The organism is Pseudomarimonas salicorniae, from assembly GCF_023156535.1.
GTDB classification, from domain to species: Bacteria; Pseudomonadota; Gammaproteobacteria; order Xanthomonadales; family Xanthomonadaceae; genus Pseudomarimonas; species Pseudomarimonas salicorniae.
Window position 1 is genome coordinate 115,344 of sequence record NZ_JALNMH010000013.1, and the last position, 46,207, is coordinate 161,550.

Below are 46,207 nucleotides of genomic sequence, written 5' to 3' on the forward strand. Positions count from 1 at the left end.
CTGGGGACGACGAAGCGCAGCGGTACCGCCTTGCCCGCCTGCAGCCTGTCCCACTGCGCGCGGACAAACTCGTCAAAGCCTGCATCGACCACCAGGGACTCGCCGAGCGAGATCGAGTCCTCCTCGCGTGGGGCGTCGCTGCTGCGTCGGACGTAGATCGATCCGGCGATCTTGCCGCGGGAGAAGCCTTCCTGGTAGCCGAAGCGGGCATCCTGCTGGTCGAACTGCGGCGCGTAGGGCGGCTCGCCATAGCGCACGTGCTTGCGGGCAAACGCATTGCCATCCGGGCAGCGGTACACAACGAAACGTTCCACCGGAACGCCGGCCTCCTGGCGCAGCACGTGGTGTTCGGTGTAGAGCACCGTGTCACCCTCCAGGGAGCGCGCGTCGCCGCGGTAGGCGATGCCCTCCAGGGCGGCGGCGGGAGACGCGGCAACGAGAAGCAGAAGTGCTTGGGCAATCGGTCGCATGGCGTCCACTAGAACAGTCGGGGCGTGCACAGGGTGTCGTGTTGCGCCAGCCGCATCAACTGCCGGCAGGCAGCCCGAGCAGCAGGGCGGCGCCCAGTGCGATCCGATACCAGGCAAAGGGGACGAAGGTGTGGCCCTTCACGTAGCCGAGCAGCCAGCGCACGGCGATGAACCCGGTGATGGTCGCGGCCACGAAGGCCACCGCCAGTTCACCCCAGGCCTCTGCGTCCCCGCCCTCCATGAGATGGCGCAGCACCTCGTAGCCGGTGGCCGCGAACATGGTGGGAATGCCGACCAGGAAGGCGAACTCGGTGGCCGCCGGCCGACGGCCGACGCCCGCCAGCATGGCGGCGAAGATCGCCGCTGCCGATCGCGAGGTGCCGGGGAAGACGCCGGCCACCACCTGGGCCGCGCCGACCACCAGGGCGACTTTCCAGGTGATCTCGGCGATGTCGCCGAAATGCCGGGCGCGGCGCTCGATCAGGAGGATGGCGACGCCGCCGAGCAGCAGCGCCCAGGCCACCGGCGTCACCGTCTCGGGCAGCTCCACGCCGCCGAGCTTGGCCGCCAGGCCCAGCACGGCCGTGACCGCGAAGGCGGCGGACAGCTTGAGCAGGTAGTCGCGCTGGGCGGGCTGCTGCCAGCCCGTGGCGAGGCTCCAGATCCGCTGGCGGTAGACCAGGGTGATGGCGAGGATGGCCCCGGACTGGATGGCGATGTTGAACAGGTCCGAGCGTGCACCGAGCCAGTGCTGGGCAATCAGCAGGTGGCCGGTACTGGAAATGGGCAGGAACTCGGTCAGGCCCTCAAGGATGCCGAGCAGCAGCGCGGCCAGCAGGTCGTTCACGGCAGACGGGATTCGGGAAAGGCCGCAAGGATAGCCGCATCCGGCACCGGGCCGGCTTTGACTTCCCAGGCCGATCGGCGACCATCGGGGTCCCCCCGAGCGTGGAGAAGCCGATGCGTGCCCTCTTGGCCTGTGCCTTCCTTCTGGGCTGCGGCCTGGTCCAGGCGAACCCGGTCGAGGCGCTGGCCGCGCCGCTCGATGCCAAGGTCCAGGCCTGGCGGCGCGACATTCACCAGCATCCGGAGCTGAGCAACCGGGAGACCCGCACCGCCGCCCTGGTCGCCGCCCACCTGCGCGCGCTGGGGCTGGAGGAGGTGCGCACCGGACTCGCCCACCACGGGGTCACCGCGGTGTTGCGTGGGGCCCGGCCCGGCCCGCGTATCGCCCTGCGTGCCGACATGGACGCGCTGCCGGTCACCGAGGCCGTCGACCTGCCGTTCGCCTCCAGGGTCACCACCGAGTTCCGCGGCGACACCGTGGGCGTGATGCACGCCTGTGGTCACGACGCCCACACCTCCATCCTGATGGGCGTGGCCGAGGCCCTGGCCGGCCAGCGCGAGCGCCTGGCGGGCGAGATCCTGTTCGTATTCCAGCCGGCCGAGGAGGGGGCGCCCAAGGGCGAGGAGGGCGGCGCCAGCCTGATGCTGCGCGAGGGCCTGTTCGAAGGATTCAAGCCCGAGGCCATGTTCGGCCTGCACGTCTGGAGTGCGATGCACGTCGGCGAGATCGGCTACCGGTCCGGACCGTTCATGGCCGCCTCGGACAGCTTCGCGATCACCGTCAAGGGCCGCCAGACGCACGGCTCGCGGCCCTGGGGCGGCATCGACCCGATCGCCATCTCGGCCCTGCTGATCGGCTCGGCCCAGCAGATCGTCTCGCGCGAAATGAACATCTCGCACCTGCCGGTGGTGCTCAGCTTCGGCGCGATCAAGGGCGGCATCCGCAACAACATCATCCCTGACCAGGTCGAGATGATCGGCACCATCCGCAGCTTCGACGAGGCCATGCGCGAGGACGTATTCGTCCGGCTGCGCCGCGTTGCCGAGCACACCGCCGCCGCGCACGGTGCCTCGGTGGAGCTCAGCGTTCCGGACCCCAACGGCAATCCGGTCACCGTCAACGACCCCGCGCTGACCCGGCGCATGCTGCCCTCGCTGGCCTCGGTGGTCGGCGCCGAGCAGGTCCACGAGATGGGCCTGGTGATGGGCGCCGAGGATTTCAGCTACTACGCCCGCGAGGTGCCGGCGCTGTTCTTCTTCGTCGGCTCCACCCCGCGCGGCGTGCCGTTGGCCGAGGCGCCGAGCAATCACTCGCCGCATTTCTTCCTCGACGAGGGTTCGCTGCGCATCGGGCTTCGCGCCATGCTCCAGCTGGTCGCCGACTACGGACTGCTGCCCGCCGGGAGCTGAGCCTCCACTCAGGAAATTTCCGTGACCGCCGGCACCCCCGGTGCCGGGCTGGGCGGCGTAAGCTGTAGTGGCCTTCCACTGAAGCGGGGGTACCGTCATGGCAAGACCGAACGATCTCGCGCACTTCGCGATCCATGCCGACGATTGCGAGCGTGCCCGACACTTCTACGAGCGGGTCTTTGGCTGGCACTTCCTGTCCTGGGGCACGCCCGGGGTCTGGATGATCCGCACCTCCCTGCACGCCCCGGTCTACGGGACCCTTCAGCAACGCGAGCATCCGGCGGCCTCGGGCGGCGGCATGCGCGGCTTCGAGTGCACCATCGCCGTGGCCGACGTCAGCACGCTTGGCGACCGCATCGTCAAGGCAGGGGGCAAGATCCTCGCTCCGCCGGCCCTGGTCGAGGGCGTGGGCACCGTCATCCGCTTCGAGGACACCGAAGGCAACCCGGTCAGCGCCATGCGCTACGAGGAGCACCGGCACTAGGGGCGGGACGTTCGGGGAGAAGGTCGGCTCCGGCGCAAACCGGCCGTTCGCCACCGCCCCCGGGCGGGCGAGCTTTTCGTAGGAGCGGACATGGCCGCGACCGCGGAGCTGAGCCCTGGCCGCGGTCCGTGGCAGATCGACGGCGCTTCGCTCGCGGGCATGCCCTCTCCCACAGTCGGGCCTCGTCGCGGTGTCGAGGGCAAGGTCCGCTTCGGGCGCGGGGTGCGTGTTCGCCCCGGCCCAACACATGGGCCGTTTCTCTGTGGGAGTGCCCTTGGGCGCGACCGCGGAGGTGCGCTCCGGCCACGGTCTGTGGTGAATCCGTAGCGCCGCGGTCGCGCCCATGTGCGCTCCTACAGTCGGGCTTCGCTGGGCGTCAGCGAAGGCCCATAGGATGTGCCGTGGCGCACCGATACGGGCGTTCGGACGGTACGCCCGGTGCGGCCAGCCGCACCCTATGAATGTCCTTCTTGCGCCCGAAGCCGCCTTGACCTCAGCCCAGCGGATTCTGCTCGAGGAAGCGGCGCACCTTGGGCACGAACTCGCGGTGCTTCTCTTCCAGCACGTAGTGACCCGCATCGTCCCAGGCGTGCACCTCGGCCTTGGGCAGGGCGGCGGTGAAGCCGTCGAGGAAGTGCCTGTCGAAGACGAAGTCCTGCAGTCCCCAGCCTAGAATCGCCGGGCGGTCGGCAAATTCGGGCAGGCGCTTGCCGGCGGCCTCGACCAACGACCAGGCGCGATCACCGGGGGCGAGCGGGATGTCCTGGACGAAACGCAGGGTGCTGATCCGGTTCTGCCAGCTGTCGTAGGGCGCGCAGTAGGCGCGGCGGACCTCGGCCGGCATCCTGTGCACGACGCCGAAGCGCGCGGCGCCGGCGGCGAAGGCATTGAAACCGCGGATCAGCAGCGCCCCGAGCTTCGAATCGCGGCCTAGGGTCAGCTGCCAGGGCATCTTCTTCGCCGTCGGCAGGGTGAAGGCGGCGGTATTGGTGATCACCAGCCGGCGCACCGCGGCAGCGTGCGACAGCGCCCAGCCGAAACCGATCATCCCGCCCCAGTCATGCACGGCCAGGGTGATGTCACGCTCGATGCCGAGATGCTTGAGCAGGGCGCTGAGGTCATCGACCCGCGACTGCAGGGTGTAGGCGTAGTCGGCGTCACCCGGCTTGTCGGAGAAGCCCATGCCGATATGGTCGGGGACGATGCAGCGGTAGCGGTCGCGCAGGCCGAGCACCAGGTGCCGCCAGTAGTAGGACCAGCTCGGATTGCCGTGCAGCATGACGATGACCTCGCCATCCCGCGGGCCTTCGTCGAGATAGTGCATGCGCAGGCCCGGGCGCACCTCGTGGTAGCGGCCTTCGAAGGGGTAGTCGGGCAGGGACATCGGGCGCGCTCGGCCGGAAGGGGCGCCAAGTATCGGTGCTGGGTCCGCGCAACGGAACCCCGGGCGGCGCGGAGTTCAGCGCTCCGGTGGGGCGACGGGCTCCGCCGCGGGCTTCGGCGATGGCGCAGGCGGCGGCGCCGGCGGCGACACGTTGGCCGACCCGCCCGGCGCGACCGGCTGGCGACGCGTCCAGAGCAGCGCGGCGAGACCAGCCAGTAACGCGGCAAAACCGGCCAGTTTGGCGGCGCGCCACCAGGCCGAGATCACCGCGATGCCCATGCCCAGCACCACCCACTGCACCCACCAGACGCCGGGCGAGGTCATCAGGTTGATCACGAAGCACAGCGCGATCACGCCGATCGCCTTGAACGGCAGGGTGATGGCCTCATGCACGGTGCGCAGCGGGTTCATGGCGGTGTCCTGGCGGGCTGACAGCCATCCCGACGTGGTCAGGCCGCCGACGTGACGGCGCGTAGCGCGCTCGCCCCGCCTTCCGGCCCTGACTTCGGCGTCGAGGGTCTGCTAGGTTCCGGTCTTTCCCCAGACGCCGGAGCCTCCCGCATGCGCCGACTGCTGTCCCTGGCCCCGCTGCTGCTTTGCGCCGCGGCCGCCGCACAGAGCCCGACCAAGCTGCTGCGCTTTCCCGACATCCACGCCGACCGTGTCGTCTTCGTCTACGCCGGCGACCTGTACAGCGCACCCCTGGCCGGCGGCACGGCGGCTCGCCTGACCTCGCACGAGGGCCAGGAACTGTATCCGCGCTTCTCGCCGGACGGCACGAGGATCGCCTTCTCGGCCGAGTACAACGGCACCCGCCAGGTGTTCACCATTCCCGCCGGCGGCGGCGAGCCGCGCCAGCTCACCTGGTACAACGACGTCGGCCCGATGCCGCCCCGGGGCGGCACGGACAACCGGGTGCTCGACTGGAGCCCGGACGGTCGCTGCATCCTCGTGCGGATGAACCGCACACCGTGGGACGAGCGCAACGGGCGCCCCTACTGCGTGCCGGCCGATGGCGGCACCGAATATCCGCTGGCCGTCCCCGAGTCGGGTGGCGCTGCCTACAGCCCGGACGGCAAGTCGCTGGCCTTCACCCCGATCGACCGCGATTTCCGCAGCTGGAAGCGCTACCGCGGCGGTCGCGCCCAGGACGTCTGGACCTATGACCTTGTCGCCAATAGCTCGCGCCGGCTGACCACCAGCACCGCGACCGACCACCAGCCGATGTGGCTTGGAGACGAGGTGTTCTTTGTGTCCGACCGCGCGCTCGGCACGCTGAACCTGTATCGCATGCCGGCCGCCGGCGCGGAGGCGCAGGTCCGCCCGGCAACGGAATTCAGTGACTTCGACGTGCTCTGGCCGGCCGCCGGCCCCGGCGGCATCGTCTTCGAGAAGGGCGGGGCGATCTGGCACTTCGATCCGGCTACCGGCAGCGCCCGCGAGATTCCGATCCGCGTCGCCGCCGATCTGCCCGAGACCCAGCCGCGTTTCGTCGATGCGGCGAAGTTCATCGACTCCTTCTCCCTGTCGCCGGGCGGCGAGCGCGTCGCATTCGCCGCCCGCGGCGAGCTGTTCAGCGTGCCCGCGAAGCACGGCGCGACCCGCAACCTGAGCCTCAGCCCTGATGCCCGCGAGCACAGCGTGAGCTGGTCCCCGGACGGCAAGCGGCTGGCCTTCTTTTCCGATGCCACCGGCGAGTACGAGCTTTACGTGCAGGATCAGGACGGCCGCGCCGCGCCGCGCAAGCTGACCGACGCCGGCGACAGCTGGCCGCTTCCTGCGGTGTGGTCGACGGATGGCAAGCGCATCGCCTTTGCCGACAAGCTGCGCCGCCTGCATATCGTCGACGTCGACGGCGGCAGCCGGCGGCTGGTCGACACCGGCAGCTACAGCGACCTCGACGACTACCGCTTCTCGCCCGATGGTCGCTGGCTGGCCTACGTCAAGGACAACGCCAGCCGTAACAGTTCAATCTGGCTGTACTCGCTGGACAGCGGCGAGCGCCACCAGCTCACAGGCGACACCAGCCGCGAGCGCTCGCCGGTGTTCGACCCCAAGGGACGCTGGCTGTACTTCCTCTCCGATCGCGACTTCAACCTGACCTTCAGCGCCTACGAGTTCAACTTCCTCTACACAAATGCCACGCGGATCTACGCCGCGGCGCTGTCCGCCGAAGGCGCGCCGTTCTACCCGCAGCGCAGCGACGAGGTCGGCGCGGGTCAGGACGGCAAAGGCCAAGACGGCAATGGCAAGTCCGAAGGTCCGACCCGGATCGACATCCCCGGCTTCGCCAGCCGGGTCCAGGCGCTGAAGGTGCCCGCCGGCCAGTACGGCGGCCTGTCGGCGAATGCCAAGGGCGTGTTCTTCGTCGCTGCGGGCAACGGCCGTGGGACCCTTCGCTTCATCGGGGCGGACGACGACGAGCCGAAGGACGTCGCCTCGATCACCGGCTACGCGCTGTCCGCCGATGGCGACAAGCTGCTGCTGCGCCGCGGCACGGAGTTTTCCGTGGTCGAGGCCAAGCCCGATGCGAAGTTCGATTCCGGCAAGATCGACCTCGGCGACATGCAGCTGCGCATCGAACCGCGTCGTGAGTGGCGCCAGCTGTTTGTCGACGGTTGGCGCATCCTGCGCGACGTCTTCTACGAGCCCGGCATGCATGGCCAGGACTGGCCCGCCATTCGCGCCAAGTACGAGTCCCTGCTGCCGCACGTCGCCTCGCGCGCCGACCTCGACTACCTGTTGCAGGAGATTGCCGGCGAGGCCAATGCCGGCCACGTCTATGTCGAGGCCGGCGACCAGGTGCGTGTGGCGCGCAAGCCCGGCGGCCTGCTAGGCGCCGAGCTGGTGCCCGATGCCAGCGGCTATGTGCGCATCGAGAAGATCTTTGCCGGCGAGAACTGGGATAAACAGCGCCGCTCGCCGCTGACCGAGCCCGGCGTCAAGGTGGCCGAGGGTGAGCTGATCCTGGCCATCGACGGCCAGAGCACGCGCGGCGTCGACAACGTATACCGCCTGCTGGAGAACAAGGCCGACAGGCTGGTGGAACTGCGCGTTGCGAAGCGTCCGGACGACTCTGCCGCGCGCACCGTGCGCGTCCACACGATCGACTCCGAGCTCTCGTTGCGCTACCTCGACTGGGTGGCCGAGCGCCGGCGGATGGTCGAGGCGGCGAGCGACGGCCGCATCGGCTACATCCACGTGCCGAACACCGCGGTGGAGGGCAGCCGGGAGATGTTCCAGGGGCTGCTCGCCTACGGCTCGCGCGATGCGCTGATCATCGACGACCGCTACAACGGTGGCGGCTTCATTCCCGACCGCATGGTCGAGTGGCTCTCGCGCACGCCGCTGAACTACTGGAAGCAGCGGGGTCTCGAGCCCAATGCCACGCCGCTGCTCTCTCATCGTGGACCCAAGGCCATGCTCATCAATGGCCTGTCCAGCTCCGGCGGCGACGCCCTGCCGTACTACTTCCGCAAGCTGCAGCTCGGCCCGCTGATCGGTACCCGCACCTGGGGCGGCCTGATCGGCATCCAGAGCGGCAGCAACCCGCGCCTCGCGGACGGCGGCGCGGTTCTGGCGGCGAGTTTCCGCTTTCTCGACACCGAAGGGCGCTGGGCGGTGGAGGACGAAGGCGTGTCGCCCGACCGCGAGGTCATCGATCGCCCCGAGCTGGTCGCTGCTGGCCGCGACCCCTCGCTGGAGGCAGCCATTGCCCACCTGATGGCCGAACTGCAGCGCAATCCGCCCCGGCCGGTCACCGCGCCACCCGCGCCGACGCAGTTCCCGCGGGAATAGGGCGGGCGGCGGGATCGGGCGCGAAGCGGACATTCATAGGGTGCGGCTGGCCGCACCGGGCGTACCGTCCGAACGCCCGTATCGGTGCGCCCAAGGCGCACCCTAGGGGGCTTCGCCGACGCCCAACGAAGCCCGACTGCAGGAGCGCACATGGGCGCGACCGCGGCATGACGTGTTCTCCACAGACCGCGGGCAGAGCGAACCTCCGCGGTCGCGGCCATGTCCGCTCCTACGAAGAGCCCGCCCGATCGGGGTCGGTGGCGAATCTCCGCTTCGCGCCCGAACCGGTCGCGCAGCCTGCCGTTCGGCCCGCTACGCCTCTTTTCGACGCGTGCCCGGCCCCGTGACGTGGATCAGGCTGACTTCTTGGCTGCCGACTTCTTGGCCGGGGCCTTCTTCGCGGTGGCCTTCTTGGTCGCTTTCTTCGCGGGGGCCTTCTTGGCTGCCTTCTTGGCTGGGGCCTTCGCCTCGGCGGCCTTCTTGGCCGGAGCCTTCTTCGCCGCGGTCTTCTTCGCACCGAAGCGACCCCGCGCCGGCTTGGCCGGGGCGTTGGCGAGGATTTCCTGGCATTCCTCAAGGCTCAGCGATGAAGGCTCGCGGTCCTTGGGGATCTTGCCGTTCTTCGCGCCGTCGGTGATGTACGGCCCGTAGCGGCCGTTCAGCACCTGGATGTCGCTGCCCTCGAACTCGCGGATGATCCGGTTGGCGAGGATCTCCTGCTTCTCGCGGATCCGCGCCAGGGCCTCCTCGCCGCTGATCGTGTACGGGTCATCTTCCTTCTTCAGCGAGGCATAGGTGCTGCCGAGCTTGGCGAACGGCCCGAAGCGGCCGATGCCGACGCTGAGCGCCTCGCCGTCGACCTCGCCGAGGGCGCGCGGCAGCTTGAACAGCTCCAGCGCCTCCTCCAGCGTGATGGTGTGCATGCTCTGTCCGCCGCGCAGCGAGGCGAACGTCGGCTTCTCCTCGTCGTCGGCGGTGCCGATCTGGGCGAACGGCCCGTAGCGACCGAGGCGAACGCTGACCGGCTTGCCGCTCTTGGGGTCGGTTCCCAGCTGGCGGGCGCCGGTGGCCTCGCTGCGGTCGACGCTCTGCGCCTTGTCATCGACCAGCGCCTTGAACGGCTTCCAGAACCGCTCCATCAACGGCTGCCACTCCTCCTCGCCGCGGGAAACGGCGTCCAGCTCGTCCTCGAGCTTGGCGGTGAAGTCGTAGTCGACGTACTGGGTGAAGTGCCCGGTCAGGAACTTGGCTACCGCGCGGCCGACGTCGGTCGGTCGGAAGCGGCGGCTGTCGAGGTAGACGTACTCGCGGTTCAGCAGCACCTGGATGATGCTGGCATAGGTGCTGGGGCGGCCAATGCCGTGCTCTTCCAGGGCCTTGACCAGCGAGGCCTCGGAGAAGCGCGGCGGCGGCTCGGTGAAGTGCTGGCCGGTGACGATGCTGTCGAGCGGCACGCTTTCGCCGACGCGCAGCGCGGGCAGCTTGCGGCCCTCGTCCTCGTCCTCGGCCTTTTTCTCGTCGCGGCCCTCCTCGTAGACGGCGAGGAAGCCCGGGTCGACGACCGTGGTGCCGGTGGCGCGGAAGGCGTGGTCCTTGCTGGCCGCCAGCTCCACCGACACGGTGTTCAGCGTGGCGGGGATCATCTGGCAGGCGACCGCGCGCTTCCATATCAGCTCGTACAGGCGCAGCGCATCGGGGTCGAGGAAGGCGGCCACCGACTTCGGCGTACGCAGGGCCGACGTCGGGCGGATCGCCTCGTGGGCCTCCTGCGCGTTCTTCGACTTGGTCTTGTACTCGGTGGCCTGCGGCGGCAGCGCATGCTGGCCGAAGTCGCGGGCGATCACCTCGCGCAGTTCAGACACCGCTTCCTGCGACAGGTGCGTGGAGTCGGTACGCATGTAGCTGATCAGGCCGACCGTGCCCTCGCTGCCCAGGGCCACGCCCTCGTACAGCTTCTGCGCGATGCGCATGGTGCGGCTGGTCGAGAAGCCGAGCTTGCGCGCGGCCTCCTGCTGCAGGGTCGAGGTGATGAAGGGCGGCGCTGGGCGGCGCTTGCGCTCTTTCGACTGCACGTCAGCGACCTGCAGTTTGCCGCCGGCGGCGTCCAGCAGGCGGGTGCGTGCGGCCTCGGCGGTGTCGCCATCGGTAATCGTGAACTGCTCGAACTTGGCGCCATCAAGCTTGACCAGGCGCGCGGCGAAGTTCTGGCTGGGGTGGGCCAGCTGGGCCTCGACGCTCCAGTACTCGCGTGGGACAAAGGCTTCGATCTCCTCCTCGCGCTCGACGATCATCCGCAGCGCGGGGCTCTGCACGCGGCCGGCGGACAGGCCGCGCTGCACCTTGCGCCAGAGCACCGGCGAGAGGTTGAAGCCGACCAGATAGTCGAGCGCGCGGCGTGCCTGCTGGGCGTTCACCAGGTCGGCCGACACCGCCCGCGGCTTGGCCATGGCTTCCTTGATCGCGCGGGGGGTGATCTCGGTGAACACGACGCGCTGCAGGGAGCGGTCCTTGAGCAGGCCGCGCTCGCGCAGGATCTCCGCGATGTGCCAGCTGATCGCCTCGCCCTCGCGGTCCGGGTCGGTGGCCAGGAACAGCGACTCGGCCTCCCTGGCGGCCTTGGCGATGGCGTCGACGTGTCGTTCGTTCTTGTCGATCACCTCGTAGTTCATGGCAAAACCGTTGTCCGGATCGACCGCGCCCTCCTTGGGCACCAGGTCGCGGACATGGCCGTAGGAGGCGAGGACCTGGAAGTCCTTGCCGAGGTACTTGTTGATGGTCTTGGCCTTGGCGGGCGACTCGACGATCAGCAGGTTCTTTGCCATGGGTGGGTTATTCCGGAGCGGGCACACAGGCCACGTGAAAGAAAACGCCCGGGCCCCAGGGGCTCGGGCGTTTTCCTAGTGGAAACACAGGGTCGGAAGAGCTGTCAAGCAAACCGGCGCCGAGCGGGCGGCCGGGGCGGGGGTCAGTGGACAGGCTCGCCTTCGCCGTCAAACATGTGGTTTTCCATCCAGGCAAAGGCGGCTTCCTGCCCGGGCTGGTTGAACAGCACCATCAGGACCACCCATTTCAGGTCTTCGACGTCGATCTGCTCATGGTCCAGCGCCATCGCCCGGTCGAGCACCAGCTCGCGGGAGGTGGCATCCAGCACCCCGTTCTGCTCCAGGAACAGCAGCAGGCCGCGGCATTCGTGGTCGAGCCGGGCAAGTTCAGGATCGGAGAACAGGCGCAGCGAGCCGGGGACCGCGCGCGGAGTGATCGGGGCTTCATGACGCTGCTCGGCGAGCCCGTCGAGCCAGTCGAAGGCCTTGCTGATCTCACTGGGGCTGAAGCCGGCCTGGAGCAGGCTGCCCTGGAGCGAATCGCGATCGCGAACCGCATCCGGTTCTTCGTAGAAGTAGTGTTCGAACAGGTAAAGCAATACGTCCAGTACGGTCTCTTTCATCCACCCTCTGCCTGCGCCGCGGGAAGGCGGCGCGTTGGGGACGTCAGCTGCCGGAACGCGCGTAGCGCCCGTGGATGGCGGCGACGCGTCCCTCCAGTTCCAACACCAGCAGCATGGAGGATAGGGCATCGACGGTCAACCCGGTGCGCTCGACCAGGCGCTCCATGGGCACCGGATCGTGGCCCAGGGCCTCCATCAGCCGCTGGTAGGCCGGGTCGAGGATGCTGGCCGGTGGCTTGGCCGGGTCGGGGCCGGCCGAGTCGAGGCGCTGACGCAGTTTCTGGCCCAGTTCGCGCGCCGGACCGGCGACCGCTGTGAGGATCTCCTGCGCGCTCTCGACCAGGGTCGCGCCCTCGCGCAGCAGGCGATGGCAGCCCCGGGCCAGCGGGTTGTGGATCGAGCCGGGCAGGGCGAAGACCTCGCGACCGGCTTCGGCCGCGAGGCGGGCGCTGATCAGGGCACCCGACTGCAGGGCCGCCTCGACGACCAGTGTTCCCAGCGACAGCCCGACCACGATCCGGTTGCGCTGGGGGAAGTGCTCCCGCCGCACCCCGGTTCCCGTCGGGTACTCGCTCACCAGGGCGCCTTCGGCCGCGATGCGTGCCGCGAGGCGGCGGTTGGCCGCCGGGTAGACCTGGTCGGGCCCGGTGCCCATCACGGCGATGGTCGCGCCACCCGCGTCCAGGGCGGCAGCATGGGCGGCGGCGTCGATGCCGGCGGCCAGGCCCGAGGTCACCACGAGCCCGGCACGGGCCAGCTCGCCGGCAAAATCGGCGGCATTGTCACGGCCGCCCGCGGTCGGGTTCCTGCTGCCGACCACGGCGACTTGCGCATGCCACAGCAGGGCCGGGTCGCCGGCGACGAACAGCGCCGCCGGGGCGCCGTCCAGCGGAGCCAGCAGGGGCGGATAGTCGTCCTCACCGAGGCAGACCAGGTGGTGGGCGGGAGCTTCCAGCCAGCGCAGGTCCTGCTCGACCCCCTGCGCATCGGCGGCGGGCGGCTCGCCGCTGCGGCCGGGTTCCAGGCCCGCGTGCGCCCAGCCGCGCGGCGCCGCGGCGACGGCCGTCTCGGCGCTGCCGAATTGAGCGATCAGGCGCGCGATGCGCCGCGGACCGAGCCCCGGCGTGTGGATCAGACGCAGCCAGGCCCGGGTGCGGGCCTTATCGGCGACGGGCACCGTCCGGCCGGCTCAGAGCCGGCCCGGGGCCCGCAGTTCGTCTTCCAGCCGCGCCTGGCGGATGCCGTCCATGATCAGGCCGTAGCTGACCTTGTCGAAGGTGCGGAAGACCATCACATGGCCGACGAAGTCGTCCGGCATCTGCACCTTGTTCTTCGGCAAGCTGGCGACCAGGTTGTTGCCGTGGCGGATATCGTCCTTGACCACCTCGCCCGGGTGGTAGATCGCGAACACGGTGCCGTTGTCGATGCCGTCGCGGGCGCCGGCGGAAATCGCCACCACGTCGCGTGGGCCTGCGTAGGTTCCGCGGTCGGTGATCGCCAGGATGCGCAGGTGCTCGGGGACCGACTTCGGCGCGTGCGGCATGAAGCTGAGGTCGAAGGGCATGTCCTGCATCGGCATGACCAGATCGCCCTTCTTGACCTCGCTGCCCTCGGCGGAGAGCAGGATGCTGGCCGGATCGCCGTCGCGCATGACGGTGCCGCTGGCCACTTCGATGACCTCCCAGCCGAGCACCTCGAATCCGTTGTCTGAAGCGGCGTAGTAAGCCCACTCGATGCCCGAGGTCTGCGGGGTCAGGCCGTCGCGCGCCGACCAGGGATCGCGGCGCAGGCGCGGGAAGCCGGTGGCCGGCTGCGGGTGCACGGCGAAGCGCACGGTCGGGCGGACGAAGACGACCTTGTCGCCGGGGGCGAAGTCGCCGCCGCGGATGTAGGCCAGCTGGCCGGAGGCGCTGCGCAGGCGGCCTTCCTCGAGCCCGATCACGTAGGGCAGCTTCTCGTGCTCATCGCCCTCGAGGACGTGGGTGCGCTTGAGGAAGCCCTCGATTTCCGACAGCGGGACCGCCTGGATCGGATCGATCGCCTCGCGGCGGATCTCCGGCGAACGCTTGGTGATGCCAAGGCCCGGCCGGCCGCCGGAAAGGTAGGCCAGGCTGATCACGTCACCCGGGTAGATCAGGTGCGGATTCTCGATCTGCGGGTTGGCCTGCCAGATCTCCGGCCACAGCCAGGGTTCATTGAGGAAGCGTGCGGCGATGTCCCAAAGGGTGTCGCCCTTCTTGACCACGTAGGTGTCGGGGTGGTCGGCGCGAAGCTCGACCGCCATGACCCAGCCGCCGAAGGTCAGTGCCGCGGCTGCGACAACCGTAAGAAGTTTTTTAAGCATGGCGGGTAACCACCTGTTTCCCCGGGCAGGTTGCTGGCACTATAGCCCAAAGAATGGGCCGACAAAACATTCCTGACGGGGCAGGGGCCCGGGCTTGCCGCCGGTTCACCCGCAAAGCGCTACACTCCTCGCCCCAAACCCTTGAAACGCGGGCCCCGACCCGCATCTGACCGTCATGGCCCTGCTTCCCATTCTTGAATTCCCCGATCCGCGCCTGCGCACCCGTGCGCGGGAGGTTGTCGAGGCCGACTTCACGCCCGATTTCCAGCAGCGCATCGACGACATGTTCGAGACCATGTACGACGCCCCGGGCATTGGCCTGGCGGCCAGCCAGGTCGACTTCCACCTGCGCTTCATGGTCATCGATGTCAGCGAGGACCGCTCCGAGCCCTTCGTGTTCATCAATCCGCGGATCACCGCCCACGCTGGCACCCAGGTCTGCCAGGAGGGCTGCCTGTCGGTGCCCGGCATCACCGCCGACGTCAAGCGCCACGACCGCATCACGGTCAGCGCGCTGGACCGCCAGGGCAAGGCCTTCGAACTCGAGGCCGACGGCCTGCTGGCGGTCTGCATCCAGCACGAGATGGACCACCTCGACGGCAAGCTGTTCGTCGACTACCTCTCGCCGCTGAAGCAGGAGATGGTTCGCCGCCGTCTGTCCAAGCAGCGCCGCGCCCACGCGGCCTGAGTCATGGCCCTGAGGGTCGTTTTTGCCGGCACGCCGGAGTTCGCCGTGCCGTGCCTGGACGCCGTGCTCGGTACCGGCGCCGAGGTGCTGGCCGTCTACACCCAGCCTGATCGCCCCGCGGGGCGCGGCCGCCAGCCGCTGGCCAGCCCGGTCAAGCAGCGGGCCGAGGCCGCGGGCATCGAGGTGCGCCAGCCGCAGACCCTGCGCGATGCCGATGAACAGGCCGCCCTGGCCGCCCTGCGACCGGACCTGATGGTGGTCGTGGCCTATGGCCTGCTGCTGCCGCGCAAGGTGCTCGAGATTCCCCGCCATGGCTGCTGGAACGTGCATGCCTCCCTGCTGCCACGCTGGCGCGGCGCGGCGCCGATACAGCGCGCCATCGAGGCCGGCGATGCGGAAACCGGCGTCTGCCTGATGCAGATGGAACGCGGCCTGGATACCGGCCCGGTCCTGCTTGAGTCGCGCACGCCGATCAGCGAACAGGACACCGGCGGGAGCCTGCATGACCGGCTGTCCACGCTCGGCGCAGCGGTGCTTGCCGAAGGCCTGGCGGGCCTGGTCGCAGGCCGGGAGCTTGAGGCCCGGCCGCAGCCCGAGGCCGGGGTCACCTACGCCCACAAGCTGGACAAGGCCGAGGCGCGGCTGGACTGGTCGGGCAGCGCAGAGGCGCTGGCCCGCCGGGTACGTGCCTTCCATCCCTGGCCGGTGGCCGAGGCCGAACTGGCGGGTGAGCGATTGCGCATCCATGCCGCCGAGCCGGTCGCGGGCTCGGGCGTGCCGGGCAGCCTGCTGCCGGCGCCGCGCGGCTGTCTGCATGTGGCCTGCGGCGACGGGGCGCTCAGCCTGCTCCGCGTCCAGCGCGCGGGCGGCAAGGTGATCTCGGCCGCCGACCTGGTCAACGCCCGCCGCGAGTTGCTGGCCCCGCGCTGATGGCCAAGCCCGGGGTCCTGGTCCGCCAGCTCGCGGCCGAGGCGCTGGCCGAGGTGGTGGGCGACGGGCGCTCGCTGCGCGCGGTGCTCCCCGAGCCCCTGCGCCGGCTGGCCGATCCCCGTGACCGCGCCCTGCTCGAGGCCATGCTGTTCGAAGCCTGTCGCTGGCAGCCGCGTTACGAGCGCGTGCTGGCTGGCCTGCTCGACCGGCCCCTGCCGGCAAAGCAGCGTCGGATCCAGGCCCTCCTGCTGGTCGGTCTGGCCCAGCTGGAGGCGCTGAGGATGGCGCCGCACGCGGTCATTTCCAGTACCGCCGAGGTGGCCCGGGCCTGGAAGCAGCCGGGCATGGTCGGACTGGTCAATGCGCTGCTGCGCCGCTGGTGCCGCGACGAGGCCACGATCGCCGCGCGGTGCGAGGCCGATCCGGTCGCACGCCTGGCCCATCCGCGCTGGCTTATCGAGCGGATCCGCAGCGACTGGCCGGAGCAGGCGGAAACGCTGTTGGCTGCCAACAACCGGCCCGGCCCGCTCTGGCTGCGCCTGCATCCGCGGGCCGGCAGCGTCGAGGATTACCTGCGCGCCCTGCAGGCCGAGGGCATCACCGCTGCGGCGGGTCCGGACGGCTGGCCGCGCGCGGTCTGCATCGATCCACCGGTCGCTCCCGAGCGTCTGCCAGGCTGGTCCGAGGGCCAGGTCGCGGTGCAGGACGCCGCGGCCCAGGCGGTGGCCACGGCGCTGCCGCTTTCGCCGGGCCTGCGCGTGCTGGACGCCTGCGCCGCGCCCGGCGGCAAGACGGCCGCCCTGCTCGAGGTCGAGCCGGCGCTCGACCTGCTGGCGCTCGACCGCGATCCGCAGCGCCTGGCGCGGATGCAGTCGGGGCTGGCCCGCCTCGGTCACGCGCCGGTGATGCGTGCGGCCGACGCCGCGCGGCCCGGGGACTGGTGGGACGGCCGCCCGTTCGATCTTATCCTGCTCGACGTGCCCTGTTCGGCCACCGGGGTGATCCGTCGCCAGCCGGACATCAAGCTGCATCGCCGCCCGGCCGATATCGACGCACTCTGCGCTCAGCAGGCGGCCCTTCTGGAGGCGGCCTGGGGGCTGCTGGCGCCTGGCGGGCGGTTGCTCTACACCACTTGTTCCCTGCTGCGCGAGGAGAACGCAGGCCAGATCGAGGCTTTTCTGGAGCGGCACGCCGAAGCCGAGCGGCTCGCCTTGCCCTCGCACCTCGGGCACCCTTGCGGATCGGGACGGCAACGCCTGCCGGGGGAGCAGCAGATGGACGGTTTCTTCTATGCCGCGCTGGGCAAGCCGCGCTAGCGCCGCCGCGGTGCTCCTCGGCCTTGTCGGCTGCGCCGGCGAGACCCCGGACCGCGCCCGCATCGCCTCGGCCACCTTGCGCGATACCGGCGCCGGCTGGGTGCTCGAGGTCGAGCAGCAGCTGCGCTTTTCGCCAACCATGCTCGAGGCCCTGTCCAACGGCATCCCACTGCGGCTTGCCTACACCCTGGACTGTGCCCCCTGGCGCGGTGGCCACGCCATTGAGCTGCGCTACGCCCCCCTGCAGCGCGCCTACACCGTGCAGCCCAGCGGCCAGGAGGCGCGTCGCTTCGGCCGCCGCAGCGCCATGCTGTCGGCCCTGGACCGGGTCCGTCTGCCGCTGCCCGAGGCGCTTCCGGCCGATTGCCCGGGCGGCGTCCGGGTGGTCCTCGACCTGACCGGTCTGCCCACCCCGCTGCGCTTTCCCGCGCTGCTGCGTCCCGAGGACTGGCGGATGGTCTCGCCCAAGGCGTCATGGCAGGCCGCGGCTCGCTGATCCCGCGCATCGGCTGGGCGGTGCTGGCGCTGGCCCTGCTGGTGCTGGTGCTGACCGCGCTGTACCTCGCTGCCGACGCGGAGGGACTCGGTGCCGGGCTGGCCCGCTGGTACCCCTTCGTCTTCATCGGCGCCGCGGCCGCCCTGCTGCTGCTGGCGGGCGCCATCCTGCAGCGGCTGCGGCGACTGCGCCGGGCCCTGCGCGAGCGTCAGGCCGGGGCGCGCCTCAATCGCCGCCTGCTGGTCCTGCTCCTGGTTCTCGCGATTCCGCCTGTGCTGCTGGTCTACGGTTTCTCGGCGCGCTTCATCGGCGCCACCGTCGACAGTTGGCTGCGCGCCAACAGCGCCGAGATCCTCGGCGAGGCGCTGCGCGTCGGCCGCGCCCTGCTCGACGAGCGCCGCGCCCTGGCCGAGCGTGATGCTGCGAGCCTCGCCGCCGAGCTCGAGGGGCTCGACCCGCTCGACTGGCAGTCGGCCATCGATCGCGCCCTGGACCGCTTCGACGCCGCGCAGATCGCGCTGTTCTCGCGCGATGGACGGTTGCTCGCACTGGCGGCCGCCGAGCCCAGCCTGGTCATCGCTGACCCGCCACCCGACGAGCTGCTGCTGGTGCTGCGTGAGAGCCGTCGTGCAGTGGCCTCCGAGCCGGCTGGGGAGGGCCTGCAGCTGCGCGCCCTGAACGCGGTTGGCTCAGGGCCCGGGGCCGCCCACCTGCAGATCCTGAGCCGGCTGCCGGAGAGTTACGCCCAGGGCCTGCTGCGGGTCGAGCAGGGCATCGCCCAGGCCCGCCAGGCGGCCTTCCTGCGCGACTCGCTGAAGCTGGCCTTTGTCCTGATCCTGAGCTTCGTCCTGCTGCTCTCGGTTCTGCTCGCGGTCCTGCTCGCCTTCGTCCTGTCACGGCGCCTGGTGGCGCCGATCGGCCAGCTGGCGACAGCGACTGCGCGGGTCAGCGAGGGCAACTACGCGGTGCGCCTGGAAGAGCTGGCCCGCGACGACGAGCTGGCCTTCCTGATCAGCGGTTTCAACCGGATGCTCGGCGACCTCGACGCGGCCTCGGAGCGGGCGCGCAGCAGCCAGGCCGAAACCGAGCGCCAGCGCGCCTACCTGGAAACCGTGCTGCAGCGTCTTAGCAGCGCGGTGCTGGTGGTCGACGACGTCGGCATCCTGCGCAGCGCCAACGCCGCGGCGACCGAGTTGCTCGGCCCGCCGGCGGTGGCTGGCGGCGCGCTGGTCGATCTTGGCGCCGCCTCGGCCCAGGGCAGCGCGCTGGCCAGCCTGGTCCAGTCGCGCCTTCGCGATGACAGTCAGGAGTTTGGCGTGGAACTGGCCAGCGACGCCGCCGACGGTCGTCATCTGTGGCTGGTGCGAGGCGCCCGCCTGCCCGACGGCAACCTGCTGGTTGTCGTCGACGACACCACCGACATCGATCGCGCCCGCCGCGACGCCGCCTGGGGCGAGGTCGCGCGGCGCCTCGCCCACGAGGTGAAGAATCCGCTGACCCCGATCCAACTCGCCGCCGAACGGCTGCGGCGCCGCGTCCTGCCGCATCTGCAGGGCGCCGAGGCTGACGTGCTCGACCGCGCCACCCACACCATCGTCGCCCAGGTCGATGCGCTGAAGACCCTGGTCAACGCGTTCAGCGACTACGCCCGGGCGCCGGTGCTGCAGCGTCGCCCGGTCGACCTGCCGGCGCTGATGGGCGAGGTGGCTGAGCTGTACGCCGGAGACCCGCGGATAAGCCTCGCTGTCGTGGCGAATCCCGGTCTGCCAGCGGTCACCGCGGATGCCGGGCGGCTGCGCCAGGTACTGCACAATCTGGTCAAGAACGCTCAGGAGGCCGGCGCCGCTCGGATCCGCCTTGGTGCTGGACTGGATGCCGATGGCAGTGCGGTGGAACTGGTGGTGGAGGATGACGGTCCGGGACTGCCCGAGGGTTTCGATACCTCCTGGTTCGAGCCCTACCGCAGCACCAAGCCGAAAGGCACCGGTCTGGGCCTTGCCATCGTCCGCAAGATCGCCGAGGAACACGCCGGCGGCCTGCAGGCCGGCCGCTCCGGATCGCTTGGCGGTGCCCGTTTCAGCCTGCGCCTGCCGCTGGCTCCGCCATCGCGCTGAGCAGGCCTGCGGGTTCCAGCCGCTGCTCGCCGTGGCGCAGCCAGCCCAGACACGGCGAGGCCATGCGGCTGCGCAGACCGACCTCATAGGCCCCGGCGTAGTCGAGGTCAGGATCCACCGAGTTGCCGATCCAGCCGAGCAGCCGGGCCCCGTCGGTGCGTATCGCCCGCTCGCTGAGCAGGGCGTGGTTGATGCAGCCAAGGCGCAGGCCGACCACCAGCACCACCGGCAGGTCCAGCTCGCGTACCAGGTCGGCCTGCATCAGTTCGGCGGATAGCGGTGCCATCCAGCCGCCGACGCCCTCGACCAGGACCAGCTGGGCCATCGCCGCAAGGCGCGCATGGGCGGCCAGCACAGGCGCCAGCGACACATCGATCCCGGCCTCGCGGGCGGCGATCTCCGGCGCGGTCGCCGCGGGCAGGGCAATCGGGTTTACCGTCGCGTAGTCGGGCCCGGAGGCGCCGGCGGCGAGCAGGGCGAGGGCATCCTCGTTCTGCCAGCGGCCGTCGCGCCATTCGCAGCCCGAGGCCAGCGGCTTCATGCCCATGGCGCGCCAGCCGGCGGCGCACAGGCCGCGCAGCAGGGCGCTGCTGACCGCGGTCTTGCCGGCCCCGGTGTCGGTACCTGTGATGTACAGTGAAGGGCGATCCATTCGCGGCTCACTACCGTTCGTTGCGTTGTCGATCGCGGCTGCCGCGCCGCGGACGGCGAAAGAAAGTAAGGGATATTGATCGATGTTTTCCAGTTCAGCGCTCAGCGGCAGCAAGCCGGAGCAGTATGCCCAGCTGCTTGCCCAGGCCCGCGCCCTGATGCACGGCGAGCCCGACCGCATCGCCAACGCCGCCAACCTGTCCGCGCTGGTCTTCCATGCCCTGCCTGATCTGAACTGGGTCGGGTTCTATTTCCACGATGGCAAGGAGCTGGTGGTCGGGCCGTTCCAGGGCCATCCGGCCTGTGTACGCATCGCCTTGGGCCGCGGCGTCTGCGGCACCGCCGCGCAGACCCGTCAGACCCAGCGGGTCGACGATGTCGACGCCTTCCCGGGCCATATCCCCTGCGACTCGGCCTCGCGCTCCGAGCTGGTCGTGCCGCTGTTTCGCGGCGAGCAGCTGATCGGCGTGTTCGACCTCGACAGTCCGGTCAAGGCGCGCTTCGACGCCGAGGACCAGGCCGGCCTCGAGGCGATCGCCGCGGCCTTCGTCGAGAGTCTGGGGGCGTCGGAATGAGCGATCGCGGCAAGCTGCTGAACGTCGGTCCCAAATCCACCGCATGGCTGCGCCAGGTGGGAATCCGCACCGAGGGCGAACTGCGCAAGGCCGGCGCGGTCGGCGCCTTCGTCAAGGTCAAGCGTGCCGGCTTCCGTCCCAGTCTCAACCTGCTCTACGCGCTGGAAGGCGCCCTGACCGGCTGCCACTGGCAGCAGGTGCCAACCGAGCGGCGCGCGCAGATGCTCGAGGATGTCGAGGCCGCCGAAGCGGGCCTGCCGCCACCGCGCGGCCGCGCCGCGGGTTTCGCCCAGCCGCCGGCTCCGGTCAGCGACGTGACCGAGGAGTTCCAGGCGGAAATGGAGGCCGAGTCGGGCGACGAGGACGCCGACGGCCGGGACTAGGGGAACGGCCTACTGCCGCCGCGGCAGTTGGACGATCATCCGCGCGCGCAAGGCCTCGACGCTCTCGCCCTCCGGCGGCTTGACGCTGCCGAGGTCGATGCCCAGCGCGGCGGCATCGGTCTCGTCCAAACCGTCCCAGGCGCGAAATTCGGCGTCCAGCAGCGCATTGCGCGCGCTGTCCTCGGAGTCGTAGGGCAGGGTGCGGCCATCGCAGTCGAACACGCTGGCGGTGCCGGCCTCCAGCAGGTCGAGGCGCGCCCAGACCAGGGCGCTGCCGAGGCTGGCGATCCACCACTCGCTGTGCACGACGCTCACCAGGCCACCAGCGGGAGCAGCACCAGCCCGGTGCCGATCATCCCGATGATGAAGCACCAGCAGAGGATCTGCGCCGGCGTCGCCAGCCCGGTGATGGCGCGGTCGCGAGTGGCGCGGAAACCGCCGAACACGATCCAGTGCAGGAAGCCGGGGGCAAAGGCGTGGGCCCCATGCCGAATGCCGCGGTCGCGGGCCTGGACAAAGCTCAGCGGGCCGAAGATCACGTATCCGGCGATGCCGGTGATGGCAAGCCCGGTAGTGAACAGCAGCAGGAACATCAGGGGGGTGGACATGGAAACCTTCCGAAGTCGATCGCCAGCAAGCTGGCCCCTACAGCACGCATTGTAGGAGCCAGCTTGCTGGCGATCCGGTGAACGCTAGAACTCCGCCGAGCCCGGCGCGCGCGGATAGGCAATCGCGTCGCGGATGTTGGACAGCCCGCAGACGTAGACCACCAGGCGCTCGAAGCCGAGGCCGAAGCCGGCGTGGGGCACCGTGCCGTAGCGGCGGAAGTCGCGATACCAGCCGTAGTGCGCGGGGTCGAGGCCGAACTGCGCCATGCGCTTGTCCAGCACGTCGAGACGCTCCTCGCGCTGCGAGCCGCCGATGATCTCGCCGATGCCGGGGGCGAGCACGTCCATGGCGGCGACGGTGCGGCCGTCGTCGTTGAGGCGCATGTAGAAGGCCTTGATGTGCTCGGGGTAGTTCATCACCACCACCGGACGACCGACGTGCTGCTCGGTCAGCCATCGCTCGTGCTCGGTCTGCAGGTCGAGGCCCCACTCCACCGGGAAGTCGAACTTGTGCCCGGACTTCTGCAGCAGGCTCACCGCGTCGCTGTAGTCGATGCGCTCGAACGGCGCGTCGATGAAGGCCTCAAGGCGGCTGATGGCGTCCTTCTGCACGCGCTCGGCGATGAAGGCCATGTCGTCGGCGCGCTCGTCGAGCACGGCGCGGAACAGGTACTTGAGGAAGGCCTCGGCGACATTGGCGTTCTCGACCAGGTCGGCGAAGGCGATCTCCGGCTCGACCATCCAGAACTCGGCAAGGTGCCGCGTCGTGTGGCTGTTCTCGGCGCGGAAGGTCGGGCCGAAGGTGTAGACCTTGGAAAGCGAGAGGCAGAACGCTTCGACATTGAGCTGGCCGGAGACGGTGAGGAAGGTCTCCTTGCCGAAGAAGTCGCGCGAGAAATCCACCGCGCCCTTGTCGGTCCGCGGCAGGTTGGCCAGGTCCAGCGTGGACACGCGGAACATCTGCCCGGCGCCCTCGGCGTCCGAGGTGGTGATGATCGGCGTGCTGATCCAGTAGTAGCCGTTCTCGTGGAAGAAGCGGTGCACCGCCTGCGACAGGCAGTGACGGATGCGGGTGACCGCGCCGAACAGGTTGGTGCGCGGGCGCAGGTGGGCCACTTCGCGCAGGAATTCCAGCGAATGCGGCTTGGGCTGGATCGGGTAGGTCTCCGGGTCTTCGACCCAGCCGACCACCTCGATGGCGCTGGCCTGCATCTCGAAGGCCTGGCCCTGGCCCTGCGAGGGCACCAGGGTGCCGGTCGCGATCACGCCGCAGCCCGAGGTCAGGCGTTTGACCTCGCTCTCGTAGTTCGGCAGGTCGGCCGGAGCGACAATCTGGATCGGCGAAAAGCACGAGCCGTCGCTGAGGTTGACGAACGACAGGCCGGCCTTGGAATCGCGCCGCGTGCGCACCCAGCCGCGCACCGTGACCTCTTGTCCCTCGCGACCGGCCCCGGACAGGGCCTCGCGTACCGAAAGCAGCGACATGTTGAAACTCCGGGCGCCGGCGCCCATTTGCGACCAAGGGGCGCGATGATAGCGGCGTCACCGCCGCCGGAACAGGCGCCGCTAGAATAGCCCCCGTTGCGGCCTGTTCAGCCCACCCGGCCGAGGATGGAAGCCATGAGTATCAGCCTGACCCCCCAAGCCGCCGCCCGCGCACGCCAGTTCCTGTCCGACCAGCCAGGCGCGCAGGGCCTGCGCTTCGGCGTCAAGCGCACCGGCTGCTCCGGCTGGGGCTACGAGGTCGACGTCGCGCACAGCATCTCGCCCGAGGACAGCGTATTCGAGGCCGACGGCGTGTCCGTGGTGGTCGACGCGCAGAGCCTGCCCCTGGTGGACGGCACCCGGATCGACTTTGTCCGCCAGGGCCTGAACCAGGTCTTCGTTTTCGAGAACCCCAATGCGCAGGCCGCCTGCGGCTGCGGCGAGAGCTTCACCACCGAAGCCGACGCCGTCCCCGGCTGAGCAGGGCCCCTGCGTTGCCGATCCGGTCGCCGCGCCCGGGCCGGCTCTTGGGTTGACCGGCATCGTCCCCATTGAAGGGACTCCCGCGTTCCGATGAGCTGCCCATGGCCGAGTCCTTTCACGCCACCACCATCGTCTCCGTCCGCCGCGGCCAGAAGGTCGTCGTCGCCGGTGACGGCCAGGTGACGCTCGGCAATACCGTGGTCAAGGCCAATGCGCGGAAGGTACGCCGGCTCGGCAATGGCCGCGTGCTGGCGGGCTTTGCCGGTGCCACGGCCGACGCCTTCACCCTGTTCGAGCTGTTCGAGGCCAAGCTGGAGAAACACGGCCAGCTGGTGCGCGCCGCCGTGGAGTTCGCCAAGGACTGGCGCACCGACCGCCGCCTGGGCCGGCTGGAGGCCATGCTCGCGGTGGCCGACGCCGAGGCCTCACTGATCATCTCCGGCAACGGCGACGTGCTCGAGCCCGAGGATGGCCTGATCGCCATCGGCTCGGGCGGCCCCTTTGCCCTCGCCGCCGCCAAGGCCCTGCTCAAGCACACCGAACTCGGGCCCCGCGAGATCGCCGAGGAGGCGCTCACCGTCGCCGGCGATATCTGCATCTACACCAACCACAACCGGGTGGTTGAAGAATTGTGATTCGTGATTGGTGATTGGTGATTCGAAAGGGCGGTCTGCGGTACATGCCTCTTTTGGTGTCCAGTCGCAGACACGGATCCAGTGCTGACAGCGTCTTTCGCTGTTGACGAATCACGAATCGCGAATCACGAATCACGAATCACCAATGACGGATCACATGTCCTCACTCACTCCCCGCGAAATCGTCGACGAACTCGACCGTTACATCATCGGCCAGCAGGAGGCCAAGCGCGCGGTGGCGATCGCCCTGCGCAACCGCTGGCGGCGCATGCAGCTCGAACCCTCGATGCGCGATGAGGTGACGCCGAAGAACATCCTGATGATCGGGCCGACCGGAGTCGGCAAGACCGAGATCGCCCGTCGCCTCGCGGCGCTGGCCAATGCGCCGTTCACCAAGGTCGAAGCAACCCGTTTCACCGAGGTCGGCTACGTCGGCAAGGACGTCGAGCAGATCATCCGCGACCTCGCCGATACCGCGGTCAAGATGTTCCGTGAGCAGGCCAAGACGCGGGTCCGCAGCCAGGCTGAGGAGCGCGCCGAGGAGCGCGTGCTCGATGCGCTGCTGCCGCGCCGCCAGGGCGGGAGCGTGGGTTTCACCACCCTCGACGCCGGCAGCGGCGAGGTGCAGGGCGGCAGCGAGGAGACCCGGGCCAAGCTGCGCCGCCAGCTGCGCCGCGGCGAGCTGGACGAGCGCGAGATCGAGGTCGACGTCAGCCAGAGCATCGGGGTCGACATCATGGCCCCTCCGGGCATGGAGGAGATGGGCCAGCAGCTGCGGCAGATGTTCAGCCAGCTCTCCGGCAGCAAGTCGCAGAAGCGCACGATGAAGATCCGCGCCGCCCTGCCTCAGCTGATCGAGGAAGAGGCCGGCAAGCTGGTCAACGAGGACGAGATCCGGCAGACCGCGATCACCGCCTGCGAGCAGAACGGCATCGTTTTCATCGACGAGATCGACAAGGTGGCCAAGCGCTCGGAGGGCTATGGCGCGGATGTGTCCCGCGAGGGCGTGCAGCGCGACCTGCTGCCCCTGGTCGAGGGCTCGGCGGTCAGCACCAAGTACGGCATCGTGCGCACCGACCACATCCTGTTCATCGCTTCCGGTGCCTTCCACCTGGCCAAGCCCTCGGATCTGATTCCCGAGCTGCAGGGCCGCTTCCCGATCCGCGTCGAGCTGGCCGCGCTGACCCGTGAAGACTTCCGCCGCATCCTGCGCGAGCCGCACAACGCGCTGACCCTGCAGTATCCGGCCCTGATGAAGACCGAGGGCGTCAGCCTGGAGTTCACCGACGACGCTGTCGACCGACTTGCCGAGATCGCCTTCGAGGTCAACGAGCGGCAGGAAAACATCGGCGCCCGACGCCTGCATACGGTGATGGAGCGACTGCTCGAGCAGCTCAGCTATGAGGCGCCGGACCGAGATGGCGACAGCGTGGTCGTCGACCGTGCCTATGTCGACGGCCAGCTGGACGGGCTGGTGCGGGACGAGGATCTGTCGCGGTACATACTTTGAGGGCTCAGGGCCTAGGGGCTGGGGCTCAGGAAGAGCGGGAGCGGGCCGGGCTCTGCTCCTCCCCTTGCGTTGCTTGGCGCCGTAGGGGGAGGTTGGGAGGGGGTTGGGCCACGGTGGCCGCCATGGGGTCTGCGCGGATCACGACCCCCTTTGCTGCCGGCGCCAGCGCCGTCAACAACGGCGTGGCATGCTGAGGCCGGCTCCGTTCAGGCTCTGAACAGTACGTTACCGCGGGGCGCGAACCTTTGATGAGGATCGTGGTCGCAGCCCCACCCGCAGTGAGAAGGAGTTCCCCGATGCGTCTGCGCACGCTGTTTCCCGCCACGCTTGGCCTGCTGGTTCTGGCCGGCCAATCCATGGCCGCGCCGCCGGCCGACCTGGACCAGCGCGTCAAGCGCTTTGTCCAGGCCGCCAACCAGCATGATGTCGAGGCCATGGTCGGCGCGGTCGAGCCCGGCTTTCGCTGGATGCATGTCGAGGGCGAGCGGATCAGCGTCGAGGTGGTCGGGCCCGACCAGCTGCGCTCCTGGTTGGAGGGTTACTTCCGCACCACGCCCAGCGCACGCTCGACGCTGGGGGCCGTCCAGGTCGACGGCGCCTACGCCAGCACGGTGGAATTCACCGAGTACCTCGGCGAGGGTGACGTCATGCAGCGCCAGTCGGCGACCTGCGTCTATCAGTTCAGCGAGGCCGGGCTGATCCGCAACGTCTGGTACTTTCCCGCCCAGGAGGCCGCCGCCGCGGAGCCCCCCGCGGTCGCGCCGTGAGCGCCGTGCGGGTCGAGCGCCTGGTCCTGCACCAGCGCTCCCGGAGCCTGGAGGTCGGATTCGACACCGGCGAGGTGTTCCACCTGCCCTGCGAGTACCTGCGGGTGAACAGCCCCTCGGCCGAGGTCCAGGGCCATCACCCCAGCCAGCGGGTCCTGGTCGCCGGCAAGCGCGAGGTCAACATCGTCGGTATCGATCCGGTGGGCCAGTATGGGGTCCTGCTGCGCTTCGACGACGGCCATGACACCGGCATCTTCAGCTGGGAGACCCTGTACCGCCTGGGCCGCGAGCAGGCCGAAGCCTGGCCGCGCTATCTGGCCGAGCTCGAGGCCCGCGGGCTGGAGCGTTAGGCGCGCCGGCGCTCCTCTCCGCTGTGTTCGATTTCGGCTTCGCGCTGCTCGCGGCGCCGGCGGCGGTCAGGCGTCGGACGCCAAGTGCAGCGGCAGCGGGTGACATCGCAGCCCAGCTCGCCAAGGTCGATGGCTTCGCGCGCCAGCACGTGCTGGCCGAGCCGGCCGCGGGTGTTGTCGCAGTGCGGATCCGGGCGCAGTCGCCACAGCGAGTCGCCCCTCACGCCGGGCAGGCGGCCCGGATGCAGGATCTGCTGAGGCAGACGCGGCCTGGGCCGCGCTGCGGGAATCGGTCGCGCCGGTGCGAGGGCGCGCTTGAACAGCAGCAGGGCCAGCAAGGCCGCTGCGGAAAACCACCAGATCATGAAGTCCTTCCCCAAGGAGATCGACCCGAAGGATAGCCGGATCTCCCGCTGCCTGCAGCCGGGACTCTCCTCAGGCCGGCGCGGCGGCGCGCAGCATCTCGACGTGGGGGATGCCGTCCTCGTCGTAGGGCGGCGAGGCCACGGCGAAGCCAAGGCTTTCGTAGAACGGGATCAGGTAGGCCTGGGCGCCGATGCGGATGGGCAGCCCCGGGAAACGCTGCGCGCAGGCTTCGATGCCCCGGCGCATCAGCGTGCGGCCGAGGCCACTACGGCGCGCGCGCAGCGAGGTCGCCACCCGGCCCAGCGCCGGCTCGGCGAAGGACAGGCCAGGGGCGAGCACCCGCAGGCAGGCCAGGATATCGCCGGCGGCGTCCTCGGCGAACAGCTGCCAGACACCCTCCAGCAGATCCTTGCCGTCGAGGTCGAGATAGGGACAGGTCTGCTCGACGACGAACACCTCGGCGCGCAGGCGCAGCACCCCATAGGCCTTCTCGGGGGGCAGCGAGCGGAATGGCTGGCAGGTCCAGCGCAGCTTGTCGGGCACGGTCATCGCGGCATGGTAGGGCAGGGCGTCACGGCGCGAAATCCGGCCAGCGTCGGGTTTCGGTGATAATCCTCCGCATGGACGAGAACACGCCCCCCAAGCCCGCAAGCGATCTGACCCATTTCGGTTTCCGCGACGTTCCGCTGGCGGACAAGCAGAAGCTGGTAGGCCAGGTCTTCAGCTCGGTCGCGCAGCGCTACGACCTGATGAACGACCTGATGAGCCTTGGCATCCATCGCGTCTGGAAGCGCTATTTCGTCGCGACCAGCGGGGTGAAGCAGGGCGATCGCGTGCTCGACCTCGCCGGCGGCACCGGCGACATCGCGGCCCTGCTGCATCCGCGCGTCGGCGAGCGCGGCGCCATCGTGCTCGGCGACATCAATGACGCGATGCTGCGGGTCGGGCGTGATCGGCTGATCGATCGCGGGATCGTCCGCGGGCTGGAGTTCGTGCAGATGAATGCCGAGGCGCTGCCATTTCCGGACGCCAGCTTCGATCTGGTCACCATTGCCTTCGGCCTGCGCAACGTCACCGACAAGCCGCGCGCCCTGGCCGAGATGCGCCGCGTGCTGCGCCCCGGCGGACGGGCCCTGGTCCTGGAGTTCTCCGAGGTGCAGCCGAAGTGGTTCCGGCCGATCTACGACTTCCACAGCTTCCGGGTGCTGCCGCGCCTCGGCCGGCTGTTCGCCGGTGACGCCGACAGCTACCAGTACCTTGCCGAGTCGATCCGCAAGCATCCGCCGCAGGAGCAGCTGAAGGGCATGATGAGCGAGGCCGGCTTCGAGCGCTGCGACTACCGGAATCTCAGCGGCGGCATCGTCGCGATCCACTCCGGGCATGCGGTCTGAGCGCCGCGCCTGACACCTTGTTCCACCGACCGACCCAGCGGGCCTGCCGATGAACGAGCACGAGCTGTCTTCCGATCGCCTGTCCGGCCTGGACGCCGCGACCGCCACCGATCGGCTGCGCCGCCTGCGGCCGGAAGACGCCGCCGAGCTGCTGGCGCAGATGCCGGTTGGCCGCGCATCGACGGTACTGGCGGCGATGCCCGAGGACTTCCGTCGCGCCATCCTCGAGGTGGCTCCCCCGGGCACCGACTGGACCGACGCCCAGAGCTACCCCGCCGGCAGCATCGGCCGGCTGCTCGAAGATCCGCCGGCGATCTTCCTTTCCGGCACCACGGTGCGCGACGCGATCGAGGCGATGCGTTCGCTGATCCGCAAACGGATGGTGGTCTATCTGTTCGTGGTTGACGGTGCCGAGCGCCTGCTGGGCGTGGTCGCCTTCCGCGAGCTGCTCTACGCGCGACCCGAGCAGACCCTCGACGAGGTGATGATCGACCGGCCGTTCACCCTGCATCCGCGGACGCCGATGGTCGAGGCCATGCGCGAGGTGGTGACCAAGCACTTCCCGGTCTATCCGGTCTGCGAGGACGACGGTCGCCTGGTCGGCCTGGTCCGTGGCCAGGTGCTGTTCGAGCAGCAGGCCTTCGACATCAGCGCCCAGGCCGGCGCGATGGTCGGCGTCGAGAAGGAGGAGCGCCTTGCCACGCCGTTCTCGCGCAGCTTCCGCTTCCGCCACCCCTGGCTGCAGATCAACCTGCTCACCGTGTTTGCCGCAGCGGCCGTGGTCGGCTTCTTCGAGGACGCAATCGACCAGCTGGTGGTGCTGGCCCTGTTCATTCCGGTGCTGGCCGGCCAGTGCGGCAATCTCGGGGCGCAGTCGCTGGCCGTGGTGCTTCGCGGCATGACCCTCGGGGAGCTGCGCTCGCTGCCGGTGGGCCGGCTGCTGCTCAAGGAGGGCCTGCTCGGTCTGCTCAACGGGGTGATCACCGGGGCGGTCGCCGCCACCGCCATGTTCGTCCTCGCCCACGGCAAGGACCCGGCTACCGCCCTGCCGCTGGCGCTGGCGACCTGGGTGGCCATGTCGCTGGGCTGCGGTCTCTCAGGCGTGGCCGGCGCGGCGATCCCGGTGGCCTTGCGCCGGGCTGGCGCCGATCCGGCGACCGCTTCGGCAATCCTGCTCACCACCGCGACCGACGTGGTCAGCATGGGCCTGTTCCTGGGCCTGGCGGCGTTCCTGGTCTTGTGACGCGGGGCGTCACGATGCGGTGCAGCATGTGTTTTGGGCGGGGAGGCGCGTAGCATGGGCGCCCAGCGCGGTGCGCTGAATTCGGTGGGGAGGGAGGAACCCGCTTCGGCTCAGCCGGAGCGGGTTTTCTTTTTCCGCGGGTCCGGAACGCGACGATGAGCGTGAGTCACGGCGAACTGTGCGACTGGGCCGATGCCCGGATCGCCGAGCTGGAGGCGGTGCCGCCGGGTTGGCGCCACCGCCTGCGGCGTTGGCTCTGGGCCAGTGACTACCTGTTCGACCAGCTGCGCCGGCATCCGGACTATTTCGAGCGCCTTGCCGCGCCGCCTGCCGCGCTGAAGCTCGACCCCGACACCCCGGACGCCTGGGGCGCCGCGCTGCGGCGTTTCAGGCACCGCCATTCGCTGGCCCAGATCGCGATGGATCTCGACGGGGCCCCGGTTGAGCAGGTCTTTGCGCGCACCAGCTGGGTGGCCCGGCACTGCGCCCAGGCGGCCCTGGCTGCCGCTGCCGGGGAAATGGCTGCCCGGCACGGCGCGACCCGGCGTCGGGATGGCCAGCCTCAGGGGCTGCAGGTGTTCGCGCTCGGCAAGCTGGGCGGCATCGAACTGAATTTCAGCTCGGATATCGACCTGGTCTTCGCATTCGCCGAGGGCGGACAGAGCGACGGGCCACGGCCGCTCGACCATGACCAGTATTTCCAGCGCCTTGGCCAGCGCCTGATCCAGTTGCTCGGCGAGGTCGGCGCCGAGGGCTTCGCCTACCGCGTGGACATGCGCCTGCGCCCCTTCGGCAAGGCCGGTCGGCTGGCCCTCTCGGCCAACGCGATGGAGCAGTACTACCAGCGGGACGGCCGCGACTGGGAACGGTACGCGTGGATCAAGGCGCGACCGCTGGCCGGCGATGTCCTCGCGGCCGAGGAACTGCTGCGCACCCTGCGCCCGTTCATCTACCGCCGCTATCTCGACTACACGGCCTTCGAGGGCCTGCGCGAGATGAAGTCCCTGATCGATGCCGAGGTGCAGCGCCGCGACCTCGCCGGGCACGTCAAGCTGGGCCCCGGAGGCATCCGGGAGATCGAGTTCGTCGTCCAGCTGCAGCAGATGATCCGCGGCGGACGTGAACCGGCCCTGCGCACCGCCAGCCTGCTGCCGGCCCTGGACGCACTCCAGCGCAGCGCCCACCTGCAGACCGAGGTTGCGCAGCGCCTGCGCTCGGCCTACCGCTTCCTGCGGCGACTGGAGAACCGCCTGCAGATGCTCCGCGACGAGCAGGTCCACGAGCTGCCCGAGGATGCTTTCAGCCGTGCACGGTTGGCGCTGGGGCTGGGTTTCCCGGACTGGGCAGCGTTATCCGAGCGGCTGGAGGCCCACCGGGCGGTGGTCCGAGAGGAGTTCGATCGGGTGTTCGTCGCCCGTGAGCGGCGCAGCGGGCGCAGCGACTCCGCCCTGCGCCAGTACTGGCAGCAGATCGGCGGCGAAGCCAGCGCCACGGCCCTCACCCAGGCCGGCTTCGAGCGCGCCGACACCCTGCACGTCCTGCTCGACCAGTTGGCGCGGCACAGCGCGGGTGGCGCGATGTCGGCCCGCTCCCGCGACCGCCTCGACCGGCTGATGCCCGAGGTGCTGACGGCGGCTGCGGCCAGCGCACATCCCGACCGCACGCTTGAGCGCCTGGTGGACCTCCTGCAGTCGGTGCTGCGCCGGCCGTCCTACCTCGCCCTCCTCGACGAGCAGCCGGCTGCGCTCCAGCGTCTGGTCCAGGTGATGGGGCGCTCGGCCTTGCTCGCCGAGCGGGTCAGCCAGCATCCGATCCTGCTCGACGACCTGCTCGACGCGCGCAGCGGCAGCGGCGGGATCGATCCCGAGCATCTGCGCGGCGAGCTGGATGCGATCCGCCGGCGCCACGCCGGCGACGTCGAGGGGACCCTGCAGTCCTTCAACGAGCTGAAACAGAGCCTGGCCTTCCGCCTCGGCCTGGCCTCCCTGTTCCGCCAGGCCGAGGCGCCGCAGGTGGCGGCCGACCTCGCCCAGCTTGCCCAGGCCCTGATCGAGACCCTGCTGCCGCTGGCCATCGCCGACCTGGCGCCGGCCCATGGTGTGCTTCCGGGTCGCTCGGAGGATGCCGGCCTCGCCGTGGTGGGCTATGGCAGCCTTGGCGGCGAGGAACTGGGCTTCGGTTCCGATCTTGACCTGGTCTTCCTCTACGACGCCGACGCCACCGGCGCCAGCGATGGACCGCGACCGCTGGAATCGACCCGCTACCAGCTGCGGGTGGTGCAGAAGCTGCTCGCCATGCTGTCGACGCTCACCGCCGCCGGGCGCCTTTACGAAGTCGACCTGCGGCTGCGTCCGGACGGCGCCAAGGGACTTCTGCTGACCAGCCTGCAGAGTTTCGCTCTCTACCAGCGTGAGCGAGCCTGGACCTGGGAGCACCAGGCTCTGGTGCGGGCACGGCCGGTGGCCGGCGCGCGCAGTGTCATGCGCCGTTTCGAGGCCATCCGCAGCGAGGTGCTGCAGCGGCCGCGCGATGCGCAGGCCCTGCGCCGCGATGTGGTCTCCATGCGCCGTCGGATGCGCGGCGAACTGGATCGCGGTCGCGATGGCCTGTTCGACCTGAAGCAGGGCGAGGGCGGCCTGGTCGACCTGGAGTTCGCCCTGCAGGCCGCCGTGCTGGGGCAGGCTGGCGCCCACCCGGACCTGGTCTCCCGGCGCGCCACGCCCACGCTCATCGAGGCGCTGAGGCGTCTCGACCTGCTCCCTGCCGAGCTGTCCGATGCGCTGACCCTGGCCCATGCGACCCTGCTGCAGCGCGCGCTGGACTGCACCCTGGACGCCCGGCCACGCCTGGTCCCCGATGACGCAGCACTGGACGCGCCACGGGCGGCCATTGGCCAACTCTGGCGGCGTTTCGGGCTGGGTGACCCGGGCGACGGGGGCGCCATCTGAAGGCCGCTTTCAGGCGCGCTCCGTTATGCTCCCCGGCCCCGAATAGAACCCGCTGCGATGATCGAACACGCCCTGCTGTTCACCCTTGGCCTCGTCCTCCTGCTGCTCGGCGCCGACAATTTCCTGAAGGGGGCTTCTGGCCTCGCCCTGCGCTACGGCATCAGCCCGTTCATCGTCGGCCTGGTGATCGTGGGTCTGGGCACCTCGGCGCCAGAGCTGGCGGTGAACCTGTCGGCGGTGGCCCGCGATCGCTACGACCTCGCGCTCGGCAATGTGGTCGGCAGCAATATCGCCAACGTCGGCCTGATCCTCGGCATCTCGGCCATGGTCGCGCCGTTGGTGGTGCAGATGCGCCTGGTGCGCGTCGAGGGGCCGCTGATGGTCCTGGTCTCTGGCGCATTGTGGTTGCTCTGCCTCGACGGGCTGCTGGGCGGTTTCGACTCCTTCCTGCTGATGGCCGGCTTCGTCGGCCTGATGTGGCTGCTCTGGCGCAGCGCGCGGGAGGAGCCCAGCGAGGTCCAGGCCGAGCTCGGCGAGCTGCCCTGCCGCGAGGTCTCCCTGCCCAAGCTGATTCTGCGCCTGGCCATCGGTCTGGCCATCCTGCTGCTCGGCGCCGACCTGATGGTGGACTCGGCGGTGGCCCTGGCCCGCGCCTGGGGCTGGAGCGAGCTGCTGATTGGCCTGACCGTGGTCGCCATCGGCACCTCGCTGCCGGAACTGGCCTCCTCGCTGGTCGCGGCCTGGCGCGGCCAGACCGACATCGCGGTGGGCAATGTCGTCGGCTCCAACCTGTTCAACATCCTGCTGATCCTCGGGGTGACCTCGACGATCAAGCCGCTGCCGGTGTCGGCCGCCATGTTCGATGTCGAACTGCCAGCCATGGCGGGTTTCGCCGTGCTCGGCTATTTCCTGATGCAGCGATTCCAGCGGCTGTCCAGGGTCTCCGGCGCCGTGCTCTTCGTGCTTTTCGTCGGCTTCACCGCCTGGCAGGCCTGGGCGGCGATCGTCTGAGCGGATTCAGCGGTCGCCTTGCTCAGGCTCGGTGCGCGCATCGGCCGGCGCCTTGGGCCGCACGCTTGGCTCCAGCGCCATCGCCGCCTTGGCCAGCAGGTGGGCACTGATCGGCGCGGTGAGGAAGACGAACAGGGTGATCAGCAGCTCGCGCAGGCCGATCTCTCCGCTGCTGGCGAAGCGATGCAGCATGGCCGCGATCAGGACGCCGCCGACGCCCAGCGTGCTCGCCTTGGTCGGGCCATGCAGGCGACGCAGGAAGTCGGACAGGCGAAGCAGGCCGAGCGAGCCGACCAGGGCGAAGAAAGCGCCTGCGGCGAGCAGGGCGATCACCAGGACTTCGAGGACTGTGCTCATTCCATGATGTCCCGGCGGATGATGAACTTGGCCAGCACCACGGTGGCGACAAAGCCGAGCATGGCGATGATCAGCGCGGCCTCGAAGTACATCGAGGTGTCGAGCTTCATGCCGAACAGGATCAGCAGGGCCATGGCGTTGACATAGAGCGTGTCCAGGGCCAGCACGCGATCGGTGCTGGCAGGGCCGCGCAGCAGCCGGACCAGTGCCAGCAGCATGGCCACCGCGAAGGCAAGGATGGCGAGGTCGATGGCAAGGTTCATGTAGGGAAGATCTCCAGCAGCGGGCGCTCGTAGCTCTGCTTGATCTGCGCCACCGTGCCCTCGGCATCCTCCAGGTTCAGGCAGTGCACCAGCAGGTATCGCCGGTCCGGGGTGAGGTCGCAGGAGAGCGTGCCCGGGGTCATGGTGATGATGCTGGCCAGCGCGGTGATGCCGTAGGTATTGCCGAGCTCCAGCGGAATCCAGACGAAGCCCGGGCGGATGCGCGACTGCGGGCCGAGGATCAGCCGCGCGACCTGGATGTTCGAGACCACGATGTCGCGCAGCACCACCAGGGCCAGGCGCGCCATGACCATCGGTTTGCCGGGCATGCCGCGCCGCTCGCGCAGGCGGTCGGTGAACATCGGCACCAGCAGGGCCAGAAGGATGGCAAGCAGGGCGTGGGCCACGGACAGCTCGCCGACCAGCAGCAGCCACACCGCGACCATCACGACGGACAGACGGATCGAGTTGAGAAAGCGCGGCTTCACGGGCCGACCTCCTGGTGTTTCACCGGCACCGCCTCGAGCAGTGCGGCGCGGTAGCCGGCCGGTGCCAGCAGCTGCTGGGCGCTGTCGGCGGTGTAGCGGAGCACCGGGCCACCGAATGCGACAAGGCCCAGCCCGGCGACCAGCAGCAGGCCCACTGCCGCCCATTCGCTGGGCCGGGCGGGTTTGGCCCGGCCATCGGGTTCACCCTCGGGCGCCCGCCAGAACAGCTGACTGCCGGCATTGGCCAGCGCGATCAGGGCGAGAAGTGAGCTGATCAGGATCAGCGGCCAGGCCCACTGCGCGGTGGCCTCGGGCATCGCGGCAAGCAGGGCCAGTTTGCCGATGAAGCCGGCGAGCGGCGGCAGGCCGACGATGGCGACCGCGGCGATCGCGAAGAGGATCCCGAGCGCGGCGCGCTGGAGCAGGTGGTCGAGCTTGCGCAGGCTGTCGCCGGCGCCGTGACGCTGCCGGCGCAGCATGTCGGTGATCAGGAGCAGCGCCGCTGCGGCGAAGCTGCTGTGGATCAGGTAGTACAGGCCGGCGCCCAGCGTGCCCTCGAGGTTGACCGAGATGGCAATGAACAGCGTGGCCGCCGAGCCCACCACCAGGTAGGCGACCAGCGTGCGCAGCCGCGGGGCAGCCAGGGCGCCCAGCGCTGACAGGGCAAGCCCGATTCCCGCTGCCGGCAGCAGCCAGGGCCAGATGTAGCCGGCGAGGGGGCCGGCTTCGGCGCCGAACATCACGCTGTAGACCCGAAGCACCGCGTAGACGCCGAGCTTGGTCATCACCGCGAACAGGGCGACCACCGGGGCGGGCGTGCGGGTGTAGGTCTCCGGCAGCCACAGGGCCAGCGGAAACAGCGCCGCCTTGGCGCAGAAGACCACCAGCAGCAGGCCGCCGGCGGCGGCGATCCAGGGCAGGTTCTCCGCTGGGGCCGTCGCGATGCGCTCGGCCAGCTCGGCCATGTTCAGTGCGCCGAGCAGGCCGTAGAGCAGGCCGACCGCAAACAGGTACAGCGTCGAGGCGGTGATGTTGAAGGCCACGTACTGGATGCCGGCGCGCAGCCGGGCCCCGCGGCCGCCGCTCAGCATCAGCCCGTAGGAGGCGATCAGCAGCACCTCGAAGAAGACGAACAGGTTGAACAGGTCGGCGGTGAGGAAGGCGCCGTTGAGGCCGGCCAGCTGGACCTGGAAGAGGGCATGGAAATGCGGAGCGCGCTTGTCCCAGCCCGAACAGGCATAGAGCAGTCCGGCAAGGCCGAGCACCGCGGTGGTGATGAGCATGATCGCGGCCAGCCGGTCGACCGCCAGGGCGATGCCGATCCGGGCCTCCCAGTTGCCGAGCAGGTAGACCGCGATCTCGCCGCTGCCGGCGCGCTGCGCGAGCAGGCCGGCGATCACCACAAGGGTCACCCCCGAGGCAAGTCCCAGTACGCGCTGCAGGGCGATGCCGCGCTTCTCCAGCAGCACCAGCGCGCCGGCGACCAGCAGGGGCAGCACGATCGGCAGGACGGGCAGATGGGCGCTCATGCCTGCGGCCCCTTCGGCTCGCGGCCGTCGACGTGGTCGGTGCGGGTATCGGCACGGGCGCGGATCGCCACCACCAGCAATACCGCCGTCATGGCGAAGCTGATCACGATCGCGGTCAGCACCAGCGCCTGGGGAAGCGGGTCGGTGTGGTTGGCCAGGGTCGGATCGAGGGCCTTGTCGATGATCGGCGGCTTGCCGATGACCAGACGGCCCATGGAGAAGATGAGGACATTGACCGCGTAGGAGAGAAGGGTCAGACCCAGGATCACGTCGAAGGTGCGCGCGCGCAGCAGCAGCCACACTCCCGCGGCCGTGAGTGCACCGATCGACGAGGCCACAGCGAACTCAAGCATCAGAACGCCTCCTTGCGCTCACGGACATGGCCGAGCATGGCGATCGCCAGCATGCAGGCACCGAACACGACCAGGTAGACGCCGATATCGAAGAACATCGCGCTGGCGAAGGGCACCTCGCCAAGCAGCGGAATATCGACGTAGCGGGTATGGCTGGTCATGAACGGGTAGCCGAAGGCCCAGCTGGCCAGCCCGGTGAAGGTCGCGATCAACACGCCCCAGCCGATCGGGCCGCGGTAGTCGAGTCCGATTCGTGGCTCCACGTACTGCATGCCGGAGAGCACGTACTGCAGGAGCAGCGGCACCGACAGGACCAGGCCGGCGATGAAGCCTCCGCCCGGCAGGTTGTGTCCGCGCAGGAACAGGTAGACCGAGACCAGGATGGCCAGCGGCAGCAGCACCCGGCCGACCACGTTGGGAATCGGCAGCGGGTCGGGTGCGCCGGGAACGACGATGTCGGGGATCAGCCGTGCCTTGCGCAGCAGGGCGTGGCAGACGAGGCCGGCAACGCCGAACACGACGATCTCGCCCAGCGTATCGAAGCCGCGGAAGTCGACCAGGATCACGTTGACCACGTTGGTGCCGCCACCCTCGGGCTTCGAGCGCAGCAGCATCTCGCCCGCCACCGTGGCGTGCGGCTGGGTCAGGATGTAGTAGACGAATACGGTCACGCCGATGCCGGCGAGCAGGGCGATCAGCGCGTCGCGGAAGCGGCGCCGCAGCGGTTCCTCGACCGGGCTCTCGAGGGGCAGGTAGTTCATCGCCAGCAACACCAGCATCACCGTCACGACCTCGACCAGCAGCTGGGTGAGCGCGAGGTCCGGCGCAGAGAGCAGGACGAAGCCCAGACTTACCAGCAGGCCGATGGCGCCCACGGTGATGAAGGCCTGCAGGCGCTGGCGGCGCAGCTTGAGCACGGCCACCACCGAGGCCAGCAGCATGCCCCAGAGCAGCCAGCCGGCGGGTGGCAGGGGTTGGCCGCCACCCAGGCGCCCCATCTCGCCGTGCCAGAACGGCGCAAAGCCCATGACCAGTGCGGCCAGCACCGACCAGCCCAGGAAGCGCTGGAGGCTTCCGTTGTCGAAGCGGTCCACGACCCAGTCGGCGATGCGCTGTACGCCATCCAGCTTCCAGTGGAATACGCGGCGGCCCAGCGAGGACTTCACGTCGGCATACAGGTGGGTGAAGCGGCGCAGGCCGAAGTACAGGGCGATGCCGCCGATGACGCCGATCAGGCTCATCAGCAGCGGCAGGTTGAAGCCATGCCAGATCGACAGACTGTACTCGGGCACGCGATCACCCAGCACCCCGACCGCCGCCGCGTGCAGCACCGGCCCGATGGTGATCGCAGGCGCGATGCCGACCAGCAGGCAGATCACCACCAGCGCTTCCACCGGAATGCGCATGAAGGTCGGCGGCGAATGCGGCTGGTGGGCCATGTCTTCGGGATTGCCGCTGAGCAGGGCGTCATGGACGAAGCGCACGCTGTAGGCGACGCCGAACAGCCCGGCCAGCAGGGCCGCGACGCTGACCCCGATGCGCATGAAGTCATGCTGTTCGATGTCCAGCGCCAAGGCGAAGAACATCTCCTTGGAAAGGAAACCGTTGAGCAGCGGGATGCCGGCCATGGCCATCGAGGCGATCAGGGCGAGGATGGCGGTGTAGGGCATCACCCGGATCAGCCCGTGCAGCTTGCGGATGTCGCGGGTGTGGCACTCGTGGTCGATGATGCCCGCGGCCATGAACAGCGAGGCCTTGAACGCCGCATGGTTGAGGATGTGGAACAGCCCGGCGACCACCGCCAACGGCGTCGACAGGCCGAACAGCAGGGTGATCAGGCCAAGGTGGGAGATGGTCGAGTAGGCGAGCAGGCCCTTGAGGTCATGCTGGAAGATCGCGTGCCAGGCTCCGACCAGCAGGGTCGCCGCGCCCACGCAGGTCACGGTGTAGAACCAGAACTCGCTGCCGGCCAGCGCCGGATGCATGCGGGCCAGCAGGAACACGCCCGCTTTCACCATGGTTGCCGAGTGCAGGTAGGCCGAGACCGGGGTCGGCGCGGCCATCGCGTGCGGCAGCCAGAAGTGGAAGGGGAACTGCGCGCTCTTGGTGAATGCGCCGAGCAGGACGAGACCGCAGGCCCACGGGTAAAGCGCGTGGGCGCGGATCATCTCGCCCGAAGCCAGCACGACATCCAGTTCATAGCTGCCGACGATGCGGCCGATCAGGATCATTCCGGCCAGCAGCGCCAGCCCGCCGGCGCCGGTCAGGGTCAGCGCCATCTGCGCGCCCTCTCGGGCGTCGCTGCGGTGGAACCAGTAGCCGATCAGCAGGAAGGAGCTGATCGAGGTCAGCTCCCAGAAGATCGCCAGCAGCAGCAGGTTGCTGGCCAGCACCATGCCGAGCATGGCGCCCATGAACAGCAGGAGGAAGGAGAAGAAGCGCGGCGCGCTGTCCTTCGGGTCCAGGTAGTAATGCGCGTAGAGGACGATCAGCCCGCCGATGCCGAGCACCAGGCCGGCGAACATCCAGGCCAGGCCATCCAGGCGCAGGCTGAAGGCGAGGCCGATCTGCGGCATCCAGTCGTGGAAGGCGCGCAGCGTGCCGCCCTCGTCCAGCACCGTGGGCGTCAGGATCGCCAGCAGCAGGAGGCCGCCCAGCGGGGCAAGCCCTGACAGCCAGGCGATGGTTCGCCGGGAAGCCTTGTGGGCCAGCGCGACAACGAGGCTGAGCAGGAAGGGCAGCGCGAGGAGCAGCTCGAGCATGGTCAGTGTCAGCCTGGTCGGGTCGTCCGGGGGCGCGACAGTGTACCCGACGGTCGTCGACGCCCGATCAACCCAGGACCGTCGCGCAGACCACGGTAATGACGAGGATCGCCACCAGATTCACCACGACCCCGTGCCGCATCATGCTGCGACCGTCGACCATCCCCGAGCCGAAGACGATCGCGTTGGGTGCCGTCGCTACCGGCAGGATGAAGGCGCAGCTCGCGGCCAGTACGGCCGGCACCATCAGCAGGGCGGGGTCGATGCCAGCGGCCTTGGCAGCTGCAGCCAGCAGAGGCATCAGCAGGACCGCGCTGGCGGTGTTGCTGGCGATCTCCGAAAGCAGGCTGACGGCGAGGGCGATCAGGAAGATCCGCAGCACGAGCGGCGCGTCGACCACGCCCTGCAGTTCCGCCGCCAGCCAGTCGGACAGCCCGGAGCTGTCGAAGGCCGTGGCGAGTGCGATGCCGCCGCCGAACAGGATCAGCGCGCCCCAGGGAATGCGCTCGGCGGTTTCCCAGGTCAGCAGCTTTCGACCTTCGCCGCTCGGCAGGGCAGCCATCAACATCACGCCGAGCAGGGCCACGCTGGCGTCGTTGGCCTGGGGAATGCCGAGCCAGTCCTGCCAGCCGCCGAACGGCTCGCTGCGGGTGACCCAGGCCAGCGCCACCAGGGCGAACACCGCCAGAACCCGACGTTCCGCCGCCCGCCACGGTCCGAGCGCGGGCAAGGAAGCCGGCGGCGTATCGCCCAGGCCGCGGGCCAGCCACAGCGCGGCCAGCGGCAGCAGGAGCAGCACGGTGGGGATGCCGAACACGGCCCAGTCGGAGAAGCCCAGCGATGCGCCGGTGGCCTGCTGGTAGACCTGCATGAAAACCAGGTTGGGCGGCGAGCCGATCGGCGTGCCGAGGCCGCCGATACTGGCGCAGTAGGCGATCGCCAGCACCAGCGGCGCAGCCAGCCGCGGATCGCGGTAGTCGCGCAGCACGGCCATCGCCACGGGCAGCAACATCAGGGTGGTGGCGGTGTTCGAGATCCACATCGAAATCAGCCCTGCCGCCGCGGCGAATCCGAAGATCAGCGAACGACCGCTGCGTCCGCCGAACAGTCGCACCATCATCAGGGCGAGCCGCCGATGCGCCCCGTTTGCCTCCAGCGCGGCGGCCAGCATGAAGCCGCCGGCCAGCAGCAGGATGAGGGGATGTCCGTAGCTCTGCGCGATCTGGGTCGGAGTCAGCACGCCGACCAGCGGGAACAGCGCCAGCGGAAGCAGGGCGGTGACCGCGTGGGGCAGCGCCTCCAGCATCCACCAGGCTGCGCAGCAGGCGGTGATGGCGACGGTCCAGACGATCGGCGCGGGTTGGCGCCCGTCCAGCCAGAGCAGGGCCAGCACGGCGAGGGCGGGACCGCAGGCCAGGCGCCAGGCCCGCGGCGTGGACGGAAGGTGCGAAGGTGACATGGGCCGCAGACTGCGGCAGCGGTCAGCAGGGTGGCAAGCCCCTCGGGAGGATGCAGCGGGCGCCCGGCGCTCTGCCGGACTTAACGGGCTGTTTGTTCGCGAATGCTGCAGTGCAGCATGGCATTGAGCTTCTTAATGGATCAGCTTTCGTTAAAACGGCGTTGCATTCGGCAAAGTACGGTACCTATGATAGCCGGGCAGCATCACCCCCGATTTCCGCCACAAGGAAACGATCATGCAGGCTCGACTGACCCTGTCCCTTGCGCTTGTCTCGCTGCTTCTCGCGGCGTGCAGCAGTTCCAGCAACAGCCCCCGCGCCGTGGACACCCCCCCCGCCCTGAACAACAACGGCTCGCCGGTCACCGGTGTGATCACCGCGGTCTTCAGCCCGTCCACCGGGGCGATCCCGCTGCCGAACAACCTGCTGCTCTCGGGCACCACGGATCTCACCCTGAATCCGCCGGTCGCCAACCCGAACAACTTCGGCGACCCGCTGGTCGCGATCAGCGCGCTGGATGGCTGGAGCACCACGGCGCCCTGGACCATGAGCTTCAGCGCGCCGCCGGCCCCGGCCAGCGTCGTGCCCGGCCAGTCGATCCGCATCCTCGAGGTGCAGCTGAACGCCCCGGGCGGTGGCGTGGTGGGTGTGGTCCGCGAGCTGACCCCCGGCACCGAGTTCGCCACCGCGGTCGTTCCCAGCGACCCGACCGGGCGTACCGTGGCGATCATCCCGACCCGGCCGCTCAAGCAGCTGACCACCTATCTGGCCCTGGTCACCGACCGCATCACCGATGCACGCGGCAATGACGTGACCCCGGACCTGACCTACTTCCTGACCAAGCGCACCACGCCGCTGTGCGTCGGTGGCGTCAGCCAGGATCCGCTGGTCGACAATGCGACGGCCTGCGCCCTCGAGCCGCTTCGCCGACTGACCAACTCGCACCTTGGCGCCGCCCAGGCCGTCGGCATCGACCCGGCCGACGTGGTGGTGTCCTGGACCATGACCACGCAGAGCATCACGCCGGTGCTCCAGGCGGTCCGCTCGCGGGTGCAGCCGGCGCCGGCCCAGGTCTTCCCGACCGGCCTCACCACTGCCGCCGCCGGGCTGCCGCCGGTCGCCGACATCCACGTCGGCTTCATCGCGCTGCCCTACTACCTGGTGCCGCCCTCGGCCTCCAATCCGACCGGCCCGCTGACCGGCTTCTGGAAGGCTGCGCCGGGCGCCTACGTGCCGCCGTTCAACCAGTTCGGCCTGAGCCCGGCCTCGACCAACATCACCGCCTACAACCCCTTCCCGGTGGCCAACGCGACGGTGCAGGTCCCGGTGCTGATGACCGTGCCGAACGCGGCCTCGGGCCGGACCAAGCCGGCTTCCGGCTGGCCGCTGGTGATCTTCCAGCACGGCATCACCCGCAACCGCACCGACGCCCTGGCCATTTCGGCCACGCTGGCGGCGCAGGGCATCGCGGTGGTGGCCATCGATCAGCCGCTGCACGGCGTCTCGCCGGGCAACCGCGACTTCTCGACCACCTCGCCGTTCTACATCTCGTCGGCCAATCCGCTGACCGCGCCGCTGTTCGCGGCCGGCGTGCGCGAGCGCACCTTCGACGTCGACTACATCAACAACAGCACCGGCGCTGCAGGCCCGGATGGCGTGCCGGACCCCTCGGGTACCCACAACATCAACCTGTCCTCGCTGCTGACCTCGCGTGACAACCTGCGCCAGGCCGTGGCCGACCTGTTCGTCGTCGCCGCCACCGCACCGCGTCTGGATATCGACGGTAATGGCGCAGGTGACTTCGACAGCGCCAAGATGAGCTTCGTCGGCCAGTCGCTGGGCGCGATCGTCGGCACCCCGTTCATCGCCCTCGAGCCGACCGTGAACATCGCCACCCTGTCGGTGCCTGGCGGCGGCATCGCCCGCCTGCTCGACGGCTCGCCGACCTTCGGCCCGCGCATCCGTGCCGGCCTTGCGGCGGCCGCCGGCCTGCAGCCGAACACCCTGGCCTACGACCAGTTCATGGGCGCGGCACAGCAGGTGACCGATTCGGCCGATCCGATCAACTACGGCTTCGCCTCCGCGCAGAACTCCATCCTCCTGCACGAGGTGGTGGGCGGCGGCAGCGTGCTGCCCGACCAGGTGATTCCGAACAGCGTCCCCGGCGCGCCGCTCTCCGGCACCGAGCCGCTGATCCGTGCCCTCGGCCTGCCGACCATCACCAGCACCACCCAGGCCGCGAATGGCGTGCGTGGCGCGGTCCGCTTCATTGCCGGCGACCACGGCTCGCTGCTGAGCCCGGCCGCTTCGGTCCCGGCCACGGTGGAGATGCAGACGCAGATGGCCAGCATGGCCGCCACGTCCGGCACCACGGTGGTGGTGACCAACACCTCCGTCATCCGTACCCAGTAAGCGCATCGAGGAACCGACAATGAACCACAAGATTCAGCTGTCCCGTTCGTCCTCGGTGGCTGGCCTGCGCGCTCCGCTCGCGCTGGCCATCGCCGCGGGGCTGATCGCTCCCGCCGCCCAGGCCTTCGAGTTCGAGCTCGGCGCCGCGCGAGGCTCGATCGACACCACGGTGTCTTACGGCGTCACGACGCGCATGGAAGACCGTGACGACAACTTGGTCGGCAAGGCCTTCTTCAATCCCGCCCTGGTCGCGCAGATTGCCGCCCTGCAGGCCCGTGGCCAGTACCTCGAGGCCCAGGCCCTGCAGGTCGCTGCCCGCGGCCGCTTCTCGGCCAACCGTGATGACGGCAACCTGAAGTACGACGACGGCGACATCATTTCGAACGCCTTCAAGATCACCAGCGAAGGCACGCTGAACTGGGACTCGGGCGGCGCCTTCGTCCGCGCGACCTACTTCTACGATTTCGAGAATGCCGATCGCAATGACCTCACCGAGGCGGCCAAGGACCTGATCGGCGAGCGCTTCCGCCTGCTTGATGCCTTCGTCTTCCACAACTTCACCTACGGCGAAACCGGCAACGGCACCCTGCGCCTGGGCCGCCAGGTGATCAGCTGGGGCGAGAGCACCTTCATCCAGAACGGCATCAACGTGATCAATTCGGTCGACCTGTCCGCGCTGCGCGTGGCCGGTGCCGAACTGAAGGAGGCGTTCCTGCCCCTCGACGCCGCCTGGGCCTCGTTCTCGCTGAGCGACAGCCTGTCGCTCGAGCTGGCCTATCTGCTCGAGTTCGAGGAGATCGAAGTCGACGCATCGGGCACCTACTTCAGCTCGAATGACTTCGCCTCGCCGGGTGGCACCTACGTCATGCTCGGCTTCGGCACCGTGCCGCAGCCGGTGAATGACCCGTCGCTCTACTACGACGTCTGCTTCTCGGGTCCCGCAGGCTTCGGCCGCAGCGACACCGGCCTGCCGGCCTCCCTGGTGGCGGCAGGCTGCTCGGGTTCGTTCCCGCGCGCTCCGAACAACAACGCGAAGGACAACGGCCAGTACGGCGCGGCCCTGCGCTACTACGCCTCGGAGTTCTTCGACACCGAGTTCGGCTTCTACTACCTGCGCTATCACAGCCGTCTGCCGGTGCTGTCTGGCATCTCGGTCACCAGCTCGGCCTCCAACAGTGGCCGATACTTCGTCGAATACCCCGAGGACATCAACCTCTACGGCATCAGCTGGAACACCACCATTCCCGGTGGCTGGGCCTTCCAGGGCGAGATGAGCTACCGCGACAACATGCCGCTGCAGATCGACGACGTTGAGCTCCTGTTCGCCGGCCTGTCGCCGCTCAACGGTCTGATTCCGCAGCCGGGGCTGCGATTCCGCAGCCAGCTTGGCCAGTACGGGCCCGGTGAGTACATCCAGGGCTGGGATCGTCACGAGGTCAGCCAGCTGCAGGCGACCTTCACCAAGCTGATCGGCCCGGGCAACTGGCTGGGGGCGGAGCAGGTCGCCGTGGTCGCCGAAATCGGTGGCACAAAGGTGTGGGACCTGCCCGACCAGAGTGTCCTCCGCTACGAGGGCGAGGGCACCGATACCGGTGGTGGATTCGCCATCGACTCCGGTGCGCTGCGCAATCCGGTCACCCTCACCGGCGGCTTCCCGACCTCGTTCAGCTGGGGCTACCGCGCTGCGATGCGCGCCGATTACAACAACGTCTTCGGCAGCCCGTTCAATGTCTCGCCGCGCCTTGCCTTCAACCACGACGTGAATGGCACCACGCCGGGGCCGGGCGGCAATTTCCTCGAGGATCGCAAGTCGCTGACCCTCGGCGTCGAGGCTTTCTACCTCAACGCCTGGTCGGTGGACGTGTCCTACACCTCGTTCTTCGGTGGTGGATCCTTCAACCAGATCTCCGACCGCGATTTTGCCGGCGTGGCCTTCAAGTATGCGTTCTGATGCGCAGGTGCCACGGCACCTCGCATCGTTCACTCATAGGGAGACGGGAATGAACAAGCAGAACGCATTGACCTTGGCGCTGGTCGCTTCGCTGGCGCTGCCCCTGGCCGCCGAGGCCAAGGTCAGCGCGGCCGAGGCGGCCAAGCTGGGCAAGGAGCTGACCCCGGTCGGCGCCGAGAAGGCGGGCAATGGCGGTGCCATCCCGGCCTGGGAGGGTGGCATCACCAAGCCGCCCGCAGGCTTCACCAAGGGCGGGCACCACCCCGATCCGTTCGCGGCGGACAAGCCGACGCTGACGATCACCGCGGCGAACTACAAGCAGCATGCCGACAAGCTCAGCGTCGGCCAGCAGGCGATGTTCGAGCGCTACCCCGAGTACAAGATGCCGGTGTACCCGACGCGGCGTTCGGCCTCGTTCCCGCAGCGCATCTACGACTTCACCATGAAGAACGCCACCACCGCCGAGCTGGTGGCGGACGGCGACGGCATTGCCAACGCCGCCGA

Annotated in this window: 43 protein-coding genes (1 of these 43 running past the window's edge); 22 read left to right on the forward strand and 21 right to left on the reverse strand. The window is 69.4% G+C overall.

The window, feature by feature from the left end; genetic code table 11:
* Window positions 1-470 carry the 5' portion of a hypothetical protein gene (locus tag M0G41_RS15425; protein ID WP_248210808.1) on the reverse strand. 310 nt of this gene lie to the left of the window's left edge, so only the first 470 of its 780 coding nucleotides appear in the window; its start codon is at window positions 468-470; its stop codon lies off the left edge, out of view.
* A gap of 55 nt (window positions 471-525) precedes the next feature.
* Window positions 526-1,317 (reverse strand): undecaprenyl-diphosphate phosphatase, encoded by a 792-nt coding sequence (locus M0G41_RS15430; protein ID WP_248210809.1) that lies wholly within the window; start codon window positions 1,315-1,317, stop codon window positions 526-528.
* A gap of 113 nt (window positions 1,318-1,430) precedes the next feature.
* Between M0G41_RS15430 and M0G41_RS15435 the strand changes: the two genes are divergently transcribed.
* Window positions 1,431-2,726: an amidohydrolase gene (locus M0G41_RS15435; RefSeq protein WP_248210810.1), complete on the forward strand. Its 1,296-nt coding sequence runs from the start codon at window positions 1,431-1,433 to the stop codon at window positions 2,724-2,726.
* A 97-nt stretch (window positions 2,727-2,823) separates the two neighbouring features.
* Window positions 2,824-3,210: a VOC family protein gene (locus M0G41_RS15440; protein ID WP_248210811.1), complete on the forward strand. Its 387-nt coding sequence runs from the start codon at window positions 2,824-2,826 to the stop codon at window positions 3,208-3,210.
* A gap of 493 nt (window positions 3,211-3,703) precedes the next feature.
* On the opposite strand, the gene M0G41_RS15445 is transcribed toward M0G41_RS15440, so the two are convergent.
* Window positions 3,704-4,594: an alpha/beta fold hydrolase gene (locus M0G41_RS15445; protein WP_248210812.1), complete on the reverse strand. Its 891-nt coding sequence runs from the start codon at window positions 4,592-4,594 to the stop codon at window positions 3,704-3,706.
* A 75-nt stretch (window positions 4,595-4,669) separates the two neighbouring features.
* On the reverse strand, window positions 4,670-5,005 hold the full coding sequence (locus M0G41_RS15450; RefSeq protein WP_248210813.1) for a 2TM domain-containing protein: 336 nt from the start codon (window positions 5,003-5,005) through the stop codon (window positions 4,670-4,672).
* A gap of 150 nt (window positions 5,006-5,155) precedes the next feature.
* Here M0G41_RS15450 and M0G41_RS15455 point away from each other — a divergent pair, with 150 nt between their 5' ends.
* On the forward strand, window positions 5,156-8,392 hold the full coding sequence (locus tag M0G41_RS15455) for a S41 family peptidase (protein WP_248210814.1): 3,237 nt from the start codon (window positions 5,156-5,158) through the stop codon (window positions 8,390-8,392).
* Window positions 8,393-8,745: 353 nt separating this feature from the next.
* On the opposite strand, the gene M0G41_RS15460 is transcribed toward M0G41_RS15455, so the two are convergent.
* The 4 genes from M0G41_RS15460 to M0G41_RS15475 form a co-directional block, all read right to left on the reverse strand.
* On the reverse strand, window positions 8,746-11,214 hold the full coding sequence (locus M0G41_RS15460; RefSeq protein ID WP_248210816.1) for a DNA topoisomerase I: 2,469 nt from the start codon (window positions 11,212-11,214) through the stop codon (window positions 8,746-8,748).
* A gap of 143 nt (window positions 11,215-11,357) precedes the next feature.
* Complete coding sequence (locus M0G41_RS15465; protein WP_248210817.1) at window positions 11,358-11,837, reverse strand: DUF494 family protein; 480 nt, start codon at window positions 11,835-11,837, stop codon at window positions 11,358-11,360.
* A 43-nt stretch (window positions 11,838-11,880) separates the two neighbouring features.
* Entirely contained in the window at window positions 11,881-13,014 is a 1,134-nt protein-coding gene (dprA, locus tag M0G41_RS15470; RefSeq protein ID WP_248210818.1) for a DNA-processing protein DprA, read from the reverse strand.
* Between the two features lie 12 nt (window positions 13,015-13,026).
* Window positions 13,027-14,181 (reverse strand): LysM peptidoglycan-binding domain-containing protein, encoded by a 1,155-nt coding sequence (locus M0G41_RS15475; protein WP_248210819.1) that lies wholly within the window; start codon window positions 14,179-14,181, stop codon window positions 13,027-13,029.
* 175 nt (window positions 14,182-14,356) lie between these two features.
* Between M0G41_RS15475 and def the strand changes: the two genes are divergently transcribed.
* Genes def through M0G41_RS15500 form a run of 5 tightly spaced genes read left to right on the forward strand, consistent with a single transcriptional unit; the run spans window position 14,357 to window position 19,725 of the window.
* Window positions 14,357-14,869 (forward strand): peptide deformylase, encoded by a 513-nt coding sequence (gene def / locus M0G41_RS15480; protein ID WP_248210820.1) that lies wholly within the window; start codon window positions 14,357-14,359, stop codon window positions 14,867-14,869.
* Window positions 14,870-14,872: 3 nt separating this feature from the next.
* Complete coding sequence (fmt, locus tag M0G41_RS15485) at window positions 14,873-15,799, forward strand: methionyl-tRNA formyltransferase (protein ID WP_248210822.1); 927 nt, start codon at window positions 14,873-14,875, stop codon at window positions 15,797-15,799.
* Window positions 15,799-17,115, forward strand: a complete 1,317-nt coding sequence (rsmB, locus tag M0G41_RS15490; RefSeq protein ID WP_248210823.1) for a 16S rRNA (cytosine(967)-C(5))-methyltransferase RsmB — start codon at window positions 15,799-15,801, stop codon at window positions 17,113-17,115. Before fmt ends, rsmB begins: the two co-directional genes overlap by 1 nt.
* A complete protein-coding gene (locus tag M0G41_RS15495) occupies window positions 17,090-17,611 on the forward strand; it encodes a DUF4390 domain-containing protein (RefSeq protein ID WP_248210824.1) in 522 nt (173 codons plus the stop codon). Before rsmB ends, M0G41_RS15495 begins: the two co-directional genes overlap by 26 nt.
* Window positions 17,590-19,725 (forward strand): sensor histidine kinase, encoded by a 2,136-nt coding sequence (locus M0G41_RS15500; protein WP_248210825.1) that lies wholly within the window; start codon window positions 17,590-17,592, stop codon window positions 19,723-19,725. Before M0G41_RS15495 ends, M0G41_RS15500 begins: the two co-directional genes overlap by 22 nt.
* On the opposite strand, the gene bioD is transcribed toward M0G41_RS15500, so the two are convergent.
* The gene (gene bioD / locus M0G41_RS15505; RefSeq protein WP_248210826.1) at window positions 19,688-20,377 is read right to left on the reverse strand and encodes a dethiobiotin synthase; all 690 of its coding nucleotides are present in this window, start codon (window positions 20,375-20,377) and stop codon (window positions 19,688-19,690) included. The genes M0G41_RS15500 and bioD overlap by 38 nt on opposite strands.
* A gap of 82 nt (window positions 20,378-20,459) precedes the next feature.
* Here bioD and M0G41_RS15510 point away from each other — a divergent pair, with 82 nt between their 5' ends.
* Together M0G41_RS15510 and M0G41_RS15515 are read left to right on the forward strand one after the other, a co-directional pair.
* Complete coding sequence (locus M0G41_RS15510; RefSeq protein WP_248210827.1) at window positions 20,460-20,951, forward strand: GAF domain-containing protein; 492 nt, start codon at window positions 20,460-20,462, stop codon at window positions 20,949-20,951.
* A complete protein-coding gene (locus M0G41_RS15515) occupies window positions 20,948-21,334 on the forward strand; it encodes a TfoX/Sxy family protein (protein ID WP_248210828.1) in 387 nt (128 codons plus the stop codon). The genes M0G41_RS15510 and M0G41_RS15515 overlap by 4 nt, the downstream gene beginning before the upstream one ends.
* A 9-nt stretch (window positions 21,335-21,343) precedes the next feature.
* On the opposite strand, the gene M0G41_RS15520 is transcribed toward M0G41_RS15515, so the two are convergent.
* The 3 genes from M0G41_RS15520 to asnS form a co-directional block, all read right to left on the reverse strand.
* On the reverse strand, window positions 21,344-21,649 hold the full coding sequence (locus tag M0G41_RS15520) for a hypothetical protein (protein ID WP_248210830.1): 306 nt from the start codon (window positions 21,647-21,649) through the stop codon (window positions 21,344-21,346).
* On the reverse strand, window positions 21,646-21,942 hold the full coding sequence (locus M0G41_RS15525; RefSeq protein ID WP_248210831.1) for a hypothetical protein: 297 nt from the start codon (window positions 21,940-21,942) through the stop codon (window positions 21,646-21,648). Before M0G41_RS15525 ends, M0G41_RS15520 begins: the two co-directional genes overlap by 4 nt.
* An 84-nt stretch (window positions 21,943-22,026) precedes the next feature.
* The gene (asnS, locus tag M0G41_RS15530) at window positions 22,027-23,427 is read right to left on the reverse strand and encodes an asparagine--tRNA ligase (protein ID WP_248210833.1); all 1,401 of its coding nucleotides are present in this window, start codon (window positions 23,425-23,427) and stop codon (window positions 22,027-22,029) included.
* 135 nt (window positions 23,428-23,562) lie between these two features.
* On the opposite strand from asnS, the gene M0G41_RS15535 reads away from it, so the two are divergent.
* The 5 genes from M0G41_RS15535 to M0G41_RS15555 all read left to right on the forward strand — a co-directional run bounded on the left by M0G41_RS15535 (window position 23,563) and on the right by M0G41_RS15555 (window position 27,172).
* Window positions 23,563-23,907: a HesB/IscA family protein gene (locus M0G41_RS15535; RefSeq protein ID WP_248210834.1), complete on the forward strand. Its 345-nt coding sequence runs from the start codon at window positions 23,563-23,565 to the stop codon at window positions 23,905-23,907.
* 104 nt (window positions 23,908-24,011) lie between these two features.
* The gene (gene hslV / locus M0G41_RS15540; protein ID WP_248210835.1) at window positions 24,012-24,545 is read left to right on the forward strand and encodes an ATP-dependent protease subunit HslV; all 534 of its coding nucleotides are present in this window, start codon (window positions 24,012-24,014) and stop codon (window positions 24,543-24,545) included.
* A gap of 145 nt (window positions 24,546-24,690) precedes the next feature.
* Window positions 24,691-26,055, forward strand: coding sequence for an ATP-dependent protease ATPase subunit HslU (hslU, locus tag M0G41_RS15545; RefSeq protein ID WP_248210836.1), 1,365 nt, complete (start codon window positions 24,691-24,693; stop codon window positions 26,053-26,055).
* A 296-nt stretch (window positions 26,056-26,351) separates the two neighbouring features.
* Window positions 26,352-26,822 (forward strand): nuclear transport factor 2 family protein, encoded by a 471-nt coding sequence (locus M0G41_RS15550; protein ID WP_248210837.1) that lies wholly within the window; start codon window positions 26,352-26,354, stop codon window positions 26,820-26,822.
* Window positions 26,819-27,172: a gamma-butyrobetaine hydroxylase family protein gene (locus tag M0G41_RS15555; RefSeq protein ID WP_248210838.1), complete on the forward strand. Its 354-nt coding sequence runs from the start codon at window positions 26,819-26,821 to the stop codon at window positions 27,170-27,172. The genes M0G41_RS15550 and M0G41_RS15555 overlap by 4 nt, the downstream gene beginning before the upstream one ends.
* On the opposite strand, the gene M0G41_RS15560 is transcribed toward M0G41_RS15555, so the two are convergent.
* A complete protein-coding gene (locus M0G41_RS15560; protein ID WP_248210839.1) occupies window positions 27,169-27,537 on the reverse strand; it encodes a hypothetical protein in 369 nt (122 codons plus the stop codon). The genes M0G41_RS15555 and M0G41_RS15560 overlap by 4 nt on opposite strands.
* Window positions 27,538-27,607: 70 nt before the next feature.
* Window positions 27,608-28,087 carry a GNAT family N-acetyltransferase gene (locus tag M0G41_RS15565; protein ID WP_248210840.1) on the reverse strand — a complete coding sequence of 160 codons (480 nt, stop codon included), beginning with the start codon at window positions 28,085-28,087 and terminating at the stop codon, window positions 27,608-27,610.
* A 71-nt stretch (window positions 28,088-28,158) separates the two neighbouring features.
* Between M0G41_RS15565 and ubiE the strand changes: the two genes are divergently transcribed.
* The 4 genes from ubiE (at window position 28,159) to M0G41_RS15585 (ending at window position 34,131) form a co-directional block, all read left to right on the forward strand.
* Entirely contained in the window at window positions 28,159-28,929 is a 771-nt protein-coding gene (gene ubiE, locus M0G41_RS15570) for a bifunctional demethylmenaquinone methyltransferase/2-methoxy-6-polyprenyl-1,4-benzoquinol methylase UbiE (protein WP_248210842.1), read from the forward strand.
* A 49-nt stretch (window positions 28,930-28,978) separates the two neighbouring features.
* Complete coding sequence (locus M0G41_RS15575) at window positions 28,979-30,172, forward strand: magnesium transporter (RefSeq protein ID WP_248210844.1); 1,194 nt, start codon at window positions 28,979-28,981, stop codon at window positions 30,170-30,172.
* Window positions 30,173-30,327: 155 nt separating this feature from the next.
* On the forward strand, window positions 30,328-33,120 hold the full coding sequence (gene glnE / locus M0G41_RS15580) for a bifunctional [glutamate--ammonia ligase]-adenylyl-L-tyrosine phosphorylase/[glutamate--ammonia-ligase] adenylyltransferase (protein ID WP_248210845.1): 2,793 nt from the start codon (window positions 30,328-30,330) through the stop codon (window positions 33,118-33,120).
* A 57-nt stretch (window positions 33,121-33,177) separates the two neighbouring features.
* Window positions 33,178-34,131, forward strand: a complete 954-nt coding sequence (locus M0G41_RS15585; RefSeq protein ID WP_248210846.1) for a calcium/sodium antiporter — start codon at window positions 33,178-33,180, stop codon at window positions 34,129-34,131.
* Window positions 34,132-34,137: 6 nt separating this feature from the next.
* Here the strand turns inward: M0G41_RS15585 and M0G41_RS15590 are convergent, their stop codons facing one another.
* The 7 genes from M0G41_RS15590 to M0G41_RS15620 all read right to left on the reverse strand — a co-directional run bounded on the left by M0G41_RS15590 (window position 34,138) and on the right by M0G41_RS15620 (window position 41,342).
* The gene (locus tag M0G41_RS15590; protein WP_248210847.1) at window positions 34,138-34,488 is read right to left on the reverse strand and encodes a Na+/H+ antiporter subunit G; all 351 of its coding nucleotides are present in this window, start codon (window positions 34,486-34,488) and stop codon (window positions 34,138-34,140) included.
* Window positions 34,485-34,751, reverse strand: coding sequence for a K+/H+ antiporter subunit F (locus tag M0G41_RS15595; RefSeq protein WP_248210848.1), 267 nt, complete (start codon window positions 34,749-34,751; stop codon window positions 34,485-34,487). The genes M0G41_RS15590 and M0G41_RS15595 overlap by 4 nt, the downstream gene beginning before the upstream one ends.
* Complete coding sequence (locus M0G41_RS15600) at window positions 34,748-35,239, reverse strand: Na+/H+ antiporter subunit E (RefSeq protein WP_248210849.1); 492 nt, start codon at window positions 35,237-35,239, stop codon at window positions 34,748-34,750. Before M0G41_RS15600 ends, M0G41_RS15595 begins: the two co-directional genes overlap by 4 nt.
* Window positions 35,236-36,768: a monovalent cation/H+ antiporter subunit D gene (locus M0G41_RS15605; protein ID WP_248210850.1), complete on the reverse strand. Its 1,533-nt coding sequence runs from the start codon at window positions 36,766-36,768 to the stop codon at window positions 35,236-35,238. Before M0G41_RS15605 ends, M0G41_RS15600 begins: the two co-directional genes overlap by 4 nt.
* A complete protein-coding gene (locus tag M0G41_RS15610) occupies window positions 36,765-37,121 on the reverse strand; it encodes a Na+/H+ antiporter subunit C (protein WP_248210852.1) in 357 nt (118 codons plus the stop codon). The genes M0G41_RS15605 and M0G41_RS15610 overlap by 4 nt, the downstream gene beginning before the upstream one ends.
* The gene (locus M0G41_RS15615) at window positions 37,121-39,883 is read right to left on the reverse strand and encodes a monovalent cation/H+ antiporter subunit A (RefSeq protein ID WP_343226496.1); all 2,763 of its coding nucleotides are present in this window, start codon (window positions 39,881-39,883) and stop codon (window positions 37,121-37,123) included. Before M0G41_RS15615 ends, M0G41_RS15610 begins: the two co-directional genes overlap by 1 nt.
* A 67-nt stretch (window positions 39,884-39,950) precedes the next feature.
* Window positions 39,951-41,342: an SLC13 family permease gene (locus M0G41_RS15620; protein WP_248210854.1), complete on the reverse strand. Its 1,392-nt coding sequence runs from the start codon at window positions 41,340-41,342 to the stop codon at window positions 39,951-39,953.
* 235 nt (window positions 41,343-41,577) lie between these two features.
* On the opposite strand from M0G41_RS15620, the gene M0G41_RS15625 reads away from it, so the two are divergent.
* From M0G41_RS15625 to M0G41_RS15635, 3 genes are all read left to right on the forward strand, one after another.
* Window positions 41,578-43,752, forward strand: a complete 2,175-nt coding sequence (locus M0G41_RS15625; RefSeq protein WP_248210858.1) for an alpha/beta hydrolase — start codon at window positions 41,578-41,580, stop codon at window positions 43,750-43,752.
* Between the two features lie 19 nt (window positions 43,753-43,771).
* Window positions 43,772-45,703, forward strand: coding sequence for a DUF1302 domain-containing protein (locus M0G41_RS15630; RefSeq protein ID WP_248210860.1), 1,932 nt, complete (start codon window positions 43,772-43,774; stop codon window positions 45,701-45,703).
* Window positions 45,704-45,752: 49 nt separating this feature from the next.
* On the forward strand, window positions 45,753-46,207 hold a 455-nt coding region (locus tag M0G41_RS15635), incomplete at its 3' end, for a DUF1329 domain-containing protein (protein ID WP_248210861.1).

Bases quoted from the DNA above. Each gene is read 5' to 3' on its own strand.
- M0G41_RS15605 (WP_248210850.1), bottom strand. From the start codon at position 36,768: ATGAGCGCCCATCTGCCCGTCCTGCCGATCGTGCTGCCCCTGCTGGTC.
- fmt (WP_248210822.1), top strand. From the start codon at position 14,873: ATGGCCCTGAGGGTCGTTTTTGCCGGCACGCCGGAGTTCGCCGTGCCG.
- M0G41_RS15495 (WP_248210824.1), top strand. From the start codon at position 17,090: ATGCCGCGCTGGGCAAGCCGCGCTAGCGCCGCCGCGGTGCTCCTCGGC.
- M0G41_RS15465 (WP_248210817.1), bottom strand. From the start codon at position 11,837: ATGAAAGAGACCGTACTGGACGTATTGCTTTACCTGTTCGAACACTAC.
- M0G41_RS15595 (WP_248210848.1), bottom strand. From the start codon at position 34,751: ATGAACCTTGCCATCGACCTCGCCATCCTTGCCTTCGCGGTGGCCATG.
- M0G41_RS15560 (WP_248210839.1), bottom strand. From the start codon at position 27,537: ATGATCTGGTGGTTTTCCGCAGCGGCCTTGCTGGCCCTGCTGCTGTTC.
- M0G41_RS15585 (WP_248210846.1), top strand. From the start codon at position 33,178: ATGATCGAACACGCCCTGCTGTTCACCCTTGGCCTCGTCCTCCTGCTG.
- def (WP_248210820.1), top strand. From the start codon at position 14,357: ATGGCCCTGCTTCCCATTCTTGAATTCCCCGATCCGCGCCTGCGCACC.
- M0G41_RS15440 (WP_248210811.1), top strand. From the start codon at position 2,824: ATGGCAAGACCGAACGATCTCGCGCACTTCGCGATCCATGCCGACGAT.
- M0G41_RS15450 (WP_248210813.1), bottom strand. From the start codon at position 5,005: ATGAACCCGCTGCGCACCGTGCATGAGGCCATCACCCTGCCGTTCAAG.
- M0G41_RS15630 (WP_248210860.1), top strand. From the start codon at position 43,772: ATGAACCACAAGATTCAGCTGTCCCGTTCGTCCTCGGTGGCTGGCCTG.
- rsmB (WP_248210823.1), top strand. From the start codon at position 15,799: ATGGCCAAGCCCGGGGTCCTGGTCCGCCAGCTCGCGGCCGAGGCGCTG.
- M0G41_RS15575 (WP_248210844.1), top strand. From the start codon at position 28,979: ATGAACGAGCACGAGCTGTCTTCCGATCGCCTGTCCGGCCTGGACGCC.
- M0G41_RS15510 (WP_248210827.1), top strand. From the start codon at position 20,460: ATGTTTTCCAGTTCAGCGCTCAGCGGCAGCAAGCCGGAGCAGTATGCC.
- M0G41_RS15620 (WP_248210854.1), bottom strand. From the start codon at position 41,342: ATGTCACCTTCGCACCTTCCGTCCACGCCGCGGGCCTGGCGCCTGGCC.
- glnE (WP_248210845.1), top strand. From the start codon at position 30,328: ATGAGCGTGAGTCACGGCGAACTGTGCGACTGGGCCGATGCCCGGATC.
- M0G41_RS15625 (WP_248210858.1), top strand. From the start codon at position 41,578: ATGCAGGCTCGACTGACCCTGTCCCTTGCGCTTGTCTCGCTGCTTCTC.
- M0G41_RS15590 (WP_248210847.1), bottom strand. From the start codon at position 34,488: ATGAGCACAGTCCTCGAAGTCCTGGTGATCGCCCTGCTCGCCGCAGGC.
- hslU (WP_248210836.1), top strand. From the start codon at position 24,691: ATGACGGATCACATGTCCTCACTCACTCCCCGCGAAATCGTCGACGAA.
- ubiE (WP_248210842.1), top strand. From the start codon at position 28,159: ATGGACGAGAACACGCCCCCCAAGCCCGCAAGCGATCTGACCCATTTC.
- M0G41_RS15515 (WP_248210828.1), top strand. From the start codon at position 20,948: ATGAGCGATCGCGGCAAGCTGCTGAACGTCGGTCCCAAATCCACCGCA.
- M0G41_RS15615 (WP_343226496.1), bottom strand. From the start codon at position 39,883: ATGCTCGAGCTGCTCCTCGCGCTGCCCTTCCTGCTCAGCCTCGTTGTC.
- M0G41_RS15565 (WP_248210840.1), bottom strand. From the start codon at position 28,087: ATGACCGTGCCCGACAAGCTGCGCTGGACCTGCCAGCCATTCCGCTCG.
- bioD (WP_248210826.1), bottom strand. From the start codon at position 20,377: ATGGATCGCCCTTCACTGTACATCACAGGTACCGACACCGGGGCCGGC.
- M0G41_RS15460 (WP_248210816.1), bottom strand. From the start codon at position 11,214: ATGGCAAAGAACCTGCTGATCGTCGAGTCGCCCGCCAAGGCCAAGACC.
- M0G41_RS15610 (WP_248210852.1), bottom strand. From the start codon at position 37,121: ATGCTTGAGTTCGCTGTGGCCTCGTCGATCGGTGCACTCACGGCCGCG.
- M0G41_RS15445 (WP_248210812.1), bottom strand. From the start codon at position 4,594: ATGTCCCTGCCCGACTACCCCTTCGAAGGCCGCTACCACGAGGTGCGC.
- M0G41_RS15535 (WP_248210834.1), top strand. From the start codon at position 23,563: ATGAGTATCAGCCTGACCCCCCAAGCCGCCGCCCGCGCACGCCAGTTC.
- asnS (WP_248210833.1), bottom strand. From the start codon at position 23,427: ATGTCGCTGCTTTCGGTACGCGAGGCCCTGTCCGGGGCCGGTCGCGAG.
- M0G41_RS15500 (WP_248210825.1), top strand. From the start codon at position 17,590: ATGGCAGGCCGCGGCTCGCTGATCCCGCGCATCGGCTGGGCGGTGCTG.
- M0G41_RS15525 (WP_248210831.1), bottom strand. From the start codon at position 21,942: ATGTCCACCCCCCTGATGTTCCTGCTGCTGTTCACTACCGGGCTTGCC.
- M0G41_RS15475 (WP_248210819.1), bottom strand. From the start codon at position 14,181: ATGCTTAAAAAACTTCTTACGGTTGTCGCAGCCGCGGCACTGACCTTC.
- M0G41_RS15455 (WP_248210814.1), top strand. From the start codon at position 5,156: ATGCGCCGACTGCTGTCCCTGGCCCCGCTGCTGCTTTGCGCCGCGGCC.
- M0G41_RS15435 (WP_248210810.1), top strand. From the start codon at position 1,431: ATGCGTGCCCTCTTGGCCTGTGCCTTCCTTCTGGGCTGCGGCCTGGTC.
- M0G41_RS15550 (WP_248210837.1), top strand. From the start codon at position 26,352: ATGCGTCTGCGCACGCTGTTTCCCGCCACGCTTGGCCTGCTGGTTCTG.
- hslV (WP_248210835.1), top strand. From the start codon at position 24,012: ATGGCCGAGTCCTTTCACGCCACCACCATCGTCTCCGTCCGCCGCGGC.